At 45.6% G+C, this 57671-nt stretch carries 47 protein-coding genes and 3 pseudogenes (1 of these 50 running past the window's edge); 18 read left to right on the top strand and 32 right to left on the bottom strand.

The window, feature by feature from the left end; translation table 11 throughout:
• The 3 genes and pseudogenes from IQ263_RS05295 to IQ263_RS05290 form a co-directional block, all read left to right on the top strand.
• Window positions 1–2500, top strand: the 3' portion of a protein-coding gene (locus IQ263_RS05295) for a leucine-rich repeat domain-containing protein (protein ID WP_194066503.1). Its footprint begins 1022 nt before the window's first position; 2500 of the gene's 3522 nt are visible here — the last part of the coding sequence; the start codon falls outside the window, past its left edge; its stop codon occupies window positions 2498–2500.
• A gap of 56 nt (window positions 2501–2556) precedes the next feature.
• A complete protein-coding gene (locus IQ263_RS29180) occupies window positions 2557–2688 on the top strand; it encodes a hypothetical protein (RefSeq protein WP_255515815.1) in 132 nt (43 codons plus the stop codon).
• Between the two features lie 192 nt (window positions 2689–2880).
• Window positions 2881–3084, top strand: a pseudogene (locus tag IQ263_RS05290) (NAD(P)H-quinone oxidoreductase subunit 4); the annotation flags it as partial.
• Window positions 3085–3317: 233 nt separating this feature from the next.
• Here IQ263_RS05290 and IQ263_RS05285 read toward each other — a convergent pair.
• A pseudogene (locus IQ263_RS05285) lies at window positions 3318–3503 on the bottom strand (winged helix-turn-helix domain-containing protein); the annotation flags it as partial.
• Window positions 3504–3778: 275 nt separating this feature from the next.
• Here IQ263_RS05285 and IQ263_RS05280 point away from each other — a divergent pair.
• Both IQ263_RS05280 and IQ263_RS05275 read left to right on the top strand, forming a co-directional pair.
• The gene (locus IQ263_RS05280; RefSeq protein ID WP_194066502.1) at window positions 3779–4480 is read left to right on the top strand and encodes a DUF4079 domain-containing protein; all 702 of its coding nucleotides are present in this window, start codon (window positions 3779–3781) and stop codon (window positions 4478–4480) included.
• A 342-nt stretch (window positions 4481–4822) separates the two neighbouring features.
• Window positions 4823–6553, top strand: coding sequence for an NAD(P)H-quinone oxidoreductase subunit 4 (locus IQ263_RS05275; RefSeq protein WP_194066501.1), 1731 nt, complete (start codon window positions 4823–4825; stop codon window positions 6551–6553).
• A 554-nt stretch (window positions 6554–7107) separates the two neighbouring features.
• On the opposite strand, the gene IQ263_RS05270 is transcribed toward IQ263_RS05275, so the two are convergent.
• The 5 genes from IQ263_RS05270 to IQ263_RS05250 all read right to left on the bottom strand — a co-directional run bounded on the left by IQ263_RS05270 (window position 7108) and on the right by IQ263_RS05250 (window position 17097).
• A complete protein-coding gene (locus IQ263_RS05270) occupies window positions 7108–8814 on the bottom strand; it encodes a helix-turn-helix transcriptional regulator (RefSeq protein ID WP_194066500.1) in 1707 nt (568 codons plus the stop codon).
• Window positions 8815–9162: 348 nt separating this feature from the next.
• Window positions 9163–11136 carry an ABC transporter ATP-binding protein/permease gene (locus tag IQ263_RS05265; RefSeq protein ID WP_194066499.1) on the bottom strand — a complete coding sequence of 658 codons (1974 nt, stop codon included), beginning with the start codon at window positions 11134–11136 and terminating at the stop codon, window positions 9163–9165.
• A 316-nt stretch (window positions 11137–11452) separates the two neighbouring features.
• Window positions 11453–12310, bottom strand: a complete 858-nt coding sequence (locus tag IQ263_RS05260; RefSeq protein WP_194066498.1) for a DUF1361 domain-containing protein — start codon at window positions 12308–12310, stop codon at window positions 11453–11455.
• Window positions 12311–12487: 177 nt separating this feature from the next.
• A complete protein-coding gene (locus tag IQ263_RS05255) occupies window positions 12488–16759 on the bottom strand; it encodes a PAS domain S-box protein (protein WP_194066497.1) in 4272 nt (1423 codons plus the stop codon).
• A gap of 179 nt (window positions 16760–16938) precedes the next feature.
• Entirely contained in the window at window positions 16939–17097 is a 159-nt protein-coding gene (locus tag IQ263_RS05250) for a hypothetical protein (RefSeq protein ID WP_194066496.1), read from the bottom strand.
• A 12-nt stretch (window positions 17098–17109) separates the two neighbouring features.
• On the opposite strand from IQ263_RS05250, the gene IQ263_RS05245 reads away from it, so the two are divergent.
• Window positions 17110–18477, top strand: a complete 1368-nt coding sequence (locus tag IQ263_RS05245) for a TldD/PmbA family protein (RefSeq protein ID WP_194066495.1) — start codon at window positions 17110–17112, stop codon at window positions 18475–18477.
• 73 nt (window positions 18478–18550) lie between these two features.
• A complete protein-coding gene (locus IQ263_RS29735; protein WP_370588980.1) occupies window positions 18551–18676 on the top strand; it encodes a D-galactonate transporter in 126 nt (41 codons plus the stop codon).
• Window positions 18677–19002: 326 nt separating this feature from the next.
• Here IQ263_RS29735 and pirA read toward each other — a convergent pair whose 3' ends face one another.
• Together pirA and bioF are read right to left on the bottom strand one after the other, a co-directional pair.
• Complete coding sequence (gene pirA, locus IQ263_RS05240) at window positions 19003–19152, bottom strand: arginine synthesis PII-interacting regulator PirA (protein WP_194008449.1); 150 nt, start codon at window positions 19150–19152, stop codon at window positions 19003–19005.
• Between the two features lie 247 nt (window positions 19153–19399).
• Window positions 19400–20569, bottom strand: a complete 1170-nt coding sequence (gene bioF / locus IQ263_RS05235) for an 8-amino-7-oxononanoate synthase (RefSeq protein ID WP_194066494.1) — start codon at window positions 20567–20569, stop codon at window positions 19400–19402.
• Window positions 20570–20635: 66 nt separating this feature from the next.
• Between bioF and IQ263_RS05230 the strand changes: the two genes are divergently transcribed.
• On the top strand, window positions 20636–21571 hold the full coding sequence (locus IQ263_RS05230) for a DHH family phosphoesterase (RefSeq protein ID WP_194066493.1): 936 nt from the start codon (window positions 20636–20638) through the stop codon (window positions 21569–21571).
• Between the two features lie 185 nt (window positions 21572–21756).
• Here IQ263_RS05230 and IQ263_RS05225 read toward each other — a convergent pair whose 3' ends face one another.
• The 7 genes from IQ263_RS05225 to IQ263_RS05195 form a co-directional block, all read right to left on the bottom strand.
• The gene (locus tag IQ263_RS05225; RefSeq protein ID WP_194008452.1) at window positions 21757–21990 is read right to left on the bottom strand and encodes a hypothetical protein; all 234 of its coding nucleotides are present in this window, start codon (window positions 21988–21990) and stop codon (window positions 21757–21759) included.
• Between the two features lie 10 nt (window positions 21991–22000).
• Window positions 22001–23128: a glycosyltransferase family 4 protein gene (locus tag IQ263_RS05220; RefSeq protein ID WP_228049800.1), complete on the bottom strand. Its 1128-nt coding sequence runs from the start codon at window positions 23126–23128 to the stop codon at window positions 22001–22003.
• Window positions 23129–23432: 304 nt separating this feature from the next.
• Window positions 23433–26243, bottom strand: a complete 2811-nt coding sequence (locus IQ263_RS05215; protein WP_194066492.1) for a chloride channel protein — start codon at window positions 26241–26243, stop codon at window positions 23433–23435.
• 498 nt (window positions 26244–26741) lie between these two features.
• A complete protein-coding gene (locus IQ263_RS05210) occupies window positions 26742–27677 on the bottom strand; it encodes a tetratricopeptide repeat protein (RefSeq protein ID WP_228049799.1) in 936 nt (311 codons plus the stop codon).
• Window positions 27678–28434: 757 nt separating this feature from the next.
• A complete protein-coding gene (locus IQ263_RS05205) occupies window positions 28435–29391 on the bottom strand; it encodes a GDSL-type esterase/lipase family protein (RefSeq protein ID WP_194066490.1) in 957 nt (318 codons plus the stop codon).
• Window positions 29392–30096: 705 nt separating this feature from the next.
• Window positions 30097–31392, bottom strand: coding sequence for a TldD/PmbA family protein (locus tag IQ263_RS05200; RefSeq protein ID WP_194066489.1), 1296 nt, complete (start codon window positions 31390–31392; stop codon window positions 30097–30099).
• Between the two features lie 333 nt (window positions 31393–31725).
• A complete protein-coding gene (locus IQ263_RS05195; protein WP_194066488.1) occupies window positions 31726–32586 on the bottom strand; it encodes a Tab2/Atab2 family RNA-binding protein in 861 nt (286 codons plus the stop codon).
• 57 nt (window positions 32587–32643) lie between these two features.
• Between IQ263_RS05195 and IQ263_RS05190 the strand changes: the two genes are divergently transcribed.
• The 3 genes from IQ263_RS05190 (at window position 32644) to IQ263_RS05180 (ending at window position 34441) form a co-directional block, all read left to right on the top strand.
• The gene (locus IQ263_RS05190; protein WP_194066487.1) at window positions 32644–32859 is read left to right on the top strand and encodes a hypothetical protein; all 216 of its coding nucleotides are present in this window, start codon (window positions 32644–32646) and stop codon (window positions 32857–32859) included.
• Complete coding sequence (locus IQ263_RS05185) at window positions 32856–33635, top strand: nucleotidyltransferase domain-containing protein (RefSeq protein WP_194066486.1); 780 nt, start codon at window positions 32856–32858, stop codon at window positions 33633–33635. Before IQ263_RS05190 ends, IQ263_RS05185 begins: the two co-directional genes overlap by 4 nt.
• A gap of 83 nt (window positions 33636–33718) precedes the next feature.
• Window positions 33719–34441 (top strand): pyridoxine 5'-phosphate synthase, encoded by a 723-nt coding sequence (locus IQ263_RS05180; protein WP_194066485.1) that lies wholly within the window; start codon window positions 33719–33721, stop codon window positions 34439–34441.
• A gap of 378 nt (window positions 34442–34819) precedes the next feature.
• Here the strand turns inward: IQ263_RS05180 and IQ263_RS29175 are convergent, their stop codons facing one another.
• Window positions 34820–34945 carry a hypothetical protein gene (locus tag IQ263_RS29175; RefSeq protein WP_255515814.1) on the bottom strand — a complete coding sequence of 42 codons (126 nt, stop codon included), beginning with the start codon at window positions 34943–34945 and terminating at the stop codon, window positions 34820–34822.
• Window positions 34946–35231: 286 nt separating this feature from the next.
• Between IQ263_RS29175 and IQ263_RS05170 the strand changes: the two genes are divergently transcribed.
• Window positions 35232–36026: a hypothetical protein gene (locus IQ263_RS05170; RefSeq protein ID WP_194066483.1), complete on the top strand. Its 795-nt coding sequence runs from the start codon at window positions 35232–35234 to the stop codon at window positions 36024–36026.
• A 94-nt stretch (window positions 36027–36120) separates the two neighbouring features.
• On the opposite strand, the gene IQ263_RS05165 is transcribed toward IQ263_RS05170, so the two are convergent.
• Window positions 36121–37143, bottom strand: coding sequence for a tetratricopeptide repeat protein (locus IQ263_RS05165; protein WP_194066482.1), 1023 nt, complete (start codon window positions 37141–37143; stop codon window positions 36121–36123).
• 72 nt (window positions 37144–37215) lie between these two features.
• On the opposite strand from IQ263_RS05165, the gene IQ263_RS05160 reads away from it, so the two are divergent.
• Window positions 37216–37404 carry a hypothetical protein gene (locus tag IQ263_RS05160; RefSeq protein WP_194066481.1) on the top strand — a complete coding sequence of 63 codons (189 nt, stop codon included), beginning with the start codon at window positions 37216–37218 and terminating at the stop codon, window positions 37402–37404.
• 65 nt (window positions 37405–37469) lie between these two features.
• Here IQ263_RS05160 and IQ263_RS05155 read toward each other — a convergent pair whose 3' ends face one another.
• Window positions 37470–37832 carry a hypothetical protein gene (locus IQ263_RS05155; RefSeq protein ID WP_194066480.1) on the bottom strand — a complete coding sequence of 121 codons (363 nt, stop codon included), beginning with the start codon at window positions 37830–37832 and terminating at the stop codon, window positions 37470–37472.
• A gap of 322 nt (window positions 37833–38154) precedes the next feature.
• Window positions 38155–39346, bottom strand: a pseudogene (locus tag IQ263_RS05150) (RNA-guided endonuclease InsQ/TnpB family protein).
• A 194-nt stretch (window positions 39347–39540) separates the two neighbouring features.
• Here IQ263_RS05150 and deoC point away from each other — a divergent pair.
• From deoC to IQ263_RS05130, 4 genes are all read left to right on the top strand, one after another.
• The gene (deoC, locus tag IQ263_RS05145) at window positions 39541–40218 is read left to right on the top strand and encodes a deoxyribose-phosphate aldolase (protein ID WP_194008469.1); all 678 of its coding nucleotides are present in this window, start codon (window positions 39541–39543) and stop codon (window positions 40216–40218) included.
• 547 nt (window positions 40219–40765) lie between these two features.
• A complete protein-coding gene (recO, locus tag IQ263_RS05140) occupies window positions 40766–41641 on the top strand; it encodes a DNA repair protein RecO (protein ID WP_194066479.1) in 876 nt (291 codons plus the stop codon).
• A 212-nt stretch (window positions 41642–41853) separates the two neighbouring features.
• Window positions 41854–43425 (top strand): MFS transporter, encoded by a 1572-nt coding sequence (locus IQ263_RS05135; protein ID WP_194066478.1) that lies wholly within the window; start codon window positions 41854–41856, stop codon window positions 43423–43425.
• 26 nt (window positions 43426–43451) lie between these two features.
• Window positions 43452–44678: a glycosyltransferase family 4 protein gene (locus IQ263_RS05130; protein WP_194066477.1), complete on the top strand. Its 1227-nt coding sequence runs from the start codon at window positions 43452–43454 to the stop codon at window positions 44676–44678.
• Window positions 44679–45155: 477 nt separating this feature from the next.
• Here IQ263_RS05130 and IQ263_RS05125 read toward each other — a convergent pair whose 3' ends face one another.
• From IQ263_RS05125 to ndk, 5 genes are all read right to left on the bottom strand, one after another.
• Entirely contained in the window at window positions 45156–45398 is a 243-nt protein-coding gene (locus IQ263_RS05125) for a hypothetical protein (protein WP_194066519.1), read from the bottom strand.
• Window positions 45399–45460: 62 nt separating this feature from the next.
• Window positions 45461–47140: a bifunctional lysylphosphatidylglycerol flippase/synthetase MprF gene (locus IQ263_RS05120; RefSeq protein WP_194066476.1), complete on the bottom strand. Its 1680-nt coding sequence runs from the start codon at window positions 47138–47140 to the stop codon at window positions 45461–45463.
• A 164-nt stretch (window positions 47141–47304) separates the two neighbouring features.
• Entirely contained in the window at window positions 47305–47517 is a 213-nt protein-coding gene (locus IQ263_RS05115) for a hypothetical protein (RefSeq protein ID WP_194008474.1), read from the bottom strand.
• Window positions 47518–47811, bottom strand: a complete 294-nt coding sequence (locus tag IQ263_RS05110; RefSeq protein ID WP_194066475.1) for a hypothetical protein — start codon at window positions 47809–47811, stop codon at window positions 47518–47520. It abuts the gene before it with no gap.
• A 274-nt stretch (window positions 47812–48085) separates the two neighbouring features.
• Window positions 48086–48535, bottom strand: coding sequence for a nucleoside-diphosphate kinase (gene ndk, locus IQ263_RS05105; protein ID WP_194008476.1), 450 nt, complete (start codon window positions 48533–48535; stop codon window positions 48086–48088).
• Window positions 48536–48847: 312 nt separating this feature from the next.
• Here ndk and IQ263_RS05100 point away from each other — a divergent pair, with 312 nt between their 5' ends.
• A complete protein-coding gene (locus IQ263_RS05100) occupies window positions 48848–49261 on the top strand; it encodes a hypothetical protein (protein WP_194066474.1) in 414 nt (137 codons plus the stop codon).
• Between the two features lie 114 nt (window positions 49262–49375).
• Here IQ263_RS05100 and proB read toward each other — a convergent pair whose 3' ends face one another.
• The 8 genes from proB to IQ263_RS05060 form a co-directional block, all read right to left on the bottom strand.
• A complete protein-coding gene (proB, locus tag IQ263_RS05095) occupies window positions 49376–50485 on the bottom strand; it encodes a glutamate 5-kinase (RefSeq protein ID WP_194066473.1) in 1110 nt (369 codons plus the stop codon).
• Between the two features lie 476 nt (window positions 50486–50961).
• Window positions 50962–51483, bottom strand: coding sequence for a YqeG family HAD IIIA-type phosphatase (locus IQ263_RS05090; RefSeq protein ID WP_194008478.1), 522 nt, complete (start codon window positions 51481–51483; stop codon window positions 50962–50964).
• Between the two features lie 141 nt (window positions 51484–51624).
• Window positions 51625–52749 carry an endolytic transglycosylase MltG gene (mltG, locus tag IQ263_RS05085; RefSeq protein WP_194066472.1) on the bottom strand — a complete coding sequence of 375 codons (1125 nt, stop codon included), beginning with the start codon at window positions 52747–52749 and terminating at the stop codon, window positions 51625–51627.
• A gap of 379 nt (window positions 52750–53128) precedes the next feature.
• Window positions 53129–53704: a DUF3727 domain-containing protein gene (locus IQ263_RS05080; RefSeq protein ID WP_194008480.1), complete on the bottom strand. Its 576-nt coding sequence runs from the start codon at window positions 53702–53704 to the stop codon at window positions 53129–53131.
• A gap of 29 nt (window positions 53705–53733) precedes the next feature.
• Window positions 53734–53898 (bottom strand): hypothetical protein, encoded by a 165-nt coding sequence (locus IQ263_RS05075; protein WP_194066471.1) that lies wholly within the window; start codon window positions 53896–53898, stop codon window positions 53734–53736.
• 107 nt (window positions 53899–54005) lie between these two features.
• A complete protein-coding gene (gene ruvX, locus IQ263_RS05070) occupies window positions 54006–54473 on the bottom strand; it encodes a Holliday junction resolvase RuvX (protein ID WP_194066470.1) in 468 nt (155 codons plus the stop codon).
• Window positions 54474–54718: 245 nt separating this feature from the next.
• Window positions 54719–56050 (bottom strand): GNAT family N-acetyltransferase, encoded by a 1332-nt coding sequence (locus IQ263_RS05065; RefSeq protein WP_194066469.1) that lies wholly within the window; start codon window positions 56048–56050, stop codon window positions 54719–54721.
• A gap of 327 nt (window positions 56051–56377) precedes the next feature.
• Window positions 56378–57559 (bottom strand): F420-0:Gamma-glutamyl ligase, encoded by a 1182-nt coding sequence (locus tag IQ263_RS05060; protein ID WP_194066468.1) that lies wholly within the window; start codon window positions 57557–57559, stop codon window positions 56378–56380.
• Window positions 57560–57671 lie beyond the last annotated feature (112 nt).

Here is a 57671-nt window from a genome sequence, read left to right as displayed (position 1 = left end):
CACACTTAATTTAAGTGGCAACCAACTGACGAGCGTACCAGAATCTATCACCCGTCTCACCAATTTATCCAAACTTTTTTTAAGTAGCAACCAACTGACGAGCGTACCAGAATTTATCACCCGTCTCACCAATTTATCCGAACTTGATTTAGGTAGCAACCCCCTCGAAGATCCCCCAATTGAAATTGCAAAACAAGGTATTAAGGCGATTCGTAAATATTTCCGATTAATTCAAGGAGTCAAGGAACAACGCCTCACTGAATTGGATTTGAGCGGTAATTCATTAACCGAAATTCCGACCGAGGTGTTTGAGTTGGAATGGTTGGAAAAGTTGAATTTAAGTAACAACCAACTGACGAGCGTACCAGAATCTATCACCCGTCTCACCAATTTATCTGAACTTTATTTAGTTGAAAACCAACTGACGAGCGTACCAGAATCTATCACCCGTCTCACCAATTTATCCGCACTTGATTTAACGAACAACCAACTGACGAGCGTACCAGAATCTATCTCCCGTCTCACCAATTTATCCACACTTTATTTAAGTAACAACCAACTGACGAGCGTACCAGAATCTATCTCCAGTCTCACCAATTTATCCATACTTTTTTTAAGTGGCAACCAACTGACGAGCGTACCAGAATCTATCTCCCGTCTCTCCAATTTATCCATACTTTTTTTACGTGGCAGCCAACTGGCAAGCGTACCAGAATCTATCTCCAATCTCACCAATTTATCCAAACTTGATTTAAGTAACAACCAACTGACGAGCGTACCAGAATCTATCTCCAATCTCACCAATTTATCCGAACTTTATTTAAGTAACAACCAACTGACGAGCGTACCAGAATCTATCTCCAGTCTCACCAATTTATCCACACTTTATTTAACTAACAACCAACTGACGAGCGTACCAGAATCTATCTCCAATCTCACCAATTTATCCACACTTGATTTAACGAACAACAAACTGGCAAGCGTACCAGAATCTATCTCCAATCTCACCAATTTATCCACACTTTATTTATATGACAACCAACTGACGAGCGTACCAGAATCTATCACCCATCTCACCAATTTATCCACACTTGATTTAAGTAAGAACCAACTGACGAGCGTACCAGAATCTATCTCCCATCTCACCAATTTATCCGAACTTTATTTAGGTAGTAACCAACTGACAAGCGTACCAGAATCTATCACCCGTCTCACCAATTTATCCAAACTTGATTTAAGTAACAACCAACTGACGAGCGTACCAAAATCTATCACCTGTCTGACCAATTTATCCACACTTGATTTAGGTAGCAACCCCCTCGAATATCCCCCAATTGAAATTGCAAAACAAGGTATTAACGCGATTCGTAAATATTTCCGATTAATTCAAGGAGTCAAGGAACAACGCCTCACTGAATTAGATTTGAGCAGTAATTCATTAACCGAAATTCCGACCGAGGTGTTTGAGTTGGAATGGTTGGAAAAGTTGAATTTAAGTTGCAACAAACTGACAAGCGTACCAGAATCTATCTCCCGTCTCTCCAATTTATCCAGACTTGATTTAACGAACAACAAACTGACGAGCGTACCAGAATCTATCGCCCGTCTCACCAATTTATCCTATCTTAATTTATATGGCAACAAACTGACGAGCGTACCCGAATCTATCTCCCGTCTCACCAATTTATCCACACTTGATTTAAGTTGGAACCAACTGACGAGCGTACCAGAATCTATCTCCCATCTCACCAATTTATCCGCACTTTCTTTATATGGCAACAAACTGACGAGCGTACCAGAATCTATCACCCGTCTCACCAATTTATCCAAACTTAATTTAAGTAGAAACCAACTGACAAGCGTACCAGAATCTATCACCCGTCTTACCAATTTATCCTATCTTAATTTAGGTGCGAACAAACTGACGAGCGTACCAGAATCTATCACCCGTCTCACCAATTTATCCTATCTTAATTTAGGTGAAAACGGACTGACAAGCGTACCAGAATCTATCTCCCATCTCACCAATTTATCCACACTTGATTTAAGTTACAACCAACTGACGAGCGTACCAGAATCTATCACCCGTCTCTCCAATTTATCCTATCTTAATCTAGGTGGAAACGGACTGACAAGCGTACCAGAATCTATCACCCGTCTCACCAATTTATCCACACTTGATTTAAGTGACAACGAACTGACAAGCGTACCAGAATCTATCACCCGTCTCACCAATTTATCCACACTTGCTTTATGGAACAACGGACTGACAAGCGTACCAGAAACTATTTCCCGTCTCACCAATTTATCCCAACTTGATTTAAGTCACAACGGACTGACAAGCGTACCAGAATCTATCACCCGTCTCACCAATTTATCCAGACTTGATTTAAGAGAAAACCCCCTCGAAGATCCCCCAATTGAAATTGCAGAAAAAGGTATTAACGCCATCCGCGAATATTTCCGTCACAAGCAAGCAGGAGAAGACAAACCGATTTAAACTCAAAAGTGTTTGGCTTAATGGCTGATTAGGAAACTTTCTGAGAATTAATGAAAATGGCGATCGCAATTAGTCGATCGCACTTTAATTGCAGCTTTTGGCGATCGGCTTTTGACTTAATCGCGATCGATCTGAATGTTTACCACAGTTTTCCACTGCATGACAACAGAGTAATCGGTCATCGGTAATTGTCAACCGCTAAAGTGCGACTAATGACTCCTGACTCATAACTGCAAAACTTTTTGACTTTTGCAGCAAGTTGTGTTTAGCAGATTTGCTCCGCATATCTCTAAAAAAAAAGATTTATTTACAAATCTTAATTTTTGATTAAATTTAGTATTATAATCTGGGTAACTTCTAACTAAGTATTTATTCTCACCATGATAGCGGATCAATTTCCTTGGCTAACCGCAATTGTCCTGTTACCCCTCGTTGCTTCCGTCGCCATCCCTTTTTTGCCCGATACAAACGGCAAAACAATCCGGTGGTACGCCCTGGGTGTAGGCATTGCAGATTTTGTATTAATGTGCTGGGTGTTTTGGACACATTACGATCCGAGCATCTCTACTTTCCAAATCGCAGAGAGTACAGGCATAGATAGGACTTACGCACCAGTGGTGAGAAACCGGGTTTTTTTGCAAAAATACTGCATCTAGACCTTTAATACCAATTCCGGTTGCACTCCTCATGATTTTAACTGTTAACAGTCAACAGTCAACAGTGAATTTACTATTCCGATGAAAAGAGGATTTGATATAATTTAGATAAAAACCCGGTTAGGATTGTGTACTTCATAAACCTAGAATAGGTTGTAATATTACTTTTGCTCTCGCAACACGTAGCCAACTCCCCGAACAGTATGCAGCAAGCGTTTTGAGTTACTTGCTTCTAACTTAATCCGTAACGCCCGAATATACACTTCAATAATATTTGATTCGCCCATAAAATCGTAACCCCAGACTTTTTCTAAAATCCGATCGCGCGTAATGACTTGACGGGAATGGCGCTCCTGGCGAGTTGTTGTCTCTTTTGCTACTATTGGGGATTTGGTTGAAGCTTCGCGTGTTGTTCGATCGCGCGATCGATTGCGTGAAGGTATCAAAAGTTTAGTTAAACTGAGATATTGCAACACGAGCGTCCTGTAGGGGCTCGCTTCGCCAACAGTCACAGAAAGTTACAGAGAGGTTGAATAAACCTGCTCTTACCAAAGAAAAAGCCTGATTTGAGATGGGCGCAAGATGTGAGGTTCAATCGAATTGAAAAACGAAAGGGTATTGTATGGAACTTAAAGATTTTCTGGCTTTGCTGCATCCGATTTTAGCTGTAGCGATCGTTTTTCCGATGCTTGGTGTGGTGCTGAATATGGCTTGGCAAACGATGCAGCGCCGCAAGCAAGTTGCATCCGGGGAAAAGAGCAAAATTCCCCCAGTAGTCGGTTCAGAACACCTGAAAGCAGGTCGAATTCTGTCTGGTTCGGTGGTAGGAGTGACGTTGTTGGGTTTAGGCTACGCGATTTTTGAGCATATTTTGACCGAACAAATTTGGAGCAAAAACTCGTTTCAAGTCGTTTTCATTGTGCTGATGTTTGTGGCGACTATTGCTTCTTTGGTGATGCTCTATCGAGCTACGCCTGCTTTGTGGCGCGGCATATTTGCGACTTTGACTGGTGCTGGTTTGGTGATTCTTGGCACTCAAGATGGCGTTTATCGGCGGACTAATGAATGGTATTGGTCTCACTACTACATTGGCATCACCGCTGCGCTGCTGATGGTGTTTTCGCTGGCGATTGTTGAAGATATTTACAAAGATCGATCGAATCGGTGGCGCACTGTCCATGTCATCTTGAATTCGATCGCTGTGCTGCTGTTTCTGGGACAGGGAATGACGGGAACCAGGGATTTGTTAGAAATTCCTCTGAGCTGGCAAAAACCGTATATTTATAGCTGTGATTTCACCAATAAGACTTGCCCGAAACCGTAAGCAGGAGTATCTGTGTTTTGTAAAAAGGATTTTTTGGGCTGGGCGATGCTAGAAATACACAACACAGATGCTGGCCGTCGCATTACTGTCATTTTTGGGTTTCCGACTTCACAAGCCTTGTCCAGAGAGGTTTAGAGCCACTTTAGCTGCTAGAAAATGTTTGAGTCCGGTTAAAAACTGCTGAATAAAATAACTGCAACAAACTCTTGACATTTGCCGCAATCTATGCTTTTGCTAGCCGCTGCGGTATTTATCAAAAAAAATATTTACAAATGTTAAGTTTTACTTAAATTTAGTATTATAATTGTCGTAAATTCCAACTAAGTATTTATTCTCACTATCATGATAGCGGATCAATTTCCTTGGCTGACCGCAATTGTCATCCTACCCCTCATAGCTGCCGTCGCCATCCCTTTTTTACCGGATACAGACGGCAAAACAGTCCGCTGGTATGCTCTGAGCGTTGGTATTGCAGACTTTGTATTGATGTGCTGGGTGTTTTGGACTCACTACGATCCGAGCATCTCTACTTTCCAAATCGTCGAGAAATATTCCTGGATTCCTTCTTTAGGGCTCAACTGGTCTGTTTCGGTTGACGGGCTGTCGGTTCCGCTGGTGTTGTTGGCGGGATTGGTGACGACGCTATCTATTTTTGCTGCATGGGAGGTCGATCGCAAGCCGCGATTGTTCTACTTCCTAATGTTGGTGATGTACTCGGCACAAATCGGAGTATTCGTCGCCCAAGACATCATGCTGCTGTTCATTGTCTGGGAACTAGAACTAATTCCGGTGTACCTGCTAATCTCGATTTGGGGCGGACAAAACCGTCGCTACGCAGCTACCAAATTCTTGATTTACACCGCCGGCGCTTCCATTTTTATTCTGATAGCTGCCTTAGCAATGGGATTTTACGGCGGAGGAAACGTTACCTTCGACATGGTAGAACTCGGCTTGAAGGACTACCCGCTGGGTTTAGAAATCCTGCTTTATGGCGGATTGTTCATTGCCTTCGGCGTAAAACTGGCGATTTTCCCCTTTCACACATGGCTGCCTGATGCCCACGGCGAAGCATCTTCTCCCGTGTCGATGATTCTGGCCGGCGTGTTGCTGAAAATGGGCGGCTACGGACTGATCCGCCTGAATTTGGAACTTCTTCCGAAAGCACACATTTACTTTGCACCGATTATGGCGGTGCTGGGTGTTGTTAACATTATCTACGGCGCGCTGAATTCCTTCGGCCAAACGAACATGAAGCGCCGCCTTGCGAATTCGTCGATTTCTCACATGGGATTCGTGTTGTTGGGTATTGCTTCCTTCACGGATTTGGGAATCAACGGGGCGCTGCTGCAAATGATTTCCCACGGTTTGATCGCCTCAGTATTGTTTTTCCTGGCTGGCGTTACCTACGATCGCACCCATACAATGGTGATGGACGAGATGGGCGAGATTGGGAAAGTGATGCCGAAAGTTTTTGCCTTGTTTACCGCAGGCGCAATGGCTTCTTTGGCACTCCCCGGTATGAGCGGTTTTGCTAGCGAATTGTCAGTTTTTGTAGGCGTTGCAACGAGCGATGTTTACGGCACTTCTTTCCGCGCGGCGATCGTGTTTTTGGCGGCGGTGGGAGTGATTTTGACACCGATTTATTTGCTCTCGATGCTGCGACAGTTATTTTACAACTGTGGAACATTGGCGGCTTGTGACCTTGAGGATCTAGATTTGCGGAATCAGCGAGAGAATCTGGATGAAGCGGTTTGTTTCGGTAATAGTTGTATTTTGCCTGGTGATGCACAGTTTATTGATGCTAAACCTCGGGAAGTGGCGATCGCATTTTGCTTTTTGATACCGATTGTGGGAATTGGTTTTTATCCCAACATGGCGATGCAAGTTTACGATGCGACGACTGTGGCGGTAAACGCTGAAGTCCGCCAATCTTACACCCTAATCGTTCAAGAAAATCCTCAGATTTATGCGAAGGGATTTTTGACACCCAAAATTGTACAGACTCCAACAGCGCCTGCTTTGGGCCAAATTACTGGATCTGAATCTGCATCGGCTTTCGGTATTGTCAAATAATTTTATCGAATTCTGTTTTTGCTGAAAATTGGGCGATCGCTTTTTTTGAAAGGGCGATCGTTTTTTTTTGTTAAAGTTGTTAGTTATTGGTTATTGGTTATTGGTTATTGGTTATTGGTTATTGGTTATTGGTTATTTTAGCCTGAGCGAAGTCGAAGGCTAGTCATTAGTTATTAGTGCTGTCCCCCCCCGAGCTTTCCGTCCAACGTTATCAGGAAGAAGGCTATAACGGCTTCGCTCAGGGTGAAAAGAAGAAAGAAGGAAGCCTAGGGTGCGTCGTGCTCGAAAATTTATAACAAAAAATCGACAATTTCATAGATCCGCTACGTCAGATTGTCGATGGAATGCACGGAATTTTTGATGTATCCGCACCCCACAAATACTCGATTAAACGCACAGTTCGGATCGCGCGTGCGGACACTTACTGACGCACGCGCGAACCATTTTTGTGATTAATCTACGGAACATGATACGATCGCTTGGAAAATTGCAGATTGACGGCGCTCAACGCAGATTAATTTCAAGTCTTGAGATGGCCTGGGTGCAATTCAAGTCTACTGAAATTCCCAAATAATCTGCGCTAGATTCTCCTTCGCATATCCCACCTCAAGCGTCGATTTATCCTCCAAACCCGAGACAACTTTCGTCAGGATATTTAGCGGTTCTTCAAAGCCTGTAGTTTTGAGAAACAACACTTGCAGCCGATTTTTAACTAATGCTAAAATTGAGCGACTGCGAGATTCTTCACCGGCTTTTTCTTGAGCAATACTCTGGCTAAAATTGTGAGTTTTCAACAGCCGCATTCTTTCTGTTCCTTGCGTTTTAACTGTTTCCAAAACCTCCACCCGAATCTGCTCAACCAATCTTTCGCTGACGTATTTCACAATTAAAGGCTGAAGCCTAAAAACAGTTTCTCCGCCCTCACTGATTTTTTCAATCAGCAAGCGACGGCTGAGAGAATCGAGATTTTTTAGCAAATCGGAAAGCGAGGAATTGACTAACATTTTTTCTCGCAAAGTCGTCAGGGAAATCGGACTTTGTGCAATAGCCAGCCAGCAGACAATCTCTTGTTCTGAATTCGACATTCGATCGAATTGCTGCGCGAGTAAATTGCTGATGTGTTCTTCAATAAATAACGCCGTCGCTTCTAAAAATTTGACAACATTACCATCAAAAAAATCGTTAATTGTGGTTGCCACAATTTTTAATGCTAACAAATTTCCTCCGTAGCGAGCTAACAAAATTTCCCACTCTCGATCGCGAGCTGACAAGCCTTTTTCTTGGAAAATCTCTCTGGCTATTTCTTCAGAAATAGCGGGTTTGAAAGACCGCACTTTTTCTCCCGCCAGCAAAGCTAGTTCTGTAGGTTCTTCGGCACTAACTAGCACTAAACAGCTATGGTGATTGACTTGACCGAGGCGCACAATTAAATCTCGATAGCCTTCGCAGCCTTCGCGGTAGTGTCCCGCTAGTTCTTCGGGTCGGAGGACTGCTTCAAAATCGTCTACAATTAGCAGACAGCGCTGTTTTCGCAAATGCTCGATTAAGCACGAAATTTTGTCGTTGAGATCGATCTTTTTCGATGGAGCGGCTAACGGCACATCGGGCTTTTTTGGGTTATAAAAAAGTTGAATTAAGCTGTCTAGAAATTCGGATGGTGTTGGTGTCGATCGCAGCGATCGCCAAATCACAAAATCAAACTCATGCTGTATCTGTTTCGCCAACTGTACCGACAGAGTTGTTTTCCCGCTACCGGCCAAACCCAGCAGCGCTACCAAGCGACAATTATCCGATACGATCGACTGTTTTAGCGCAGTTAATTCTTCACTGCGTCCGTAAAAAACCGCAACATCCGGTGCTTGGCCCCAATCTTCTTGTCTGCGCCCGTTAGCGTTAGCGAAGCGATCCGAAGGAAAGCCCGCCCCAACAGAGGCTACGCCAACGGAGAGGAGCGGCATTTTGAAAAAAGATCCTTTACCTCCGGGACTAAAATCGCTTGCTCCCTGCTCTGCGTGGTATGAAAACAGTAACTGATGTCTCAATTCTGACAATTTTCCTGGGCCGTTCCCCCCAATCTGAAACTTTTTGTAAACTTCGCCTAGTCTTTTGCGAACGGCGATGTCGCTAATGCCGAGCTTTTTGGCGATAGTAGCGGTAGATTGACCGTCAAGAGCCATAAACACGGTTTTTAACTCGGCATCTGTCACACCGAGCTGTTTGGCGATATTTTGCACAAAGTTTTGAGGAATCGGAGTAGTCAAGGTAGGAATCTCGCCTCTACTAAAAATCTATCTTCTATTATATTCTGTGACTTCTCGCGGGCGAACAATTGCATCGGTTAAAGTTCAGTTTGCTTGTCTTTTGTTGGGAAAATTTGAGATATTTTTCCCCAAATTCTAGGTTTTGGTACCAGTTTAAAAAACAATGCAACTGCGGAAAACCTCCCAACCCTGATGCAATCAGTAATATTATGTCCTAGGGAAGAACAGCTATCAAACAGGTTGGTAGTGAGGAATTCAGCTTTTAAATTGGATGGGAACTTCAGTCCTCACTACAAACCAGACCGTTATTTTTTTACCGGACATAATATCATCTTTAGCAGCCCTCTATCAATCAAACACGCTCGCACTATCGCGGTATTCCTCAGCAGAAACCAGGCGCCAACTTCCATCGCCCAAAAGTTCTAAAACCTCCTGGTGATATTTCAACAAACTCAAGCGGTGGCCGACACTCACAAAGGTAGTTTTAGTTGCTTGCAACTGCTCGTATAAATGTTGCTCGTTCTTCAAATCCAAAGCACTTGTCGCCTCATCCAAAATAGCGTAGCGCGGTTCTGTCAGCAACAATCGGGCAAAAGCTAAACGCTGCTGTTCTCCCAGCGACAAAATCTCCGTCCAATCTAAATCCGCCTCAAAACCGCCCAATCTGTCGGGTAAATCTGCTAAGTTTACTGATGCCAAAACGCGGCGAAATTTTTCCTCATCAACCTCGCTGCTGGTGTTGGGATACAGAAGTTGCGATCGCAAACTGCCCAAAATCATATAAGGACGCTGCGGCAAAAACAACATTTCCCCAAGTTCCGGCCGCACCAAACGGCCCGTGCCCGAGTCCCACAAACCCGCAATAGCCCGCACCAAAGAACTCTTTCCTGCGCCGCTTTGACCGACAATTAACAGTCCTTCTCCCGGCGACACCGCTACCGACAAATCCCTAATCAAAGTCTTTTGATGCTTGGGAGTATCTAAAGTAACGTGTTCCAGCGTCAACTGAGAATCAACTACTAAATCTATAGTTGTTTCTCCGGCACGAGATACCGCTTTTTCTGCTTCCAAAGTATCTGTAAATACAGTCAAACGATTGATACTAGCTGCAAAAGAACTCAGCGGTTCAATCTGAGTTACAATCACCGAAAAAGCCGCTAAAACCTGACTGAAAGCAAAACCTGCTTGCGTGATATCTCCAAACTGGATTGTATCGGTTTTGTCGGCAAAGTAAGCAGGAGCTAGAAACAAAGCCGGAATAATCACAACAGCATATCCGTATCCCGTTGTGAAATAATCCAGATTTCGCTGCCAGCCAATTAGTAAATTAAAATTGCGGAATACTTCCACGAACCGCTGCTTTATTTGTGTCGATTCCTGTTCTTCTCCCCGGTAAAAAGCAATAGATTCAGCATTGTCGCGAATGTGAACCAGTCCGTAGCGGAAGTTAGCTTCTTTTTTAAGTTGGTTAAAATTAAGAGGTACTAATCTTTGCCCAAAAAACAGAGTGGCGACCGTCCCCAAGATAGCATAAACTATCAGGAATATCGAAAGTTGTTTGGAGATAGACCACAGGATACCTGTGAAAGATATAATGTCAACTATTGAACCCAAGATTATCAGCAAGAATGACAAACTTGTCCGGGTAAATGATTTGATATCTTCGGAAATTCGCTGGTCTGGATTGTCGATTTCTTTGTGAGAATTGATTTCATAATAAGCCCGATTCTGAAAATATTTATCGAGGAACTTATTTGTCATCCACTCTCGCCAGTAGAGACTTAATTTATCTTGGATGTAGCGGTAAATTACGACAATAGGAGTGCCGAGTGCAAAAACGCCTGCATAGACAAACAGATACTTCCAGTAATTGAGCTCGTCTTTTTTAGCTAGTGCTGTGTTAAAAAAGTTACCGACATAACTAATAATTACATTCAGCCCGCTAACTGACAGGGACAAAAATAGCAGCAAAGTCAATAAAGCCCAGGGCTGCCAGTGCGCTGTCAATCTGTTTTTGAAGCAGATAAAAGCAATGAAAGGAATAATTAGCATGAAAGCTACGATCGCAATTGCGGGCGAATTAATAATTCCTTTCAACAAAGTAACTAAGCCGGCCGCAATACTATTGACAAAATCTGGAAAAAGAGCAGCACCTCCGAGACATAAAGCGCTCACAGCCACAAACATCGCAGCAAAGAGAAATATCAACAGCAGTGCGACTAATCCTAAAAATCTTTTGCCGCCCCCAGGCTCTAAAGGATAAAAGTAAGGCTGAGCGATCGCCATAAACCGCTCCCACAACTGACGGTCAAATCGATTCATCTGTGCTTTTTACAAAACTACTTCGGCTGTTATAACATATCAAGTTTTATTACCGATGGCTGCAGTAATTTATTTGGGAGCCGATCGCAGAAATTCATCTTACCTACAGACGGATACTTGCTTGCGGGCTTAAATACTCGATCTCAAAAAATTGGATTTCATAGCATTTTCATTTTTTATTTGGCGTTTTTCGATTGAGAATAACTTATACAATAGCGGTTTAGCAGCTATCCTAGAGTTGCATTAGTTTTTTGAACTGCTATTAGTTCAAGCTGGCAGATTCACGGAGCTACAAGTCAATTCTCAATAGGCATCTCTAGAATCTCAAATCGATGGAATCAGAAGAAGTCGCGGTTTGGTCGATCGACTCCGACTCGGATTGAGTGCTGTAAAATCGCTGGCTAATCCCCAAAATCACTTGCTTCATCACCCAATACAAAACAGCAATTACTACAAAAGTTGCAGCCATTACTACAAACGGACGCTTACCAATCAAATCATTCATGACGGTGTTAACCAGCGCATCCGGGTTAGTCAGGATGTCCCAACTGTTGAAGCGGATAAATCGCCCTAAATAAATGCCGATCGCCGAAAGTGCGTGAATAATCATCTCGGTGGCGAGAATAAATCTACCCCAACCCTGTTGCTTGAGATAGTAACCCAAATTCATCACCGACAGCACGTAAGCTCCAAAGCCGGCCAGCATAAACGCCAGATACTGCGGAATTAAAGCCAGAGTCACAGTCCACACCGAGTGCTCCTGTTTAATCTGCTCGATCAGGTGAATGATATCAGTTAAAACGTAGGGTGCGTTGGGCAAAAATGCGATAAACCAGAAAAAACCGCCCCACCAGCGGAGAGAGCGAACTCCGCGCTGTCGCAGTACCCAGATGTCTAAAGCCATCAGCACGATCGTAATGGCGATCGCCCCCAAAACGTAAGTTTTGCCCACATCTTGCACAATGTGCCTCAGATAGGCTAAAACATGGCGCGTGCTCGGCACAAATGTAGCGCCCAGGAGAACCCACGTACCCCAAAGCAGCCAGCGCGATCGGGGTTTGCGGAACAGCCAAAAACTCAGCGCCAGCGGTAGTAAACCTAAAAACAAATTCCAAGACATCCAGCGGACATTGTGTCCCATTGCTTCGAGCGCTTCCAGGATTAATCCCATCATGTCAGTTTTTATCCATTTAAAGGTTGATGCAGCACCGCTTTTCTAGCAGCTTGGATCTATCTTAGGTTAACTTGTAGGGTACGTCAGCTCGCGGCTCATCGCTCACAGCCTGAAAATTCAGCTATGAGCTGACGCACCCTACCAATCTAAAATCTCAAATCTAAAATCTAAAATCGACTAGGTTTTGGCGATCGGAATTTGTATCTTAAAAGTCGTTCCCCGTCCCATTTGGGAAATACATTCAATCTTCCCCTTGTGCTTTTCTACCACAATCGAATGGGCGATCGACATTCCCAGCCCCGTACCTTTCCCCACAGCTTTTGTCGTAAAAAACGGGTTACAAATGCGATCGACTATCTCCTCGGGAATGCCCGTACCGTTATCCGAAATTTCCACAATCACAGTGTTTTGAGGCGTTACACCAGTCCAAATAGCAATCCGGCCGGGATTTTTCTCTGCTTCAGAAACCGACAACTTGTGACAGCGTTCCTCAATCGCATCAATGCCATTAACAATAATATTCATAAACACCTGATTCAGTTGGCTAGCATAGCACTCCACCAGTGGCAGTTTGTCGAACTCCTTAATTACTTCAATGGCCGGACGGCTATCGTGACTTTTCAAGCGGTGCTGCAAAATCAACAAAGTGCTATCAATTCCTGCATGAATATCCACAGGCTTCATTGCCGATTCGTCCAGCCGCGAGAAATTCCTGAGCGACAAAACAATTTGCCGGATGCGCTCGGTTCCTACCTGCATCGAACCCACAAGTTTTCTTAAATCCTCGGCCATGAAGTCCAAGTCAATCTCTTGAATGCGATCGACAATTTTTGCCTTAGGTTCCGGATACTCCTGTTCGTAAAGATTCACCAGACCGAGCAACTGTTGCGTATACTGGTTGAGATAATCAATGTTAGCGTGAATGAAATTCACCGGATTATTAATTTCGTGAGCGATGCCGGCAACTAACTGCCCCAAAGAAGACATTTTTTCAGTTTGAATAAGCTGAGATTGAGTAGAGCGCAATGACTGCAGCGCTGACTCCAACTCTCCGGCTCTTTCTCTTTCTCGCGCCTCGCTTTGTCGCAGTGCTTCCTCTGCTTGTTTGCGAGTCGTAATATCCAGGCAAAATCCAATTATTACCTTACCCTGACCATCAGCATTCCTGCTAAAAATAGTATCCCGACTGTGCAGCCACAAAAATTGACCGTCTGTTGCCCGCATCCGGTACTCAATTTCCCTAATTTCGCCATCTTCAACTTCTACAAGGCTCGCGTGATGTTTCACGATTAGCAACAAATCTTCGGGGTGTATTAACTGAGGCATCATTGACGACTCCATCGCTATAATGTCGTCAGAGGTATAGCCCAAAAGCGTGAATAGTGAATTATTAGTGTAGATATTTCGCTGTTCTTCCAAGTCGTATAGATACAAAATACCGGGAGTAGCATCGGCTACTTTTTGAATGAACTGCTGGCTCTCTTGCAAAGCTAACTCAGCTTGTTTGCGATCCGTCACATCAATGCCAATGCCGTCCCAAAGAAGATCGCCATTTTCTTTAGCTTCAGGACGCGCAATTACCTGAAACCAGCGAATTTTCCCAGAAGGCAACACCAGCCGTCCTACCCACTGCCAAGGTTGCAAAGTTTGCGCTGAAGTAGTAATGGATTCCTCATAACTTTGGCAGTCGTCTGGATGAATCAAATCTATTAGTAAATCCGCATTTTTCAAAATAGCTTCTGGTTCTAACTCAAACATTTCTCGGCAAGCAGGACTGATGTAAGGAAAACTGACATATCCATCTGCACGCACCAAACATTGATAAATAGTTCCCGGCAAATTAGCCGACAGCTTTTGAAATTTTGCCTCGCTTTCCCGCAGTGCTTCCTCTGCTTGTTTGCGCTCCGTAATGTCAGTAATTGAACCAACAATGCGGACGGCTTTTCCAGATTCTTCCCACAAAGCTTGTCCCCGACTGAGTATCCATTTGTAGGAGCTGTTGTAGCACCACAAGCGGTATTCGACGATGTAATGTGGCGTTTTCCTATCTAAATGGTCTTGGAAAGCCTGCATTACTAAGTCTAAATCGTCGGGATGCGTGACCCTTTTCCATTCGTCAAAGTAATCGATATCTGGGGCGTGTTCGTATCCGGTGATTTCTTTAAATCGATTGGACAGGAATATTTCTCCTGTTTGCAAGTTCCAATCCCAAATGCCGTCATTGTTGCCTTTGAGCGCTAACTGCCAGCGTTCTTCACTTTGCATCAATTGAGCTGTTCTTTGTTTGACTATATTTTCTAGTTCTTGATTGAGCTTTTTGAGACTTTCTTCTGCTTGTTTGCGCTCGATCGCAATTCCTGCTAAATGCCTGACAGTTTCGATCGATTGCAGATCGAAATTTTGGGGAACGCGCGGTTGGGCGCAATACATGGCGAAAGTGCCTAAAACTTGACCTGTAGATGAAAAAATCGGACTAGACCAACAAGCTTTCAGTCCAAAAGTCAAGGCTAAATCTCGATAATTGTCCCACAAAGGATCGGTAGTAATATCTGTAACAATCACTTGTTCGCGGCGGTAGACAGCAGTGCCGCAGGAACCGACATTCGGGCCGATGGCGGCACCATGAACAGCAGCGTTGTAACTTTCCGGCAAACTCGGCGCGGCTCCGTGCAGAAAATGTTGACCGTCTTCATCTAACAGCAAAACCGAACCCATGACATCTCTCGATTGCTGTTCGACAATTTCAATTAAAGTATTTAAAGTATCGCTCAAAGAAGCGCCCTGAGCAATCATTTCTAAAATTTGTTTTTGACCGTTCAACCAATTTTCAGACTGCTTGCGCTGCGTAATGTCACGGGCTACTAAGAGCACCGTATTTTCTGTCATTGGCGAAATGTTAGCGAAAAACCACCTTTGTTCGCTACCAATTTGCAGGTTATATTCTAAACTACTGACTTGATTAGTAGCGAGGGCGAGGCGAATTGACTCCAGAAACTTTTCTGCTATTTCTGGCTCAAATATATCGCGGGTTTTTTGTCCGACAAGTTCGCCCCGTGGCTTGTACAAAAGTTCAGGACTGGTGGGGGCAATTTTCAGGAAGCGTCCTTCAACATCGAGTACAAAAATTACGTCGTTCATGGCAGCAAACAAAGCTAGCAATTCTGATTCAGAAGCTTGCAGGGCGATTTCAGCTTTTTTGCGATCGCTAATATCTGTACCCACCGACAGAATCCCGATCGCTCGTCCTCGGTCATCGAGCAAAGGTTGGTTTCTCCAGGCTACCCAGACTTTTTCGCCATTGCGGCGGATGTTTTGATTTTCGTGTTTGAAGTATTTGTCCGGTTCTGTCGCACAGTCTCGAATTATTACGGCTAAATGATTTTCCGACAAATCGGCCGAATCTACAATTGTGCCGATCACACTTTTGCCAATTATTTCTGCTTCTAAATACCCGAAAAAAGTTTCCGCAAACTCATTAAAAAAAGTAATCTTACCTTCGCTGTCTAACTGCACAATAATGCTGTTAGCATTCTCCACCAATTGCCTGTACTTAGCTTCGTTCGCGCGCAATTTCGCAGGCCCGTAGACCCAACTAAAGGCCACCGCCCCGCAGAAAACAGCCAGCAAGCAGCCACCAAACAGCAACCACCCCCGCAACGGCGAATTCTTTGGCCATCCTCCCGCCGGAATTGCTGCCAACTGCCAGGAACCGTTGGGCAAAGTCACTTGCAGAACCACGGGATTGTTCTGAAAAATCGGCTTGTTGCCAAAAAATACGTCCCCGGACTTTCCCCTCCCGTCTTTGCCCCGCACAGCGTATTGCAGGTTGGCTGAGGAATCATTGAGTCCGGCTTCCTCGATCAGGGAGTTTTTATCGAGGATCACGCCGATCAACCCCCAGTAAACTCCTGTTTCGGGCTCGGCGTTCGGGGGTGTGAGAAAAATGGGCGTTCTGCTGACGAAGGCCACGCCTCCCTCGAATAATTTCACGGGCCCGGCAAGCAAAGTTTTTCTGGTTTCGATCGCATCTTGAACCATTTGTCGCTGTTCGGGTAGCGCCGTCAAGTCAAGCCCGATCGCCTTTTCATTTCCCGCCCGCGGATAAATGTAAGCAATCGTCGTGCCTTTAACTAAAGTTATGTTGCGAATACCGGTTTGCTGTGCCAGCAGAATTCTCACCGTCGCTGCAAATTCGGCTTCGGTGATGTTTGGGTTGTTGGAAATGTCAGCCACCAAACCCCGGATCAAAAACAGCCGGGAATTCAAAGAGCTTTCCAGCTTAGAACGGACTGTACTGAGGCGATCGATCGTGCTAGCGCGCTTGTACTGCAAAAATCGCTGTTGTTCCGATCGATCTAAAATGCCAACTCCGACCAAAATCGCTATAAATGTCGAAATTGCTGCTAAATAAGGTGAAATTTGAAATTTTTTAATCTTAAAGTATTGCATCTGCCGGCGGTTGAAGTATATTTTTACGTCTTTAGATAGATTTATTTTAATTCTATTTTTCTAGGCAGATGCGAAATTTCAGGCATACCGGGCTTTTCGCGAGCCGGCGCGAGTTTTTTTTGCTTTAGGACGCGGGCCGAACGCCCGCGATGTAAACCTGTAATCATCAATTCTGTGGACTAAGTTTTCAATCTCAAATCGAATGGCTCGCCATTTAGCGCGTAGGGTGCGCGTTCCCCCAACGCTGTGGTGCGGTAGCGCGCACCCGAAAGACGGGAATTATTAGCTAAAATAGAGTTAGCAATAATTTTTTTCAGCGCCTGGCGCGAATCATTCATAGGGACAATTTAATGCAGGAACAGTTGATGGAAGCGATCGCACCTTATCGCGATCGAGTAGATTATCTAGAAGTTCGCCTCGAACAAAGCGAGTCAACTGCGATTAGTTTTCGCGGCCCTGGGTTAGATGCTGTCAACCGCAGTTTTAGTCTCGCCGGCGGCATCCGCGCCTGTCACAAAGGCGGCTGGAGTTTTGTAACTTTTAACGGTTTAGCTGAGTTAAAAGCTCGGATTGAAGAAGCTGTCGTTCAGTCTCGTTTAGTTGGGAGCGAAAAAACTCTACTAGCAGATGTCGCTCCGATTCAAGATTATGTAGCGGTGGAATTTGGCCGCGATCCGCGCTCTATTACTTTAGCCGAAAAGCGGAAATTGCTCGAATCTTACAACCAGTTGCTGTTAGATTATGACCCGCGAATTCAGACGACAATGGCCGGTTATAGCGACAGATTTGGGATTACTTATTTTGTGAATTCTCAAGGTACTTGCATTGCTCAGGAGCGCTTGGACGTGACGGGGCGTTTCGGGGCGATCGCCCGGGGCGAGGGCGGCGTCGTCCGTCAAGGGTTTGAATCGATTCACTCGCGATCGGATTACGATGTGTTGACAAATATTGAAGATCGTGTTAAAAGTGCGGCCGTTCGAGCTGTCGGCCAACTTGAAGCAAAATCGGTCAAAGGCGGCCAGTATCCGGTGATTTTAGACCCTTATTTGTCGGGGGTGTTTATTCACGAAGCTTTCGGGCATTTGTCGGAAGCTGACGGCATTTACGAAAACCCGAAAATGCAGGAATTGTTGACTTTGGGCAAGCCTGTGGCGATCGAACAATTGAATGTAATTGACGACGCAACTTTGCCGGGACTGCCGGGAACTCTGAAATACGACGACGAAGGTGTGCCTGCTCAGTGCAAGCATTTAATTAAAAATGGAGTTTTAGCCACGAGGATGCACAATCGCGAGACTGCGGGCAAAATGGGCGAAGCTCCGACGGGAAATGCCAGGGCCCTGAGCGCTACTTTTATGCCGTTGGTGCGGATGACTAATACGGCGATCGAATCTGGCGCACATTCTTTTGACGAAATGGTGGGCGACATTGAGGAAGGAGTGTATGCAGTGCGGATGTTGGGAGGACAAACCAACGGCGAAATGTTTACCTTTGCGGCGGCTGAAGGCTTCATGATTCGCGACGGCAAATTGGCCGAACCGGTGAGCGATGTCACTTTAAGCGGCAATGTATTTCAGACTTTAAAGGATATTGAGTCGATCGGCAATGACTCAGTTTATGCCTACGGCGGCTGTGGCAAAGGCGGCCAAGGCGGTTTGCCCGTCAGCGTCGGCGGCCCCCACCTGCGAATTAAAAATGTTGTAGTCGGAGGAAGATAGGCAATAGTCAGTTGGCAGTTGGCATTAGTCATTAGTCATTAGTCATTAGTCATTAGTCATTAGTCATTAGTCATTGGTTATTAGTCATTGGTTATTAGTCATTGGTTATTGGTTATTGGTTATTGGTTATTGGTTATTGGTTATTGGTTATTGGTTATTGGTTACGAATTCCCAATTTCCCATTCTCAATTCCCAATAACAACAACAACTAACAAATAACAACTAACAACTAACAACTAACTGCTAACAGTCATCAGCCAACAGTCATCAGCCAACAGTCAACAGTCAACAGTCATCAGCTAACAGTCATCAGTCATCAGCCAACAGTCAACAGCCAACAGCCAACAGTCATCAGTCATCAGTCCTTTCCAATCAATAAAAAAAAACCGGTTTCATTAAGAAACCGTTTTTTTTTCTATCAACGAATAGAGGAGTGAAAATTTAACGAATAGCGGTTGCGGGAATTTCTGCATTTCTCGCACAACCCTCTAAACCAGACTGCGGGCAAATTCTAGTTGCAGCTTCTTACAACTGTTTCATTTCCTCTTCCAGCACCCGAACCAAATCTTGATTGCCGCTGGCTCTAGCAACTTCGATGCGGTGCATCAGTTGCTTGTGAATGTTAGCGCGGTGGGTTTCAGCTACTTTTTGTACGTTTTTGCGATTTGTGTTCATGATGAACATTCCTTATATTTAATTTGGTGTACCGACTATTTCTAGTATATAGCGCGAAATTGCAAAAAGTATCTAAATTTACAAAAAATTTACACTTGTGGAGCGATCGAGCGCAATAACCTACACTGTTTGCCATAAGTCAATAGCGAGATCTTAACATTTCCCACAATCTAAAGCAGGGCGAAGCGCGCACCTACAAACTCAACTATATTTAGTCAAGCGGTACGCAGCGCACACCGTACATTGACTAAAAACTCAAAACTTGCTCCAAAGCCTCTACCAACTGCTGCAGGTGTGCGAATTCGTGAGTTGCCATCAGCGAAATCCGAATTCGGCTTACACTTACAGTCGGAGGCCGAATCGCTGGAGCAAAAATACCAATTTCCTTGAGTTTGCTGGCGGCTGTTAAAGCTGTGGCTGCATCTTTTAAGGGCAAACTAAAAATTGGGGAGAGGGAGTTGTTAATTGGTAATTGTCGATCGATTATCGCGTAATATTTGAAAGTTTCAATATTACGCTGCAACCGCACTCGGCGTTCTGGTTCTTGCTGTACAATTCTCACAGCTTCCAAAGCAGCCGCTGTGTCAGCAGGCGTTAATGCTGTAGTATAAATCCAAGTTGCAGCTCGATTGCGGAGAAAGTCAATTAAAGCCGCAGAGCCCGCAACGTAGCCACCCAAACTTCCCAAAGCTTTGCTTAGCGTGCCAACTTGAATTAGCGGCAATCCCTGACACCCGAAATGTTCTGCACAACCAGCACCGCTAGCACCGAAAACTCCTGTAGCGTGAGCTTCATCTACTAATACCATGCAGTTAAATTGTTCCGCCAAAGCTAGCAACTGCGGCAGCGGACACAAGTCCCCATCCATGCTGAATACGCTATCGGTAATAATTAAACACTTGCGGTATTTTGTCCGATTTTGCTCTAGTTTGGCTGTTAAATCCTCAAGAGGGCAACGATCGTACTCTAGCACTGTTGCACCGCTGAGCGCTGCTCCGTTTTTGAGGCTCGAATGGTTGTACTTGTCAGATAATATCAAATCGCGCTTGCCGACAATCGAGGCGATCGCCCCTAAATTCGCTAAATATCCCGAACTGAATACTAAAGCGTCTTCGGTTTGTTTTAAATTAGCTATAGCCTGTTCTAGCTGTCGGTGCAAATCGCGGTGTCCGCTGAGCAACCTCGAACCCGTCGCGCCCGTACCAAATTCCTTTGTTGCAGCCACAGCCGCTTGAATTAGCCTGTCATCCCCCGCCAGGCCGAGATAATCGTTGCTGGCAAAGTTAATCAGCCGGCGGTTTCCTAATTTTACCGCAGGGCCAGGGCAACTTTCGATCGATTGGGGCGATCGATACCAATCGGCCCGGCGAACAGTGTCCAGGGATTTCTCTATCCAAGCGTAAGGGTCTGCGTTCATATTGTTTAGCGATCGGGTAATAAGTTATATTAGCGGGTGATCAGTTCCTCCGCATCACCAAAGCATATGCCACTCACTAAAAAATACAGATTAGTCACCCGCAGCGACTTTGACGGTCTTGTCTGTGCCGTTTTGCTCAAAGAACTCGATTTGATCGACGAGATTAAATTCGTGCATCCTAAAGATATGCAGGACGGAAAAATCGACATAACAAATAACGATATTACCACCAATTTACCCTATGTTGAAGGAGTTTATCTAGCCTTCGACCACCATTTCAGCGAAACTCTCAGACACGAAAAAATCAAAATCAATCACATTATCGACCCCTATGCAGCTTCAGCAGCTAGAGTGTTGTACAAATATTATGGAGGCAAAACAAAGTTTCCCCATATCTCCGAGGAAATGATGGCGGCAGTTGACAAATCAGATTCCGCTCAATTTGCCAAAGAAGAAGTTTTAGACCCGGATAAATGGGTGCTGTTAAACTTCTTGATGGATGCTAGAACTGGGTTGGGCAGGTTTAAAGAATTTACCGTTTCCAACTATCAGTTAATGATGCAGTTAATTGATTACTGCAAAAGTCAGACTATCGACTCAATCTTGCAGCTTCCTGATGTGAAAGAAAGAGTAGATCTTTACTTCGAGCAATCAGAAAAATTCAAAGAGCAAATACAGCGCTGCGCCCAAGTTTATGATAAATTAGTTGTTTTGGATTTGCGTAACGAAGATGTGATTTATGCAGGGAATCGTTTTGTAATTTATGCTTTGTTCCCCGAGTGCAATATCTCGATTCACGTACTTTGGGGGTTGAAACAACAAAATACGGTTTTCGCAGTTGGTAAGTCAATTTTTAACAAAACTTCTCAAACTAATATTGGGGAGTTAATGTTAAAATATGGTGGTGGCGGCCATCAGAACGCCGGAACTTGTCAGATTGAAAATGATAAGGCAAGTAAAATTTTGAACGAGTTAATTGCCCAGATCGAGCAAAATGGTTAAATTGGCTCGATATTTTTGGCAGTCTGAACATTAGTTTCTCGACCTCTTGCATAAATCCAAACTCGATTTTTCAAGCGCAGATTTAAGCTAGATAAACACTGATAAACCCAGATTATTTCAAGATAATTTGGGAATGAGTGCAAGAGGTCTTTTGTGACTGAAGTCCGAACCCTCAAGCCGGAAGTTTATTCATCAAGGTTTTGAGGCTGTGGGTTCGAGGCGTTGAGATTTGCTGGACTATTGCCTTTGACTGGGGGTAAATGGTCTACTAAACCCATATCAAAAGCTACATCCGGCAAATCGGCCGCATTATATTTTCCTGGTTCAAACAACCGCCCAGGAGTAAAACAAGGCTGTTTCAATTGTACGACTTCGCTAGGTGCAAACATTCCCCTAAACATTTTGCGTTCGAGTCCCATAATTCCGCTCCTAAAACAACTCTCGCATTAATTTTAGCAATTTTTGGCTCGTTGCTTTCCAATTAAATAAATCCGCCGTCTCTCTAGCTTTTTGAGCTATCTCAAAACGCATCGGGTCTTCAATAATTTTTCGCAATTGCTCGCGAACAGACTGAACATTTGGTTCTGCCCAATGAGGAGCATTTCTGATTTTCAGATACTGAGTATCGTAACACTCTCCAACGGGAATTAGATCGTAAGCAATGGGATAGCAGTTATCAGTATTGGCGTAGTCCGTCGGGCCTCCGTACAGAGTCATGGCGACGGGTAAGCCAGCAGCAAAGGCATCCAAAATTTTAATCGCAAAACCTTCGCCGCGAAACGGAGCTAAAACAGCATCTGCTGATAAGTATAAATCAGCTAGTTCTGTTTTATTGCAAAATTTAGGTCTGATCTGAACTTTTGGCTTTAACTTGCCGAATTGCTTTTCGATATTTACGAGATGTTCCACTATGACATCAGGATTTTTGCCGCCATCTTTGATAATTAACTCTACGTTAGGATCATCTTGAAACTCTTGATAAAATGCTTGAATGGCGAGGTCAGTGCCAAATCTATAAAAATCATAAGAATTGGTCATGTGCAGAATATATTTTACATCGTTTTTAGTTTTATGCGGTTTAAGAGAATAAAGCTGCGAGATTAAAGGATTGAAGCCTAAAGGCACGACTGAGACTTTTTTGTCGGGACAGCCAGCTTTGATTAAAACGTTTTTAGAATATTCACTTACGGCTAAAATGTGGGATGAATTATTGATTGCATCATAAATCCAATAATCATAATTATCATCGTTTCTAGTAAATTCGTAATTGATGGCAAAAAATTCTAAGTTGAGATGTCCGTTAAGTTCTTTGAGAAAATAAGGTTTCCAGTAATGAGACCACTTGATCTGAAATAAATCTGATGGTACGGCGTTCATCCACTTTGCTAGTAGGTGATTTTCTTCTGCTGTGGAATTGCGGGTGATGTGAGAGGCGATGGGCGATGGTGCGACTGAAATGGGAATTTCCATTTTGTCTAATGTTTTCGCCAAGGATAGGGTAATGTCTGCGAAGGAATTAAAGTTTTCAAAGCCGACGTTAAAGTGAACCATAGTCATTAGTTAGTTGTTAGTGGTTATTTGTTAGTAGTTATTTGTTAGTGGTTAGTGGTTATTTGTTAGTAGTTAGTTGTTAGTGTTTAGTTGGTAGGGGCGGTGCCCCAGTACCCGCCCTCAGTGGTTAGTGGTTATTTGTTAGTGGTTATTTGTTAGTGGTTAGTTGTTATTTGTTGGTGGTTATTTGTCAACAGTCAACAGTCAACAGTTAACAGTCAACAGTCAACAGTTAACAGTTAACAGTCAGCAGTTAACAGTTAACAGTCAACAGTCAACAGTCAACAGTTAACAGCCCGATTACCAATAACTAAGAGGCCGATCGCACTAAAATAACTGTACAGTCGCACCCGCGCGCCACGGCTTCCGGGATGTTCCCGTGAATTACCTGTTTCAGTAGCCCTTCGCGACTCGCTCCTAGGACGATCGCATCGCACTGATCGTTCTGAGCCTGATCGATTAAAGCATCAGAAACCGATGTAGCGCAAACCGCAGTCGCGATTACCGAACACCTAACCCGGCGCTGAACAAACTCCGCAGCTTGCTTTAATTCGTCGCGCGAGGGTTCTGCAACAGAAGGCTGGTGAATTTGACACAATTTAATCTCCGGTACTGAACTCGCAGCCACTAAAGCAGGTAGCAGGCGCAAAGCTGCAGCTTGTTTGTAACCACCGCGAATAGGCACCAACCAGCGCCGCAAGCTCATCAACGTGTGCAGTCCCAATTCTGGCACCGGAATGTCAGAATTCGGCGGCAAAAGTTCTGTTTCAGGAGTCGCTGATGAACTTGATGCAGCCAATGTAGAATTTTCTGCCTCATCAACTTTTGCGGCATTTAACTGCCATTCTTTAGAGGCATATTCTCCCCCGTCGCTGCTGGTTGAAAACACATTTGTTTGGCTTCTTATTAATAATTGTTTGCTCCATTTTACCAAAACTACCTCGCAACTAGCTTGCCGAATCACGGTATCTACAACATCGCCAAAAATGCGTTCTTTTGTGGATAATTCGCCTTGCCATCCCATTAAAATCAAATCTATATGTCGCTCCTTAATTGTCTCCAAAATCGCGTTAGGTACGTCGTGAGCTACCCGGATTTGGGTGTGTACTGGCAAGTTCCAATTGCGAATTATTCGCTCGGCTTGTTGTAGCAGGCGACGGCTTTTTGTAGTCCGCACTGCGCTTTCTGAGGGGGAACTGTTGCGCGGTACGATGATGATTTGCAGGCATTCTAGTTCGTAATTGCGATCGCGCGCAATGGCCGCCGCCAGCCGCAGCAAAGCCGGCGCTGTTTGCGGGTTGGAAAGTGGCACTAACAGCCTGCCGTTGCCGACTTGGGGAGCTTTGGTTTGATACACTACATAGGAAGGTTCTGGATGCGGGCCCTGGGTTGTTTCTCCGCTGAGGCGATCGGATTCAACTCGGATAATGTCGCTGCGGGTAATAATTCCCACCAAATGGCGGCCTTCTACTACCGGCAAACGGCTGAGATGGTAGTAATTGAGCCTGTGCAAAACTTCGCTTAAAGTATCGCTTGCTTTTACCGTAATTGGCTGTGCAGTCATAAATTCTTTCAGCAGGGAGTTGCCGGAAAAATTGCGATTGCTGGTATTTGCTAAATCGGTTTGGCTGACAATTCCAACTAATTTACCGCCGTCTACTACTGGAAAGCCTCGGTGGTGCGAGCGCGAAAAAGCCTGCATCACTTCATCCAAAGTCAGCAGGCTCGACAGAGTTTCAACTCGGCGCTGCATAACGTCGTTTGCTTGCAAGTCGCTCAAAGTATTGGTGGCAGCTTTTGCCTGGGTCAGTTGAATACCATTAAACTCCAAAAGGTGACTGTACAACGAGCCGCTGTCTACCTTTTCTGCGACTAAATAAGCCACAACAGAACAGATCATCAAAGGTAGCACTAATTTGAAATCCGCCGTAATTTCAAATACAATTACTACCGCAGTAATCGGAGCTCTCGAAACCGCGCAAAAAAACGCTCCCATTCCCGCCAAAGCATAGGTTGTCGGCAAACCGACACCAAGGGAATTTTCTTGCAAAATCCCCACAAGCTGACCTAGGGCAGAACCCATAACTAAGGAAGGAGAAAACAATCCTCCCGGAGCTCCAGAAGCAGCGGAAATAATTGTTAGAAAAAAATGAGCTACGAAAGCAGTTAAACTCGTTGTAGCGTTGGCTTCGCCAGTCAGCAAGAACTCCCGCAAACCTGTATTGTTGCGAAAATTTTCTGGCAGAAAAGCTATTACTGAACCGCAGATTATGCCAGCAAGAGCAATTCGCACGGGCAAGGACAATTTTAGGGTTCGCTTGTTAAAATTTAAGCTAGCAATAATCCCTTTACTAAACAAAGCTCCGCAAATTCCGGCTAAAATTCCTAACAGTATGAAAAACGGAATTTCGGGAATTTGAAAACTTATTGGGTACTCGCGTAGGTTCAAGTTTAAACTATCGCCGCCCAAAAGTTGCGAGACAACTGCACCAATAAATGAAGCGATGATTGCAGTCCCTAATGTCAATCCCGAAACATCCTGCAAAAGTTCTTCAACTACAAACAAAACTCCCGCAATAGGAGCATTAAAACCCGCTGCTAATCCCGCCGCTGCACCGCAAGCAATCAATTGTCGGCGGTAGTCTGGGGAAGTAGGCATTAAGTGACCGATCCAGCCTGCTAAAGATGCTCCTATTTGTACGGTGGGGCCTTGTCTTCCTAAAGATAAACCGGAACCAACTGCTAAAATAGTGGTGAGAAGTTTGGCGACAGCTACTCGCAAATCTAAGGCAAGATTGACACCGCCGAGAGCAGCTTTGACGTGAGGAATGCCGCTACCTGCAGTTTCGGGAGCTAAACGTTCTACCAACAAACCTGTTAGGAACCCGCCCACTAATCCGACGCTGGGGAGTAATATCCAAACTGGAATTAATGTGGAGCTAGCTACTCGCCAACTGCCGAGCCATCCGACTCCTGACTTGAGCAAAACGCCTGCGATTCCGGCAACTAAGCCAATCAAGCAAGCTTCAAAAATAGCGAGCCTTCTCGGTTTTAAAAATAGTTGAGATTTGACGATCCGGGAAGGTTCCCTAAATTGTTTAGGGATAGTAATGTACGGCATAAATAGCGTTTATTGCCTGCAAATTTCCTGCTCGGTTAGAGTTTAGCAAGAAATTGCTTGGTTTGGGAAAATGCCAGAAATTTAATCTCGAATTTACTATTTGTGCGATCGCCCTTATTTCGCTTTCCAATTTTCGCTCTTTCCACATTATTTAGATTTATTTAATACCATTTTGCAAAATAAGTGCTAAGTGTGACCCACCCACAACCGCTCCTTATTAAGGGCGGGCTAGAACTTTATCCCTAGCAAATCTTTAGAAAAATGCTGTAAGGGATACAAGGCTCGATCGCCCTTTAGGTAAGTTCCTAGGGGCGATCGCGCTTTCCCAGCAGTTGAAAAGAGGATTAAGTCGTTGCAAGTTGAACGATCGCACTCTTATTGAGCTTCTGTCCGGTTAAACAAGCCACAAGCATAATTTTGTCGGGCTGGTGCGCGCATATTTCTAACATCAAAGTTGTGAACTTGCATAACCGGCACCCGCCCCGGAGTTATATCAATTTATTGGATTCTTCTAATGATGTTTAATGTTTTTTCGTAGCTATCTGTGTTTCCTTGTTGCTGATACAAGTTGGCGGCTTTTTGAAAATCTTGTATCGCACCAGGCTTGTCTCCTAAGTCATAGCGGATAACTCCCCGATTGTAGTAAGCACGAGCATTGTTGGGGTTAATTTTCACGGCTTGGCTGTAATCTTCGATCGCACCCTGCTTGTCTCCTAAGATCGATCGGGTAACGCCCCGATTGTAGTAGGTATTATCATTGTTGGGATCAATTTTTAAGGATCGATCGTAATCGGCGATCGCACCCTGCTTGTCTCCCAAGTCATCGCGAGCATTACCCCGATTTGTGTAAGCAGGCGCATAGTTGGGGTTAATTTTCAAGGCTTCGTTGAAATCGGCGAGAGCAGCCTGCTTGTCTCCTAATATATAGCGAGCATTACCCCGCTCGTTGTAGGCTAACGCATCGTTGGGGTTAATTTTCAGGGCTGCGGTGTAATCGGCGATCGCACCTTGATTGTCTCCTAACCTCGATCGGATAACACCCCGATGGTAGTAGGCCGAGCCATTGTTGGGGTTAATTTTCAGGGCTGCGGTGTAATCGGCGATCGCACCTTCATAGTCTCTTAACCTCGCTCGGGTAACACCTCGGTTGTAGTAGGCCGAGACATTATTGGGATCAATTTTTAGGGCTCGATCGTAATCGGCGATCGCACCCTGTCTGTCTCCTGAGTCATCGCGGGCATTACCCCGACCAACGTAGGCCTCAACATAATTAGCATTAAGCTTAATTGCTCCATCGTAAGCCTCTATAGCACCTTGAAAATCTCCTTTGTTGTAATTCTCCTCACCCTGATTATACAAATCCTCGGCTGTGGGTTCTGCCGCCACAAGCTCCCTCGCAACCTCAACTCCCAAATCCACCTTTGCTGAAGCCAACAATTTGAAATTTGAATTAATCGAAATCCCCCTTAAAATTGGATTATTTTTCGCATAACTAGGTTGACAATCGATCAAACTTGCGGTACTCGAAACAACTAATCCCGTCAACAATCCGGTCAATATTTGGCAATTCATAGTAATCTCCACACTTTTATAATTTTAAACAACTATTTTGACATCAATCTGCGGTTTATTTACCGGATCGCCTCCACCAACCTTTTCAAATCCGGCATTTCTAAAATTGCGCGCTGAAATCGAGTTCGCGACCCGACAGCAATTATCTCAAGACTGGCAATATGCCGCTTTCCCAATAGATGAGAGTGCCGCAACAGTCAAAACTCACAACTTCAAATTGATTAAAATCCAACATTTGTCATTGCTCCTATTGTATCGAAAACGATCCGCTCCGTCTAGAAACCGGATTTTTATATCGTGTCCGATCCATTAATATCAAATCCGGTAGCATCGGAATTACAAAATCGAGTCCGATAAAATCCGCGCTTCATACTTCTGTATTCATCTCTCTCTCTTGTCTTCCTCTGTGTTCTCTGCGCCCTAGCACCGGTTAAATCACCTGACGATGTTACCGGAAACGAACCGATAGCGCGCGCAGATTTCAATCTGCTCTTAAACCGAGGACTCCAAAACCCCCTACAACCGGACATAACATTACAGAAATTAAAAATTATAAACCCCTATTTCGCCAACAAAGCCGCTTTCCGAGCGCCAATTCCTAAGTCCTATTTATCTTGTTTTACGGTTGATATTCTGCAAAAATTTCAATTTTACCGACAATGTTGCGATTGAATTGCGCCAACTCTTCAGCAGGAATCCAATACTCTTGATGGCTCGAACTCCCGACAGTTTGCACGGGATATTTGTTTAAGAAATCAGCCAAAACTCGAAACTTAGTTACATAGCCAAAATATCCAGATGCTGCATCTTTAGTATTCCAATCTCGCGCAATTTGCATCGCGTAATCTTTTTGTAGTACGGGATAAAAAATAGGTTGAAAAGACAGCCGTGGCGGAAATGCCAAAAAATCGCTTTCTTTGATTAATTCCATTTCTTTTTTGCCGACGGCTCTAAACAGAGTTACTGTCTCTCGCTCTGACACAGTGATATTTTTAAACCAATCTTTCCAACTCTCCCAATTGTGAATAATTCTAGCCAATTCCGCATAACCGACAGCACGGGGATGGGAATCGTCATTTTGGGCAAGTTCTTGCAGCCAAATTTCTGATTTCTGGAGCGGGGTACAAATATCTAAATAAGGTACGTTTAACTCGCTGCAAACTTGGGAAAACTCTTGGGATAAATGAGCTATTCTGATTGTGCGATCGACATCAATAACTGGCGGCGGTCCAATCATTAAAACTGGTACTGTTTCTTGGGCAGATTTGAGAATATGGCGCAGGTTTTCAATAGATTTTTCTAGTGCGACGCGAGTTTTGCCATTTTCAAAGTGAGTGTCGTTAACGCCAAAGGAAAAAACTATTCTACCATCGCAGTAGTGAGGTAAGCGGCAAGAAACTTCGTTGAACCAGCGAGTTTCTATATCGGTACTGGTTTCTCCCCGCACTCCTAAATTATAGTAGGTGATATCGTGTCCTTGCTTGCAAACTGCTGAGCAAATTCGTCCTGTCCAACCTAAACATTTTGGATCGCAAGTACCGTTTACGAAAGAATCGCCGATAAAACAAATACGCATAAAAATTTGAGATTTTTGATAGTGCGGGATTTAGCCGGAACTTCTACCGACAAGATTCTATAGTTCCTCGATTGATATTTCAACCGCAGATGAAAGGCAGATGAAAGGCAGATGCAACAAAGATGCTTTTCCGATAATTTGTGAGTTATCTGTCGGGTGCGCGGCCTTTCCAGCTTAACAGTTGTAGCAAGAGACAATTGGGCTGGGGAGTTGATAATTTACTACGCTATAATTGGATTGTCATCTCGTTTGCTGCTGCATCAATGTTATTCAATAGTCTTCTCTAACAATTATTGTGAATCTGGCACGAAAAGTCTGTTCAAGATTTGCTTTTCGAGGAGATGTTTAATCGTTTGGGCTGTGCGTGATAGTCTATAGTCTCATAGTTAGGATTTGAATTATAGCCTTTTTTCCTCTCATATGAGGTACTGTGCGGCATAGGGCATAGGCTATAGGGCATAGGGCATACCTCACCACGCTTGATAACCGCTATATCCGGGATAGGGCATAGGGCATACCTCACCACGCTTGATAACCGCTATAGGAGTTACGTATCAATATCAAAGAAGCCGGGTTTTTCATAGATATTAAAGGCTGTGATGCACTATTTTATCCAAAAACCCGGTTTTTTGCCGCCGATGCGTAATTCCTGTGAATATTTGTCGCTTTCGGGTGCCCGGAGAGAGTTGGATTACCGATTACCGATTAGTTTTTGCCGGTGACGGACAATCCTTCTACAATTACAGATGGTGTGTGGCAAGAACCGTTCCACTCGCAATCTCCTCCTAATTCTACTAATTGTTTGAGGACGCTGTAGACGTTGCCGGCTACCATTGTGTCTTTGATTCTGCCTACTATTTGACCTTTTTTGACTCGGTAGCCGAGATCGACGTTAATGGAAAAGTCGCCGGAAATTCCGGCACTGCCACCTAGGGTTTGATCGACTACAATTCCGTCGTCTAATTTAGCGATTAAATCGATTAATGAAAGGGAACCTGGTTTAATTAAAACATTAAACAAACTCGGTGTGGGATAGCTGCCCAAACCAGGGCGAAATCCGTTGCCGGTGGTGCCGCTTCCCAGGGCTCGACCGGTGGTGCGATCGGTATAAAATAGCTGCAATACTCCGCTGTCGATCAAGACGATCGCGCGAGTGGGAGTGCCTTCGTCATCAAAAGGACAGCTATAGGGCCCGATATCCGGCTGCTGCCAGAGGGTGACAAGGGGCGATGTCACTTGTTGGCCTAGTCGATCGCTCCAAGGCGAAGCGCCTTCTAGTACCTGTTTGCCATTCAATGCCGCACAGAGAGTCCCCCACAGCAAATCGGCGGCTTTGGCTGTAAACAGCACCGGCACGCGCCCGGTGGCGGGGGCAACATTATCTTTCGCCCATTCCAACCGCTGCAAAACCCGCTGGGCGCTAGTGTTTAAGTCGAGGGTACCGCGTTCGGTTTCGCCTTCCCAAATGTTGAGGAAATCTTCGCCCCGCACTAATTCTGCTGACAAGTAACCGCTGAGGGTGGTGTCGGTGTGGCTGCAATCCAAGCCTAGTGTGTTCAGCAAGCGGGTGCTTTCGATTTCGCAGTCGAGTTCGGCGGTGCAGAGGCTTTCGGGATAGGCTTGGCGGACGATCGCGATCGCCTCTTTTCCCCAGTTTACTAGCTGTTCGGCCGGCACCGACACTCCGAGATCGGGATACACAACTTTTTCCCCGGTGCCAAGTTCGATGGTTTCCGGTTCGTTTAGTTGCGAAAGCGCGATCGCCCGATCGACCAAAATCTGCGGTTCCACGGGCCCGTAGGCCACCGCCAACCCAGGCCGCCCGTCCCGCCACAGTCGCAGAGCAATACCTTCTGCTTGGGCGGTTTCTAGCTGTTTGAGGCGGTTTGCTTCAAAAAATACCGGCCGCGAGAGCGATTGCGATTCCAATACCTCAGCAGCTTCGGCACCTGCTTTGGTTGCTAATTCTAGCAGTTGTTCTGCTGATTGGTGATTGGTCATTTTTGTAGTTGGTAGTTGGCAGGAAAGCAGTTGGCAGGAAAGCAGTTGGCAGTTGTTAGTTGTTAGGAAAGCAGTTGTTAGGAAAGCAGTTGGTTGTTGGCAGTTGGTTGTTGGCAGTTGTCAGTTGTTAGGAAAGCAGTTGTTAGGAAAGCAGTTGGTTGTTGGCAGTTGTTAGTTGTTAGGAAAGCAGTTGACATTAAGCATTAGGCACCAAGCAGTTGATATTAGCTAATAACAACTAACCACTAACAACTAACCACTAACAACTAACCACTAACCACTAACAACTAACCACTAACCACTAACCACTAACCACTAACCACTAACCACTGACTAAATACTTAGTTCGTGCAGCAGCCAAAATCCGGCGAAGGATTCCGATTGTGGATTCGACTGAATTGCTAAAAAATGTACTTTTCTTGCTTGTTTTTTCGCCGCTTCAAATCCTTTTGCTTCTCTCTCAATGGCTGCGTCTCTAAGATTAGCTAAAATCCAGCGATCGTTAGCTCCTGTATCTAACACCAGCCTAGCTGGCGGGCCAGTCTCAAATTTGATAAAAGCCAACTCCAAACCCGACATCCAACCAGCCAAAGCTGTTGCTCTCGACGAATAGACGATCAGCCCTGGAATTTGCGTTTCAGGCGGCAGCTTTGTCATCGGTAGCCCGAAAGCTTCGCCAAATCCGATATCCCACTCGGACATTTCATCAAAAGCTGCGATCGGCAAACTCACAAACGCCCATTTTTCGCCGATTAAAGCGTCCGGCAGCGCCACGGGCGTTTCGGGTACAAATTGAACGCTCGGGTTGGGAGCGGCTTGATAGCCCGGTTCGGCGGGATAAACGTTTTGCATCCGTTCTTCCAGCCACAGGCTGAGGGCGAGGGTGCGGCGGCTGGAGGCTGCGGGAATGTCCAACTCCTCACAGGCTTTGGTAATCATGTTCGCCATTTGGCGGCGGAAAAAGCGGATTTTTTCGGGGCGTTTCGGTGCAGAGGCGATCGCATCTTTAATCGCGCCAGCCAGCCACAGGGAATTCACCGTTGTACTCGGGCAAAATTGCGAGTAGCGAAACAGAGATTCTGCCTTGTCGCTTACATTCAGCGGGCTTTCGCAAATCAACACTTCCCATTTCTTTTTTCCTCGCTCGTCTATAATTGGACGGCTGTAAAAGTCAAGTTCCCAAATAGTAGCCATGCCGCGCTGTTAAAAATTAATCCTTTCTCATGTTACCGGACAGCGGGCAAGTTTCTGATGAGCGATAACTTAAGACTGATTTTCTCGCAGCGGGCGATCGTACTTTCCCAAAAATTGCCACTCTCGCTTGCAGCTTCCCCTATAATTTTCCGCAGCACACAATCGGACACATTAGCAATGTCTAGCACAACTATGCCACAGCAATCTCAACCCGCGATATTTGCTAAACTTGTGGAACCCGGGGAAAACCAACAGTATAGCTTAATTCCATGAGACAAATCATTCTCGAAAAGATTGTTTCCACCCTACAACCTTTAGATTTTGTTTTAGCTTTGTGGCAAGGAGGTTCAGCAGCCCACGGATACACCGACGAATGGTCAGACATCGACATTGCAGTTGTCGTTGCAGATAACTGCGTCGAAGAAACCTTTGAAATTGTCGAAAAAGCCCTCGCACAAATTAGCGAAATCGAACTCAAATATCGAGTTACCGAACCCGCTTGGCACGGTCAATCGCAGTGCTTCTGGCGGCTAAAAGAAACCCCGCAATTCTTGCTAATTGATTTTGCCGTTTTCCGGCGCAGCAGCCGCAACGAATTTCTCGAAATCGAGAGACACGGAAAAGTCCCGATCGCCTTTGACAAAGCCAATCTAATTGTACCCGCTCATTTGGATACAAACCAGCATTTTGCCCCAATGCAAATTCGCTTCAACGAAATAAAAAATCGTTTTAATTTGCTGCAACCTCTGGTAAAAAAAGAGATTTATCGCGGACACATAGTAGAGGCGATCGGCAACTATCACAATTGGACACTTCTACCCTTAGTTGAACTGTTGGGCATGATTTATCGTCCACACAGATACGACTTTCAACTCAAATATTTTAGCCGAGATTTTCCGTCCCAAATAGTCGATCGCACCGCACCGCTTTTCTGCATTACCAATCTAGAAGATTTAGCAGCAAAACACCAAACAGCAGAGGCGATTTTTGCCGAAACCTTACCGCTTGCGGAAAAGCTGATGCAAAACCATCCAAATCAACCCAATTAACAGCCGGAAAAAAAATCAGCGTTCATTAGCGTTCATCAGCGGTTAAAATTAAAAATCAACAAACATCCGCAACTTCCAATCCCATGACAAAACTCAGCGTCAACATCAACAGAATCGCCCTCCTCAGAAACTCTCGAAACATCGGCATTCCCAGCGTTACCGAAGCCGCAAAAACAGTAATTGCCGCCGGAGCCCACGGCGTTACAGTCCATCCCCGCCCCGACGAAAGGCACATCAAAGCTGCCGATGTTTACGACTTAGCCAAAATGCTAACTGTCGAGTTCAATATCGAAGGAAATCCGTTTCAGCCGCCATTTATGGATATAGTTTGCGATGTGAAACCGGCTCAGTGTACCTTAGTGCCGGACGCTCCCGACGTGCTAACATCCGATAGCGGTTGGAATATTCCCGAAAATCGATCTCGGCTTTTACCAATTATTGAAAAATTAAAAAATAACGGCATCAGAGTCAGCTTGTTTATGGATGCAGATCCTGCTCTCATGCCCCTAGCAAAAGAAGTTGGAGCCGATCGCGTAGAACTGTACACGGAACCCTATGCAACTGCTTTTCGTGAAGGTAAAGTAGAATCTGTTTTGCCACAATATGCCTTAGCAGCTAAAGCAGCTCAATCAGTAGGTTTGGGAGTGAATGCCGGACACGATTTAAATTTGCAAAATTTAGCTACATTTTGCTCAATTCCTAATATCCTAGAAGTATCTATCGGTCACGCTTTAATTGCGGAAGCGCTAGAAATGGGATTGTCCAATACAGTGCAAGCTTACCTCAACATCCTCTCTAATTCGTAGTGGGAGTAAACCTCCGGTGGCAGAGAGCGGGTTTATATAATTCGTTGCGTTTGTGTTAAATATTGCGGCTTGCCGCACCCTAAAAATTCTGGTTTTTAGCTCGCGCCACACGCGCTTAAGGTTCTTAGTGTGGACTAAACTTCGCAACATGAAAGCGGACTTTAGTCCGCATTACAAACCGTGTTTGTGATAGTAATCGACCGGACATGATATGATATCAAATCCTCTCTTCATCGGAATAGTAAATTCACTGTTGACTGTTAACGGTTAACGGTTAACAGTCAACAATCAACAATCAACATCATGAGGAGTACAACCGGAATTGATATGACAAGCAAATTATGTTGTTTGGGGTTAGTAAGGTGCACTGTGCAAGCTCTAGAAGCCGATCGCCCTCGCAGCAGTTAACAGTAGAGGCTGTAACCCCCGCTGGGTGAAGGGCAGTTTTCTGGTAGCAAAGCCTCTCTTTGAACCCAGACACCGCGTTTTTTTGGTTGTTGGCATTTTTTTAGCAAGTTTTTGGGCAAAAGCTTGAATTTTTATTGACCAAATTACTAGGACGATCCGATGATATTATGGGTAGGGAATATGGTGGAAATGTCCGATCGACCAAGGCTACTATTTAGCTTCGGCAGGGCCATCTGCTACCGCGAATTTTTGTGAAATTACGAAATATTTAGCTGTATCCTCTATGCTGATGACGCCGATCGCGCGATCGGCAAATTTAATCCGGTGCAAACAGCACCACACAAGTAAACATATACAACTGATTACCCCTGGCAAGCGTGACATGAAAAAACTAATTTTACTGACTGGAATGCTACTAATGATGACGGCAAAATCAGTATTTGCCAGCCCTGTAGCCCCAAAAATTGCACCGGGCGATCGGATGGCCGCCTCGGAAATTACAGAAACCGTTAACCAACCCGCTACTTCTACCTTTGTTGCCAACGTAGAACCGATCGAGCCCATGCCAGCTACATCTGACTCAGTTGCGAAGATAGAGCCGATCGAGCGAATGTCAACCTCACAAATTCGAGCCACCATCAACCAACCAACCACCTATATTTTTGAAGGTATCAAAGGACGAGAACTCACACTCTCGCTGTGGGCGGGACAACTGACAGCCGAACTCTACAGCCCCAACGGGGAGAATCTGGGAGTTATTGAAAAAAGCGACAATCAGTGGATCGGCCAGTTACCAGACTCGGGAATCTACCGCCTGCGAGTCACCCCGAAAGGTGAAACCAGCAGCTTTGTAATCGGACGCGACTTTAACGCCAAGTGGATTTACAGGCCCGATCGCGCAATGCCCATCGCATTCGGAGAAAAAGAAGCCACAGTCAAACTCAAAATGTCCGGCTACCAAATCCAGCCCCTCACAGTTCCAGGAAAACAGGGACAGACAATTAGGGTGAGTGCTAACAGCAAAAATCTCGGTGTGGCGATCGAATCTCCGTCGGGACAACTCCTAGATCAAGGCGAAGGTCAAACTTTTGCTGAACTTCCCGAATCCGGCATTTACAAAGTGCTAGTAGTTGCCAAAAGGCCAGTCAAGCCCTCCATCAAAGTTTCTGTACGTTAGATCGAGATGGCCAAAAAACTCTTTGTGGGCGATCGAATTTCCGTCGCCCGGCCACAAAAGCTCGCCCCACCGGCGAGCTATTTTTTATTTAAAACTAACCTCGGATCAGCGCTGCAAAACGTTCTTGTTTCCAAATGCAGCTTAAATCCGAATCAGCCAAAGCTAGTTCTCGGTATAAATTAGGGATAAACTCCACAGCCCGCTGCAAATTGTCAAGGGCTAAATCAACAAATCCCAGTAGAGCATAACAACAAGCTTTATTGTAAAAAGCATTAGCAAAATCAGGATTAATTTCTAAGACTGTTTCGTAACAAGCAATTGCCTCCGAGTAGGAGCCTTTTCGCGCTAATTCCACACCCCGGTTGTACCAAATCAAATAATCCTCAAAACCACACTCTGATGTGGGAGTGAACTTACTATTTTTATGATTGAAACCGACTAATTTCGCTAAAGCGACTCTCCGTTCGCCCACAGCTTCAGTTCCGCTTGGTTTCAGAGCGATCGATCGGCTAAAACTAGCCACTGCTTGTTTGTAAAGTCCCATTGAGTTAGCAGCTAGACCGCGATTGTACCAAGCATTCGCATCGTCTGGGTTAAACTCGATCGCGCGATCGAAACTGTTGAGCGCCTGATAGTAAAGCTTGAGTTCCAACAAAGCATTACCTCGGTTGTACCACGCCCCAGCAACCTCTGGCTCCAAACTTAAAGAGCGATCGAAACTCAGAACAGCCTTATGGAAAAGCCCCATATCGATCAGCGTCAATCCTCGGTTGTGCCAAATACTCGCCGAACAGGGGTTGAACTCCAGAGCCCTGTCAAAACTGTTGAGTGCCTCCCAAGGGCGGCCCAACTTTCCTAAAGCAATAGCTCGGTTGTGCCAGCCAAAACTCGCATTCGGCTGCAGCGCCAAAGCCTCATCAAAACTTTTCAAGGCCTCTAAGTGCCGTTCTAAGTTGCCCAAAGCCATGCCTCGCCCGAACCAAGCCTGATAATGATCCGATTGCAACTTCAAAGCTCTGTTAAAGTTAGCCAGAGCACCATCGCGATCGTTAGCTTCGAGGAGGCGCGAGCCCAAATGATAATACCAAGCAGCTTCCAAGTTTTGGATTAAGTTCATAATATTTGCATCTATCTTAGGGATGATTTTACACAAACAATCTGCGGAGTTAAACTGTAATTCCACTAAAACTTGGAAAATTTTGATACAGGGCGATCGCCCGTACAAACCGCCCGTAACAACCTCAACTATTTGCGATCGAAACTAACTACTTTCCCAAGACGAAAAGCTCTTTTAGCTAACCACACTCATCGCTGGTTGGAGCTGCTGCGAATCAGAAATCTGCGCGAGTCAAGCAACTATTACCGCATCGCGAATTAGGTTTCCAGTTACAAAAATAGTGAAAATTCCACAGTGCTGGTGGCTCCAACCTCTGCTTGCCAAATTCAAGCAAGCACAACCGCTGTTTGAGCAGTCTCGCTCAACAACAACCGGCCAACAGCATCAATACTAAAATCCTTCCCCAGCACAAAACCCTTGCCCATCAACCGCTGACAAACTATCAGCGCCGTAATTCGGCGAATTTCTTCCATCACGTCAGCAGGAATCAAATAAGTCAAACTCCAGATCACCGACTCGCAGTCAGACCAAATCAAACGTTCAATACTGACAATCATCAAAGCAGCGACACTTTCAACAGAAAGCCGCTCTCTGAGATCGGCAATCAAATCTTTACCAATTAAGCTATTGCGAGTCATCATCGCCCTAGCCATCTTCCCAATTTCTTGTTCGAGTTCTAAATGATTCATGCTTAGCACTGGCTGTTATGTTTTTAAAGCACTACTCAGAGTAAAAACAGTGACTGCGATCGGGCTCATCCAGACGGCGTGGCTGACGCAGGCTCTACTGCAACTCCATTTAACAAAGTATACCTAAAGAAAGATTAAAAATGTATCTAAAGGCAGATACAAAAATATATTTTTAGGGAATAAATGTATCAACCAATTTCCGCCAGAGTTTTTACGAGCAGCAAATTGAGTATTTATGCTCAATCAGGCTCGGAGTCAAGTACAAAATGAATCAATTCGCTACTTGACACTCTCCGGCGTGAACGCGCGGAGATTCTTTAATCTATGAGCCGACTTGCTGAGGTAGGATTTCTCCAACAACAGTAGAGGTCAACTCTCCTAAAGCGTTATTTGGCTCAAGACCAAAGGTTCCGGTATGCCCTACCGTACCTAATCCTCGACTTAGGATGTTTCTAGCTGCATTTTCGTCACGATCTAAAACACAACCGCACTTACAAATGTGCGTTCTTGTGGATAGCGTTTTCTTGACAATTACACCGCAGACGCGAGCATTCTTGGCTGGTATATTGCGGATTTACCGCCACCGTCACGCGCTCAAATACTTTTCCGAAGTATTCAAGCCAAACACGGAATTGATACCAAGAAGCATCGTTAATAGACTTAGCTAAGCAATGATTCTTCGCCATGTTTTTGATCCTCAAATCTTCGTAGACGACTACATCGTTTGACGAGATTACGCACCTTGCAAGTTTTATTGCATGGTATGAGCGCTGTCTACTTATTTTGAGGTGGCGCTTGCCTAGAATCTGCCTAGCTTTGCCCCTGTTTTTTGAACCTTTAACCTTTCTGGATACGCGACGTTGAGCGCGTTTAAGAACTTTCTCACCTTTTCTCAAAAACCTCGGATTTTCCACCGTAGTTCCGTTCGAGTCGGTGTAATATTCTTTTAATCCCACGTCTAATCCGATTGTAGTGCCATTCGGTTCTATGTTTTCCCTTCTGTCAACATCTACACAGAATTGGACGTACACGCCCGAAGCCCGTTTAACCAATCTTACCCTTTTGATTTGATTGATTTGGTAGAAGTGCAAGTCGCGTGTGCCTTTGAGCTTTAATCGCCCAATCCCTTTTTTGTCGGTAAAATTGATTGATTTCCGATCTTCAGCTAGTTTCCATCCAGACGTTTTGTACTCTACCGAACGACAGTCTTTCTGGAATTGTGGATACCCTTTTTTACCGGGAATCTTTTTCTGGCAATTGTCGTAAAATCTGGAAATAGCAGACCATGCTCGTTCTGCGCTCGATTGTCGAGCCATTGAGTTTAGTTCCGAGGCAAAAGGGAACGTAGCCGCAAGTACAGCGCAGTATTTATTCAAGTCGTGCCGACTCACTTTTTTATTATCCATCCAATAGCGCAAACAGCTATTACGAATGAATTGAGCGGTACGAATTGCTTCATCTACTGCGTTGTACTGATTCTGCTTGCCGTAAGATTTAAACTCAAAAACTAACATGGCTTTACCTCCCGCTTTTATCTTATATCGTTTGACATAAGATGGTTTGGTAAGTCAAAAAAGTTTACAATGATGAAACAGGAGTCTGACGCTTGAGACTAAAGTCTCCCGTGACCTTTCATCCCTGGACTGAAGTCACAGGGTTTTCAGCTTGTCTCCTATAATAAGGAAGCAGTTACTTCGGATAAACAACAATGGCTCGAAACCAGGCAGACATCGATATTGCCCCCTTGATCGACTACGGCCTGATCGATCCGACTGCGACGCCAGATCAAGTAGAAAACTGTTGCCAACAAGCAGAGAGATTTGGGTTTGCGACAGTGTGCGTGTATCCCGCCTACGTCCGACAAGCAGTTCAATTGCTGCACGGCAAAAAGCCCAAAGTCTGCACTGTTATCGGTTTTCCCACTGGTGCTTCGACTTCAACGGTAAAACTTTACGAAGCTCTAGAAGCCGCAGATAATGGAGCCGTAGAGTTAGATGTCTCTGTTAACTTAGGATTATTGAAAGCTGGCAGAATCGACGAATTCCACCGGGAATTAGCCGAAATTTGCGAACAAACCGGAAAAACTATCAAAGCAATTATCGAAAGTTCGCTGCTTTCCGATGCCGAAAAACAATTAGCTGCTGAAATTTGTATGGAAGCTGGTGTTGCTTATATAAAAACCAACACTGGCTTTTTTGGCGCGGCGACAGTTGACGATGTGCGACTGCTGAACGAAGTTACGAAGGGACGGATTGGGATTAAAGCGGCTGGGGGAATTCGGACTCACGAACAAGCTTTAGATTTGGTAGTAGCTGGTGCTACTCGTTTGGGGACTTCTCGCGGCCCGGAATTAATCCGCCAGCGCGATAAATTAGGCAATAGTTAGTAGTCAGTAGTCATTAGTCAGTAGTCATTAGTCAGTAGTTAGTAGTCAGTAGTTAGTAGTTAGATCGAATTCAGTAGCATCGGAACGATCGAACCGCGAAGACGCTTGTAGTGCGATCGGCGGCGAAGCCGTTCCCCAAGGGTAGTAAGGACGTACATCTTCTTCTTTCTCTGACTTCGCGTTCTTAGCGCCTTCGCGGTTCGTTATAGCAAGCCTCGCATCATTTGTATAATTTATTGTAGGGTTCTTCCCCTCGCAAAAAGCTGCGATCCTTGGGGGTCGGCACTCTTAGCACTACCTACAAATTTTGCGAATCCTGCAATGATTGCTATAGATATTACCGCCTATTAATTATCATTTAGTTATTAGTTATTAGTTATTAGTCATCAGTTATCAGTCATTAGTTAGTCATCCGCGTTAGGAGGGGGCGGTTGAAACTGCTGAGCGAGTCAAAGTTTTGTCGGCCGCTTGCCGACTGGTTCATAAAGGGGAACCCAGACCTGGATTTGGTATTGTAGTAATTCTAAAATCTAAAATCTAAAATCGAGTGAATCGAACTTACAAAGCAACTGGAATCAATCTTAAGAGTGCGCCCATCGGCGAATCCGATCGCCTGCTGACAGTTTTGACGCGGGAATTCGGCTTAATTCGAGCTGTAGCGCCCGGTGTTCGCAAACAGCGATCGAGCATTGGCGGTAGAAGCGAGTTATTTGTCGTCAACGAATTGCTAATTGCTAAAGGCCGATCGCTCGACAAAATTACCCAAGCGTCCACCGTCGAATCCTATCCGGGTTTGAGCCGCAACTTGGGAAAACTCGCAGCCGCGCAATATCTGGCCGAATTGGCGATCGCCAGCGCCCTTTCCGACGAGCCCCAAGAAGACCTCTTCTTTTTGCTGGGCGAACACTTGAGCCGTTTGGAGCGTTTGTCCGATCGCACAGAAATCCAATCCGCCGCCGTCCTCATCGCCCACCTCGCCCAAGGTATTTTTCACTTGCTCGCCCTAGCCGGGCTCGCGCCCCAAGTCCAAGTCTGCGGCACCACCAGACAACCGATCGCCCCCAATTTCAGCGATCCGAACTGGCAAACCGGCTTTAGTATACCCTCTGGGGGAACCTTTAGCTTGCCAGAATTAGCTAACTTAGAAGCTGAACTATCCTCTGAAATTGGCAGCTCCTACAGAGTCGCTTCCCGTTCCCGGCCAACGAGCGACAGCAAACACTTGACAAACTTCCATATAAATGCTAAGGAATTAGCAGCGCTGCAACAGTTGGGTAGTGCAGAACTAGAAGAGGGGATTGCCGATCGCGCAGCTTGGGTATCTGTCGAAAATATTTTGCGACAGTATGCCCAGTATCATTTAGGTTGCACGATTCGATCGGGAAGCTCGATCGACACTTACTTAGAGAATTTTGAGTTTTAAATTTTAGGTTAAAGAAGTGAACGGGCGATCGTACAGCACCCCGAGCCGGCGGATATCCGAACCTGTCAGCAATTTCAGGTAAATTTCCAACATTCTCGCAACATTAGATAATAGATCAAGTTATAAATTATTAAATTTAGGAGCTAAAAAACTCAATTTGAACTTCACATCCCCAACCCTGAACCATCCCCAGCGAGCCACCCCCCAATCCTATGATGCGACTGTCCGATTCTGATTTGAGAACATCTATTTTAGCTGCGACCAACCACAAGATGGAAGAACGAGAAAATTGTCCAGATTTTCAGTCGGAGCCTGTTTTGGCCGATCGACAATGGAGCAACGCCCAACACACAGAAATGGATAAATATCCGACAAATCCAGAAACAGACGCGAGCAAAAGTAACGGCCAACCACCCGCAGCAATCCCCCCGCAGCCAAAAGCAGAGCCAGCAGCAGAAATATCCGAAACATTTACCGAAACTCCCGAAACACAAACAGGATTTTTGCCAGTCATCAAAAACCGCAATTTTCTAGCACTGTGGAGCGGACAAATATTCTCCCAACTAGCAGATAAAGTTTATCTCGTACTGACGATCGCCCTCGTAGCCAGCCGGTTTCAAGCGCCAGATCAAAGCATCAGCAGATGGGTATCAGCAATCATGATCGCCTTTACCATACCCGCAGTGCTGTTCGGTGCCGCTGCAGGCGTGTATGTCGATCGGTGGCCGAAAAAAGCCGTGCTCGTAGCCACAAACCTGCTGCGGGGAGGCTTCGTACTAGCATTACCCCTGCTGCTGTGGCTCTCAGACGGTTTTGAAATCGGTAAACTACCCCTGGGATTCTGCTTGCTGCTGCTAGTAACATTCCTAGTTTCGACCCTAACTCAATTTTTCGCCCCAGCAGAACAGTCAGTGATTCCGCTAATTGTGGAACGCCGCCACCTGCTATCGGCAAACTCCCTCTACACCACCACCATGATGGGTTCGGTGATTATTGGCTTTGCCGTCGGAGAACCCTTACTAGCTTTAGCCGACACCCTATTCACCAACCTCGGCGGCGGAATCGGCATCGGCAAAGAAATAGTAGTAGGCGGAAGTTACGCCTTCGCCGGAGTGCTGTTGCTGTTGATGAAAACAGGCGAAAAAAACGAACCCGAACACGAACCGCCACATCCCCTAGCAGATTTAAAAGACGGCCTGCGTTACATCAACGATCAACCGAAAGTCCGCAATGCTTTAATTCAACTAATTATTCTATTTTCCATTTTTGCAGCCTTGGCAGTTCTAGCGGTGCGGCTGGCAGAAATGCTGCCCGGTATGAAAGCGTCGCAATTTGGCTTTTTGCTGGCTGCGGTGGGTGTGGGGATGGCTGTTGGGGCAACAACTGTCGGCTATCTCGGTCACAAATTTTCTCATTCCCAACTGAGTTTAATCGGATCGGTTGGGATGGCACTTGCTCTGCTGGGCCTTTCTGCATTTACACACCATTTGTGGATCTCGGTGCTTTTTATTACCCTGTTGGGTTTATTTGCCTCATTGGTAGGAGTGCCGATGCAGACGACAATTCAATCAGAAACCCCAGAAGAAATGCGGGGAAAAGTCTTCGGGCTGCAAAATAATGCCACTAATATCGCTTTGAGTTTACCATTAGCTTTGGCGGGAGTAGCGGAAACATTTCTGGGTTTACCCGCTGTGTTTTTGGCTTTGGCTGGATTGGCGATCGCTGGCGGTGTCTTAACCTGGTATATTTTCCGTAGCACTAATAGCAAAGTCGATCGAATCTAAAAAATAACAAACTCTGATTTACTCGAATGCACATCGCTTGGCTAGGAAAAAAATCACCTTTTTGCGGTAACGTCACTTACTCCAGGGAAGTCACCAACGCACTGTTAGACCGGGGATACCAGGTAAGTTTCCTGCACTTTGCCCAAGAAGCCGGCCCGCTGGACAGGAACAATACAGCGTGGAGCATGGCAAATGGGAAACGGGGAGCTTCCATTGCTCAAACTTCATTTACCAATTCGCTCTCGCCGGCGAGTTGCAATGAAGTTTCTTTACCCTGTCACTACAAATCGCAAATTTATACGATTCCGACTCTCAAATCCCGCACCGTGTTGATGAAATCTTTGCGGAGGCTGAAACCCGATGTTGTTCACGCTTCCCTGACGCTTTCGCCTCTAGACTTTCTGCTGCCGGAAATTTGTCAAGAATTGAATTTGCCTTTGGTGGCGACTTTTCACCCGCCGTTCGATCGCAAATTGCGGAATTTGACATCGGGAACTCAACACCTGATGTATCAACTGTATGCTCCGTTTTTGGCTCACTACGACTCGACGATCGTATTTTCTTACATTCAGCGAGATATTTTGGTGAAGTTGGGAGTGCCGGAAGAACGGGTAGCTGTGATTCCCAATGGCGTAGACGCGACGAAGTATTCTCCTGGGCCTTCGGGGTTGAAGTCGGAGTTAAAGGCCGATCGACTTTTTGTCTACCAAGGCAGGATTGCGCCGGAGAAAAATGTTGAGGCTCTACTGAAGGCTTGGAAACACTGTAATTTTGAGCCTGGTAACGTATTGGCCATCGTGGGCGACGGGCCCTTAGCTGCGTCGCTGCAACTGTCCTACGGCGAAGAGGAGGGCATTGTGTGGCTCGGATTTGTCGCCGAGGAGGAGCGCCGGATCGAAATTCTGCGTGGTGCAGATGTATTTATTTTGCCTTCTTTGGTGGAGGGACTGTCGCTGTCGCTGCTGGAAGCGATGGCCTGCGGTTTAGCTTGTTTGGCAACGGATGCCGGTGCTGACGGCGAAGCCTTGGAGGAAGGGGCGGGGATAGTTTTGAACACTCAGCGGGTGCGGAGTCAGTTACAAACTTTGCTGCCGCTGTTTTGCGATCATCCTGAGTTTGGAATGCTGCTTGGCCAAAAAGCACGCCAACGGGCGATCGAGCGGTACACTCTCAGTCAGAATATTACTGAGCTAGAAAAGCTGTACTCAGAGGTTTTGCAGAAGCAGCGCGTGCCACTTCGGGGCTTGGCATAACTTAGTCATTAGTCATTAGTCATTGGTCATTAGTTGTTGGGAATTGGTTAGTTGTTATTGGTTATTAGTTATTGGTTATTGGTTACTCGCTACGAATTCCCAATCCCTCCGCTTCGCTCCGCCCAATTCTCAATTCCCAATAACAACTAACAACTAACAGCTAACAGCTAACAGCTAACAGTCAACAGTCAACAGTCATTAGTCATTAGTCATTAGTCATTAGTCATTGGTCATATCATGTCCGTTCGATTTCTCCAGCCGAGGCAGAGCAAGAGTGATATGGGTTCCCAGGCAGAGCCTCGGAACCAGTTAAACCAGTCAAGGAGGACTAACATTAAACGCCAATTGCGATCGATAAAAACAAACATCGAACTCCATAAAGAAATTCACCTGACCCAAAATCAACGGTACATTTTCAGCCCGAGTCCAATTTCCCCTAAAGCATTATTAACAGATACAAAAGAAAATCGTTCCACATTACTCATCCTTTTGAGCTTTCGATTGCTTTAAAACTCCCAGCATCGTCTGTGCAGCATCAAACGCATCATAGGGAGACCAAACATCACACACCGCCCCAGATGCGATCAAATCCTGTTCCTGACTCTGCATACATCCCATCAGAATTTGCAAGGTTACTTCCTCCACAGAAATACCGCGCCGCTCAGCAGACTGTAAGAGATATTGCTCCAATTCAGGTGATAGATTCAGCGTCAAATTCATAAACCGCTCCTATTTGTTGGTAATTGCTGCGTTAAAACCTTCAATCTTCAATCTAAAATTGCCTAACTTCCCGGACGCAAATAATCCAAAAGCCTATCGCCCGAATCGGCCCGAATCAAAGCAACCACAACATCCGGCAAACTTCCCAAACTTGGATAAACAAAATAACGCGGTTCCCAGCGCGGCCCAAACTTATCTTTAAAACTGTGCAATCCCTTAAAATTATAAAACTTGCTCAAGTGATCCGAAAGATAAATCAAAACCTTTTCTAACCGCCCGGATTTACCCTCTTCTCCGACTCCCGCCAAAGCCGACAAACCCAAATCAAATTCTGCATAGCCCAATTCTTGACAGTGCTGCAACATCGAAGCAAACAAACACTCCATCGTGCCATTTTCTACCTCAGTGCGCCGCCGCATTAAATCAACTCCGATCGCATCATTACCCACAGATATCATATTCGCAAAAGCACTAATTTTACCGTCGGGAGTGTGAATTGCTACGGCGCGCGTTTTCTGCAAATATGCCTCGTTAAACCAACCCACAGAAAACTGTTTTTCCGCACCCTGAACCATTTGCAGCCACTCGTCGCTAACAGATTTCATTTGTCGCATCAATTCCAAACTTAAAGGAGGTTCGTAAAATTCAATACGATGGCCTGCTTTTGTCAGTCGGTTAATCGCAGTTCTTAAGTTTTGATTTGCCTTGCCTTTGAGAGTAAAACTTTTGAGATTTACAATCGCTTCTTCGCCAATTTGTAATACTCGAAAACCGAGAGTAGAATACATTTCTAAATCGTCGGGCAAAGTTTGATAAAATGCTGGATACCAATCGTTGCGATCGCAAAATTCTTGAAACCCCAGAATTGCCTCTTTGCGGTCTTCTGCAGGCCCGATGGGGTCTCCGAGGGCGATCGCGCCTCTACCTTTGGGCACGTAGGCGATCGTACTTTTTCCCGAAGCACTAAAATAATAAGATTTATCCTCAAGCAACGCCAGTCTCGCTAGGGTTGTCCGCCCGTATTCTTCTACAACTTCCTGAGCTTTATTGCGTTCCGAAATACTTGCCGAATTTCGCAGCAGCACCGGCCGCAGCAGCATCAAAAGTGCGTAACCAAGCGTTACCGCACCGACAGCATAAATCGAATCTGCGAAAAAGTTAGCAAACCGAGTTTTCGGAACCAAACCCGCATTGTCCGCCGTAAAAAACATAGCGAAAGTCTGGTACAAAGCATCGTCCAAATTGAAATTAACTGCTCGTTCGTTAACTTCAAAACGCCCGTCCAATATATAAAAACCAGCCGTACCGTAAGCGAGTGTAAATAATAAAGCGCCTACCAAAACGCGGATTCCTTGAGCAATTGAAGGGCGATCGGATTGAGCGGTAAATGTCTTCCGCATCACCAATAATTGCAACAGCAGCACCCCAGAAAGCAAACTTTCTTCAATATCTAATCCCTTAACTAAATGAACTACGATAGAAACGTTTAACAGTCCCACAGTCAACAACCAAGCAATCCGCTTGCGCCGCAACAAATTAGCAGCTAAAGTTAGCAACATAAACCCGATAACTGCTGCAAAAAAATGGCTTCCTGCACGGACGGTAAAAGGAAAAAACGGTTCCAGCCAATTTCGGCGATCGGGTAAACTGGGAGTTACGGCAGATAGCAGGTTAATAATTCCTACCAATCCAGTTAAAAACGATGCCGTCCATAGTCCAATCCTATTTTTTCGGGATAACACTGTTCACCTTAATAATTTTAATAACATTTGCCCTAGGGATATATTATGAAAGCAATGGCCGATCGCGATTGTGTTTTGTGTTCGGGGTAGGCTGGTTTTGGTAAGAAAGCCGGTTTTTTTGTTTGATGAGTTTTATTTAGGTTCGTAGTTGGGTGGGGGCGGGTTTATGTAAATTGTCGGTGGGAATTAAAGATTGTTGGTGAAGTCGCCCCTACCTGGGCAATATTTTTCTTAGCTGCGACTACGACTTGGGGAATATTTTCCTTACCACCCACAGCATAACTAATATCAGCCCGCCCAATCCTAAACCGCCAAGCAAACTCCAGATAATCGTCGCGGTGAAGGGATGAAGCGGGAGGGAAGAATCGGGTTGCCATTTAATGGGTGTATCCTTGATTAGGGATAGGCTGCTGAAAAGATTTGGCCGCCGCCGATCGCAGTTCCGACAAAAAAGATGATATTCTCAAGTTGGCGATCGCGCTTTTTATCATTTTATCTCGATCGCGATCTTTCTGCTCTTCTTCCTTTTGCTTGTATAATTGTATTTGTTCGCGATCGCGCTGATGTTCCCTTTCTCCCTGTTCCCCGCTCAACTGCGCCTGTTCGATTTCCACCATCCCGCGAATTGGAGAATGGCCGTTAACAATCGCGGATTTGCGCTCGAATTTCATTCATTGGGTAGCGAGAAACCGGGTTTCTATGAGATTTTCGGTTGGGCGCAATAAATCTCGAAACAAACCCGGTTTCGGGGATTTAAGTCCATCTAATTCTATCGTTTCGTAGCGAGGAACCGGGTTTCTATGAGATTTTCGGTTGGGCGCAATAAATTTCGAAACAAACCCAATTTCTGGGATTTAGGAAGAAATTCGGTTTCTATATAAATCCGGCTTTGTATTGATTAAAACTTAGAATATCTCCCGATTAACTATCGGGAGAATATCAATACTACTCCAGAATCCAAGGACTCAAGCAAGAAGTCCAATTACTCAATTCATCCGATTTGAACCAGAGATTAATTTCTTGGTTCGCAGTTTCCACAGCATCAGAACCGTGAATGATGTTGCGGCCGACATTCACACCAAAATCGCCGCGAATTGTCCCAGGTTCAGAATACAGAGGATTTGTAGCGCCAATGATTTTTCTCGCCGACGCCACCACGCCCTCGCCTTCCCACACCATCGCCACCATTGGCCCAGAAATGATGAAGTCTACCAGTCCCGCAAAAAACGGTCTTTCTTTGTGTACGGCGTAATGCTGTTCGGCTAGTTCCCGACTCGCCGTGATTAGCTTCATCCCAACTAGCGTGAAGCCTTTGGCTTCAAAACGACTGATAATTTGACCGACGAGTCCGCGCTGTACGCCGTCGGGTTTAATCGCTAAAAAAGTCCGTTCCAAGATTAACTCCTATTATTTTCTTAACCGATCCAAAAGATAGAGTAGCTCACAATGTACCCAATGGCAATTCTGGGAAGAGCAAATTGTTATTTTAGACAGAAGTGTCATTGCGAGGAACGAAGCAATCGCCGAGACTAAGATTGCTTCGTTTTAATGAATTATATCGTTTCCGCTTGCATCGTCAGGTGATTTAACCGGCGCTAGAACACAGAGTACACAGAGTCCGAGAATATATATCTGAATCATTCCGATGAAGAGAGGATTTGATATTATGGCGACTTCCGGCTGCTTTGGGGTGAAGAAATTCAAAAAATGCGCTCGCTTTGTTCGGTGCTAGAACGGTATGCTTGGAAAGCTTCTCTCCTTCAGAAGTTGGTTTTAGTCGAAGTCCTGGAAGCAACTGCTACGTTTTTTTTCGAGGCGGCGCTAGCTGTGGTAATGGAGTTGCAAGAAGCTACTAACAAAGAATATGTTTATTTTGAAGGAGGTTCTGTGGGTTGGGAAAGTCATCAGATTGTGAACACACCTGAAATGTTGCAAGTTTTGACAGAGATGGAAGTTACTGATTCCGAACGTCAAGCGGCTTTAAAATTAGCAAAAGATGTATTTGAATTATTTACTGAAGCGATGAAAGAGTTGTTCGGACCCAGCAAAACAAATTCTGGCAATACTGTGCTGCAAGTATCTTCGATTCCTGCGTTCGATCGCGCTTTTGAGTATCAATAAATCTGAGATTGTTAGTGCCAATAAATCTGCGATGGGGCGGGCGGGTTTTGCCTGTGTTTTGTCGCTTTTTTCTGGGATGTTCAGCTCAACCCGCCCCGACAATTAATGACTTACTTAAACTATTACTAAATTGTCTCGGTGTACTGCTGTTTCTACGCCTGCGTAGCCTAAAATTTCTGCAATTTTATCGGACTTACATCCCTGAATTTGTTTCAGTTCTAAACTGCTATAATTCACAAGTCCTCTGGCAATTTGTTTGCCTTCTCCGTCGCACAACTGCACGGAATCATCTGCTTGAAACTCTCCTTCTACTTGAAAAATTCCGGCAGCTAACAGCGATTTTCCGCCGTGGGAAATTGCTTTGACAGCACCCGCATCTAAATACAGTTTTCCTGCTGGAATTAGCACGTTGGCTATCCAGTGTTTGCGAGCGTTTACTGGGCGAGGTTGCGGCTCGAATTGAGTGCCGATCGACTCTCCGTTAAGTATTTTTTCGATATTACCAGGAAAACAGCCGTCTGTGATGACTGTCCGCACTCCCGATGCTGTGGCGATTCTGGCTGCTTCAATTTTTGTTAGCATTCCGCCGGTTCCCCAACCGCTGCGGGAATCTCCTATTTTGATCTGCAATTCTGTGAGCTGTGCCATACTTTGGACTAAGGCGATCGGCTGCGCGTCGGGATTGCTGCGCGGATCGGCAGAATACAGCCGATCGACATCTGTGAGCACGAACAACCAATCTGCTTCTACCAAACTCGCTACTAGCGCCGAAAGCGTGTCGTTATCGCCAAATTTGAGCTCGTCTACGGCTACTGTATCGTTCTCGTTGACGATCGGAATCACGCCCAACTTCAGCAGTTGCCCAAAGGTATTGCAAGCGTTAACATAACCGTTGCGCTGCACTAAATCGCCCCTCGTGAGCAATACTTGGGCGATCGGCTGTTGTAGAGTAGTAAACAAGTCATCGTACACGCGCATCAGCCGCCCTTGCCCCACAGCAGCCACAGCCTGTTTCATAGCGATATTTCGCGGGCGTTCCGTCAAACCCAAGCGCGCGCAACCCACGCCCACCGCACCGGAAGAAACCAAAACTACTCGATGGCCGCTCTGCCGCAAACCTGCTAATATTTCGACTAATGCAGCAATAGTTGAGAGAGCTAAGTTTCCGGTAGTCGATCGAGTCAGTGTCGAAGTTCCTATTTTGATAACAATAGTTTGAGTCATTTGTTGTTTGTTGTTTGTTGTTTGTTGTTTGTTATTTGTTATTTGTTGTTTGTTGTTTGTTATTTGTTATTTGTTGTTTGTTATTTGTTGTTTGTTATGACAATCAGAGCTTTTTTATTTAATTGCGATCGAGTTCCAAACGGCTTATTCATAAACAATATTTCAGATTAATTACTAATATACCTCTCCAATAACTATTGTGGAACAGGCATCCTGCCTGTTCCAAACAGGCTTTTTATGATATGTCTAATCACTGATGATACCAAATCCGGGTAATATATGATTCGGCGGTTGAAACCGCGTCTACACAAACGATGTCGGCCTGCGCCGACTGGTTCATAAAGGGTATCCAAAACCCGAATTTGGTATGACTGCTAACTACTAACCAATTACCAATGACTAATGACAACTAACTACTGACAACTGACAACTAACTACTGACAACTGACAACTAACTACTGACAACTGACTACTGACTAATCTTTAATTTTCAGAGTTGCCCCCAAAGCTTGAGAAACCCACACTTCAAAAGAGCGCACCGGATACTTACGAAGCGCGTAGCCAGCATCAATCATTGGCTCGACTAAAATAGTAAACATACCCAAACGATTGCCGGCCAAAACATCAGTAAAAAGTCGATCGCCCACCATCGCCACCTGTTCCACCGGCAAATTCATCGCCGTCACAGCTTTTCGCAACTTGCGGCGCGACGGTTTAGCAGCACCAGTAATATAAGGTAGATTCAACGACTCAGCAATTCGACCGATCCGAGTCTGACTTAAATTATTGCTCGCCAACCACAGCGATACTATCGGTTTAATTTCTTCCACCCACACGCTGAGTTCGGGAGAAGCATTCATTGCTGTCATGGGAACGAGAGTGTCGTCCACATCCAAAACTAATCCTTTAATCTGATATTCCTGAAGAATATCTGCAGTTAAATTTACGATCGAATTGCCTAAAACTAAGTCAGGCTGTAATAGTTTACCCCAAGTCATAATGATTTTAGAGTTGAGATTTTAGATTTTAGATTCAGAAATAAGAAATTGGAAGTTAAGGATTAAAAAAGTAAAAAATCTCCAGCAAGCGTTATTGCTTTTGCTTTGTTACTTTTTACTTTTGTATTAGTTTTTGCCAATCTATTGACCCGATCGCACTTTTTGGTCAACTTGAGCCACAGCAGCATTGTGTTCGGCCAGGGTGCGGCTGAAAATGTGAGTGCCGTCGTACCGAGCCATAAAATACAGATATTCCGTATTTTCAGGAGCCAGAGTAGCTTCCAAACTGGCAATTCCCGGAGATGCGATCGGAGTTGGCGGCAGCCCTACATTGATATAAGTATTGTAAGGAGAAGGCGTTTCCACCTGCTTAAAAGTCAAAGGCTTCTCCTTAGTTTGCCTGATGCCGAGGGCATATTCAACTGTAGGATCGGAGCCCAAGGGCATATTGTTTTTCAGACGGTTGTTGAACACGCCTGAAATGCGATTGCGCTCGCTCGCCACCACGGCTTCTTTTTCCACAATACTCGCCAGCGTCACCCACTCTTTCAAAGAAAACTTAGTATTGTTCTGATTTTTTTGATAGACCGGCAAAGCTAACCGCTCGAAACGATCGAGCATTTGCTTAATGACAGCTTCCGGGCTAATTGCATCGCCGTCTAGCTGATAAGTATCCGGGTACAAAAACCCTTCCAAATGAGGCAAGCCGCTGGGTAGCCAAGGGTACTGAGCGTAGGGAACTTGACTCGCTGCCGCCATAAAATCCTTAGCCGGGAAAAAACCTTGGGCTTCAAAATAAGCACTCATTTGTTGCATCGACCACCCTTCGGGAATCGTGAAACTCTGCTGTGCGACTTCGCCATTCCAAATTTTCTCAGCAACCGCACTCAGAGGCTGAGTCGCCGACAGTTGGTAAGTTCCGGCTTTAAAACCTCCGTCGCGGTTTTGCATTGTCAGCCAGCGGGCCCACATATCCCATGCTCCTGCCGATCGAATTAAGCCCGCGGCTTCCAAATCCTGCCCGATTTGTTGACTGGAAGTACCGGGGGGAATTTGGATGGAAACAGCAGCACCATCTCCCGCAGAAGTTGACGTGTCAGCGATTTTAGGAGCGGCCGAAGCCCAGCTCCACCAAGCCCAGCCCTGCCAAGCGCAAACACCCCAAATAGCCGGCAGCAACACCAGATAAAACAACCATTTTGAAAGTTGCGGAGCAGCTTTTCGGCTCTCAGACTCGCTGCTTTTTGTCAGTTGTTCTTTGCTCATAGTGCGTTGTCCTCGATAAGCGCCAATTAATTAACGACTAATGACTAACTCTCTGCGATTGTTGACCGAAAGTCAGGGATGCAGCCTGTTCGATCCACCCAAAAACTGATATAAGCCCCCGAGTTCAGTCGTGGAGAGACTGAAATTTTAGACAAGAGTTCAACATCCCAGATTCACCTAGCTGCAAGTAAATCTAAAATCTAAAATCTTAAATCGACGCTCCGCAACCATATTGGCGCGGCTCAATTCAACACCCTGAGCGGACAGGGCAGAAGGCACAATCTCGAAAAAGTTCGATCGGGCAAGCAGTTAACTTCTAACCATAAGATAATCAAAAATTGTGCTTTTTGCCGTCAGGTCTTCTGCCTGCAATCAATATCTAATCAAGCTCGTCAAAAAACTGGTCTTCTAGCATCGGCAACATCGGTTCGAGCCTTTGAAACTCTTCTTCCGAGAGCAATTCTGGCTCGCCGTCATCATTGATGCGAGCCAAGATAAAGAACGGATCGAGAGGGGTATAAATGGCATATTCCTGTTCTTCGTGATAGAAGCTTGTCAGCCACATAAGTTCCTCGAAATCCGACTCTTCATCGGGATCGGTATCCGGTGCCATCTCCTCGTCGGGAAATTCTGGCAATTCGCCAACTACAGTCAGCGTCACCGCCGTGCGCCGGAGTGTCAAGTTCTGCTCTTGCAGCACAACTTGAGCAATATCAAAAATTTTGTCAATTTCGGTCTCGTCTTCTACAGGAATTGCTGCTTCGTCGCTTTCGTCTCCGTGCCAAGTAAAAATTTCTACTGGAGAGTCGATCGGAATCAGCAAAGCATATTCTTGACCTTCTAGGTTCATCGAATGCTCTATGTTGCAAGTCAGCGATCGCCCGAATTCATCCGTCAGGGTGACGGACTCTTCGTTGGAACTGCCATTCTCTTTGCGGTTTGGGGATGAGGACATCGCGTGTATCTTAATTTTCCGTCAATTATTCAGTAATTTGTGCTTGACAATGGGGAGTTTTCGTGGCGATATTCTGGCGGCGCGGGCGATCGCCAGCCCACAAGTTTAAACTGCGAGACTCGCGGCATTTTCCACGCGGAGAGTGCAGCGTTTAAATTTCTGTCTAGTCCAGAGCGATACTGAGGACAAATCACAATTTTGTGCTGCTTCAGTACCGAAGGGTACAGCGAAATTTTCTCAAGTATGTCAACGGTTACAGGTGTGCCTAGCAAACTTGCACAACTAGGATATCACGGCTTTGTTAAAAGCTATCACGATTGGGAACAGGGGCGATATTTTGTCTTCTCATATCCAACCACCGCTGCAAAATCAGGGCTGCTGCTTTGCGATCGATCGAACCCTTATTTCGGGAAGGCGACATTCCTTGTGCTTGAATCAATTCCTCTGCCTCAACCGAAGTCAGGCGCTCATCTACGTATTCTAGGGGGAGCTCTAAGGCCTCGGCGATGCGGCCAGCATATTTTTGCACTTGTCGCGCTTGATTGCCCAATTCTCCGTTCATGGAGTAGGGCAAGCCTGCAACCAAAATTTTCACTCCGCGCGATCGGACGAGTTCTCGCAGACAAGCTACGTCGCGATCGAAGGACGATCGCACCAGAGTAGTAATCCCCGTAGCGATTAAACCTGTGCCGTCACATCCGGCTATGCCAACTCGTTTGCTGCCGATATCTAATCCGAGGGCTGAAATCCATAATTTTTCGTTGGACATTATGATCGATTTTAGATTTTAGATTTACTGTTTTTTGGCGGATACAATTTTATTTAACGAACCGCGAAGACGCAAAGAACGCGAAGGAATAACAGAAGAAAGTAATAAGATAATAGGCAATATTAAGTTGGTATCAATCAAAAGCAGAAGGTAATTCCTGTAAACATGACAGAAAAAAATTAATTTGTTGAATGATTAATTCTATTCTTTTCTGCTTTCTACCTGCTACCTTCTGCTTTCAATTGTTAAGAATTGAGTTCTCCTAGGGAGCCGCCGTCTTGAGGCAATTCCGGCAAATTCAGAGGCAAAATGCTGTGGGCATCTGTTGCTGCGGATTCGGAATTTTGGCCGTTCAAGGGGTTAATTCGATCGGCTTTACCGTTTCCTGAGTCCGACAAAAACGGTTTAATCTCTGAGGACGCGGGCCCTGCTGCGGCTTCCCCAGCCATCGGGCCTAGCCAGGACATCCGACCCGGTACTGGTTTGCGAGTTGGTTGGAAGCTCTGCAACATTTCTGATAGTTGGAGTCCTTCGAGGGAGACTAACTTTGATTCGCGCAGTTTGTGCCATACCGATCGAGACATCAGCAAGCTGTGTTCCACGCGCACGGCTCCAAATTGCTCTAAATAAGCTTCGCGTTCCGGTTGATAGTCGGCGGAAGCTAGTTGCAAGCTTTGAACGGGGAAGTCTTGAACGAGTCGCGCCATCTGGGATAGCAGTTCCGGGTACAGCCAAGTGTAGGCCGGGTGTACGGTCAACTGGGCGACGTGTGGCGCTTCGCCGTTGCGGGATAGCTGCACCTGAAAATAGCCGATCGCGGCTTTGCGCTGCGGTTCAAACACGTAACCGCTGACTACTTCTGTTTTCGCCAGCCACTGTCTGGCACCTTCGACTAAAGCGCCGAAAAAACTGGTTTTGAAGTCTTGAATGTGCCGATCGAATACTTGGCGCACCAAGGGCGGCATCGATGCGGTATCGAGTTGATACAGCAATTGAGCGTCCGCGTTGCTGACCGGCAGCAGGTTGGGCAAATCTGGGGTTGAGTTTGCCATGAATTGCAGGCGTTCTGGAGCGATCGTCCAGTAAGTCATCTGCGCCAACGGCTGAAACCCGTTCTGCCGGTACAAAGCCAGGGAGTTTTTGTCGCCGACGTTCACCTCCAACAGCCACGTCCGCGCCTCCCAGACTGCCTCAAAGCAGTACCGCAGCAGCATGGAACCAATGCCTTTGCTGCGGGCTTCTGGGTCTACTCCGATGCGATCGATCCGCCAAGTGCTGCGGGTGCGGTTGAAAGGAGAAATCTGAATTATGCCCTTAACTTTCCCCTGTTCTTCAGCAACGTGGGCCCGAAACAAAGACTGACAAGGGTTGGGAAACAAGCTAAGCAGCTTTAGCATTCCGTACCAGCGACGAATCTGCTGCAATTTTTTACCTAGTACCAAGTCGCAGCTTGCACCCTTGCGTTTTTCTGGTTGTTCGGCTGTTTCCGCGCACAGTTGTTCCATCGCCTCGATGTCGCGGTACTGAAACGGGCGAATCACAACCTGGTTTTGGTTTTGAGAGGTAAATGAAGTCATAGCACGAAAGTGGGGAATGGAAGTTTTTAAATAAAATTTCAGAAAGGGGAAAAGTTAGGGAAGTTTTGAGTTTTGAAGGCGTTAATTTTGCGTTCAAAACTTAGAACCTGTTCGGGGACGCGAGCGCCTACAAAGAAACCGGGTTTTTTACTCTTGCTGTGGGTTACTGCGAAGGAAACGCTTTTAAAAACCCGGTTTCTGGCAGCCCGTGCGTCCGCGAACTAAAAACTTTTGATGCTTCTCCCTTTCTCGATCGAGGGAAAATTAAAAATTTCAAATCATCTTTTTTTAATTTTTAATTTGAATTTTTAATTTTCAGTTTTAAAATCAAGATTTCTGTGGCAGAGGTCGAATCAATACGACCGGTGTTCGCTCGTCAGCATTCCCGGCGGGGTTGCTTCGCAAGGCTTGCTCTAAAAATGTTACCGATAAATCGGAGGTCGCTGCTAATATCTTAACTGCTTTCAAGTCATTGGCGTCTACGATCGCCGCCGCAAGTCCGGTTTCTCGCTGAATTTGTTCTACAACTTGCTGGGGATTGTCCGGGCCAAGCACAATAAATTGGTCGAAGGGAGGCAGAGTCCCGGTAACGTCGTCGATTAGCCTTGCTTGTTCCCCTGCTAACTGGTAAAAGACTCCCGGTTTACCCAATATTTTAGCTACAGAGCCGATCGCAAATGCTGCAACTACGCGCCAAGGCCCAACTACATCCACCAAAGTTTGCATTCCGCAAGCCGTGGCCAAACTCGACATCGGCAAGAAAAACAAGCAAACTCGCTTGGCTACCCATCCGGGTTTAACTTCGCTGGGGTGGTGGTAGCGTCCCTGCATCAAAGCTAGGGGAGTTTCTGCAAGGGCGACAATATCACCTTTCTGGGCGCGCGGCAGCACGTAGCGCTTGACAATTTCGACGGGATCGTCTAGTTCTGCCAGTATGTGGGTGCGAATTGGCAAGACTTCGGCAACTCCGACATTGCGGGCGACGGGTACGGTGTCGGAGTTGGGAAATTGCAGCGGTACTACTACGTTGCGGATTTTGGGGATGCGCCCGCCTGGGCCGTAGGTGACGAAATGTATTTGCACCCAAGCTGACTGCAATTTGGTTAAATCTTGCCCTTGAATGTCTACAGAGACTTTAATTTTGGTGTTTTGTTGGGCTTTTACAATATAGCCGAACCAGTAATCGTCCGATCGGGCTTTTGCGTCTTTGTGACAAGGAATCACTTTTGTCTGGAAAGTCACGCCATCCAAACTTGCGTCTGACAGCAGTTTCACCTGTGCGCGCACTTCCGGCAACATCACCTCGAACCGCTGTGTCAGGTTGCGGAATTCCATTTCCCCGACTAAAAGATAGCGATTGGGTTCGTTTATGGCTAAGTGCCATTCTCCGGCTGTAAGTTCTAGTTTATTTGCACTCCCAGTCCGGCGATAGTTCAACTCTAGGCCCAATCCGCCCAATGCTAGCAGCGAACCTGCTGCTGCGATTCCTGTTGCTAAACTCTCAATCACTCAAATCACCGCCAATAATATTTTGTGTTTACTGTAGTCGATATCGGGTACTTCGCGATCCGATCCGGTAGTAATTGGAAGTTGTGGGGGTTGTTGGGGGCGGGGTTGGGAG

Origin of the sequence: Tychonema sp. LEGE 06208, assembly GCF_015207505.1 — a bacterium.
Classification (GTDB): domain Bacteria; phylum Cyanobacteriota; class Cyanobacteriia; order Cyanobacteriales; family Microcoleaceae; genus Microcoleus.
This window is presented reverse-complemented; position numbering and strand designations above follow the sequence as displayed.

What these genes read in the sequence shown, in the direction of transcription:
- IQ263_RS05215 (WP_194066492.1), bottom strand. Translation starts at nt 26,243, where the DNA reads ATGCCGTACATTACTATCCCTAAACAATTTAGGGAACCTTCCCGGATC.
- IQ263_RS05065 (WP_194066469.1), bottom strand. Translation starts at nt 56,050, where the DNA reads ATGACTTCATTTACCTCTCAAAACCAAAACCAGGTTGTGATTCGCCCG.
- IQ263_RS05170 (WP_194066483.1), top strand. Translation starts at nt 35,232, where the DNA reads ATGAAAAAACTAATTTTACTGACTGGAATGCTACTAATGATGACGGCA.
- IQ263_RS05090 (WP_194008478.1), bottom strand. Translation starts at nt 51,483, where the DNA reads ATGACTTGGGGTAAACTATTACAGCCTGACTTAGTTTTAGGCAATTCG.
- IQ263_RS05100 (WP_194066474.1), top strand. Translation starts at nt 48,848, where the DNA reads ATGCGCTCGCTTTGTTCGGTGCTAGAACGGTATGCTTGGAAAGCTTCT.
- IQ263_RS05195 (WP_194066488.1), bottom strand. Translation starts at nt 32,586, where the DNA reads ATGGCTACTATTTGGGAACTTGACTTTTACAGCCGTCCAATTATAGAC.
- IQ263_RS05165 (WP_194066482.1), bottom strand. Translation starts at nt 37,143, where the DNA reads ATGAACTTAATCCAAAACTTGGAAGCTGCTTGGTATTATCATTTGGGC.
- IQ263_RS05130 (WP_194066477.1), top strand. Translation starts at nt 43,452, where the DNA reads ATGCACATCGCTTGGCTAGGAAAAAAATCACCTTTTTGCGGTAACGTC.
- pirA (WP_194008449.1), bottom strand. Translation starts at nt 19,152, where the DNA reads ATGAACACAAATCGCAAAAACGTACAAAAAGTAGCTGAAACCCACCGC.
- IQ263_RS05275 (WP_194066501.1), top strand. Translation starts at nt 4,823, where the DNA reads ATGATAGCGGATCAATTTCCTTGGCTGACCGCAATTGTCATCCTACCC.
- IQ263_RS05115 (WP_194008474.1), bottom strand. Translation starts at nt 47,517, where the DNA reads ATGGCAACCCGATTCTTCCCTCCCGCTTCATCCCTTCACCGCGACGAT.
- IQ263_RS05135 (WP_194066478.1), top strand. Translation starts at nt 41,854, where the DNA reads ATGATGCGACTGTCCGATTCTGATTTGAGAACATCTATTTTAGCTGCG.
- ruvX (WP_194066470.1), bottom strand. Translation starts at nt 54,473, where the DNA reads ATGTCCAACGAAAAATTATGGATTTCAGCCCTCGGATTAGATATCGGC.
- IQ263_RS05200 (WP_194066489.1), bottom strand. Translation starts at nt 31,392, where the DNA reads ATGACCAATCACCAATCAGCAGAACAACTGCTAGAATTAGCAACCAAA.
- IQ263_RS05185 (WP_194066486.1), top strand. Translation starts at nt 32,856, where the DNA reads ATGAGACAAATCATTCTCGAAAAGATTGTTTCCACCCTACAACCTTTA.
- IQ263_RS05225 (WP_194008452.1), bottom strand. Translation starts at nt 21,990, where the DNA reads ATGGGACTCGAACGCAAAATGTTTAGGGGAATGTTTGCACCTAGCGAA.
- IQ263_RS05180 (WP_194066485.1), top strand. Translation starts at nt 33,719, where the DNA reads ATGACAAAACTCAGCGTCAACATCAACAGAATCGCCCTCCTCAGAAAC.
- deoC (WP_194008469.1), top strand. Translation starts at nt 39,541, where the DNA reads ATGGCTCGAAACCAGGCAGACATCGATATTGCCCCCTTGATCGACTAC.
- IQ263_RS05250 (WP_194066496.1), bottom strand. Translation starts at nt 17,097, where the DNA reads ATGAATGATTCGCGCCAGGCGCTGAAAAAAATTATTGCTAACTCTATT.
- IQ263_RS05245 (WP_194066495.1), top strand. Translation starts at nt 17,110, where the DNA reads ATGCAGGAACAGTTGATGGAAGCGATCGCACCTTATCGCGATCGAGTA.
- IQ263_RS05190 (WP_194066487.1), top strand. Translation starts at nt 32,644, where the DNA reads ATGAGCGATAACTTAAGACTGATTTTCTCGCAGCGGGCGATCGTACTT.
- IQ263_RS05080 (WP_194008480.1), bottom strand. Translation starts at nt 53,704, where the DNA reads ATGTCCTCATCCCCAAACCGCAAAGAGAATGGCAGTTCCAACGAAGAG.
- bioF (WP_194066494.1), bottom strand. Translation starts at nt 20,569, where the DNA reads ATGAACGCAGACCCTTACGCTTGGATAGAGAAATCCCTGGACACTGTT.
- IQ263_RS29180 (WP_255515815.1), top strand. Translation starts at nt 2,557, where the DNA reads ATGGCGATCGCAATTAGTCGATCGCACTTTAATTGCAGCTTTTGGCGA.
- proB (WP_194066473.1), bottom strand. Translation starts at nt 50,485, where the DNA reads ATGACTCAAACTATTGTTATCAAAATAGGAACTTCGACACTGACTCGA.
- IQ263_RS05280 (WP_194066502.1), top strand. Translation starts at nt 3,779, where the DNA reads ATGGAACTTAAAGATTTTCTGGCTTTGCTGCATCCGATTTTAGCTGTA.
- IQ263_RS05110 (WP_194066475.1), bottom strand. Translation starts at nt 47,811, where the DNA reads ATGAAATTCGAGCGCAAATCCGCGATTGTTAACGGCCATTCTCCAATT.
- IQ263_RS05230 (WP_194066493.1), top strand. Translation starts at nt 20,636, where the DNA reads ATGCCACTCACTAAAAAATACAGATTAGTCACCCGCAGCGACTTTGAC.
- IQ263_RS29175 (WP_255515814.1), bottom strand. Translation starts at nt 34,945, where the DNA reads ATGCCAACAACCAAAAAAACGCGGTGTCTGGGTTCAAAGAGAGGCTTT.
- IQ263_RS05125 (WP_194066519.1), bottom strand. Translation starts at nt 45,398, where the DNA reads ATGAATTTGACGCTGAATCTATCACCTGAATTGGAGCAATATCTCTTA.
- IQ263_RS05220 (WP_228049800.1), bottom strand. Translation starts at nt 23,128, where the DNA reads ATGACTATGGTTCACTTTAACGTCGGCTTTGAAAACTTTAATTCCTTC.
- IQ263_RS05265 (WP_194066499.1), bottom strand. Translation starts at nt 11,136, where the DNA reads ATGAATCGATTTGACCGTCAGTTGTGGGAGCGGTTTATGGCGATCGCT.
- IQ263_RS05155 (WP_194066480.1), bottom strand. Translation starts at nt 37,832, where the DNA reads ATGAATCATTTAGAACTCGAACAAGAAATTGGGAAGATGGCTAGGGCG.
- mltG (WP_194066472.1), bottom strand. Translation starts at nt 52,749, where the DNA reads ATGAGCAAAGAACAACTGACAAAAAGCAGCGAGTCTGAGAGCCGAAAA.
- IQ263_RS05205 (WP_194066490.1), bottom strand. Translation starts at nt 29,391, where the DNA reads ATGCGTATTTGTTTTATCGGCGATTCTTTCGTAAACGGTACTTGCGAT.
- IQ263_RS05255 (WP_194066497.1), bottom strand. Translation starts at nt 16,759, where the DNA reads ATGCAATACTTTAAGATTAAAAAATTTCAAATTTCACCTTATTTAGCA.
- IQ263_RS05260 (WP_194066498.1), bottom strand. Translation starts at nt 12,310, where the DNA reads ATGATGGGATTAATCCTGGAAGCGCTCGAAGCAATGGGACACAATGTC.